This window comes from Rhodococcus sp. T7 (genome assembly GCF_009872365.1).
In the GTDB taxonomy this organism is placed as follows: Bacteria; Actinomycetota; Actinomycetes; order Mycobacteriales; family Mycobacteriaceae; genus Rhodococcus_F.
The window spans coordinates 8,038-65,708 of the sequence record NZ_WXYH01000321.1 but is presented as its reverse complement, the minus strand read 5'-3'; the positions used below and the strand labels follow the sequence as shown (position 1 = coordinate 65,708).

Genomic DNA, 57,671 nt, shown 5'->3' with positions numbered 1-57,671 from the left:
CGGGGACAGTTCACGGGCGGCGACGATGTAGTCCCGGGGTTCGCCGTCGATGTCGTATCGGTCGATGTCCAGTGTCGCCGGGAACCCGTAGAAGTTCTTGAGTTGCTGCTGCTGAGTGAAGGTGCGCGAGAGCACATCCGGGTCCAAGAGGCGGGCGTTGGCGATGGTCGTCACGTCCGCGGGAACCTCGCGGGGAGGGCGGGTTCCCACACCCGGATAGTCTCGGTATTCGACGGTGTCGCCGCCGATCCGGTACGCGTGACGGGTGGCGTCGATGTTGCGCTCGATGTAGGGGCGCTCGACATCGGCGGCGTTCGGGCGCACCGAGAACTGCTCCATCAGCAGCGGCCACACCCCGCCGACCAGGATCGAGGACAGCACCAGCAGCGCCGCGGCCATGGCCGGGATCCGCAGGTCGCGCAGCACGATCGCGGCGAAGAACGAGGCGGCGCAGATCACCGCGATCGCCGCCAGGATGAGTTTGGCGGGCAGTTCGGCGTGGATGTCGGTGTAGCCGGCGCCGGTGAAGGTGGGTTCCTTACGGCTGCTCGAGAGCAGCGCGTAGCGGTCGAGCCAGTACGCCACCGCCTTGAGGACGATGAACGTTCCGGCGAGCACCGCGAGCTGGACGCGGGCCGGCCCGGACAGCGCGCCGCCCTTACCGGACACCCGCAACCCGCCGAACAGGTAGTGCGTCACCAGGCTGGCCAGGAAGGCGAACAGCACGGCCACGAACAACCAGTTGAGCACACTGCGGTAGAAGGGCAGATCGAAGGCGTAGAACCCGATGTCGTGCCCGAACTCGGGATCGGTCCGCCCGAAGGAGCCGCCGCGCAGGAACAGTTGCACCGTCGCCCAGTTGCCCTGCGCGATCAACCCACAGAGCAGACCCACAGCGATCGGAATCCCCAGCCCGAACAACCGTTTCCGGCCGAGCACCATCGTGCGGTAGCGGGCGATCGGGTCCTCCGGCCCGGAGGCGGGGATGAACACCGGCCGCGAGCGGTAGGCCAGCAGCACACCCAGGAACACGATGCCGGCGACCAGCGCCGCGACGATCACGAACAGCGACAGCCGGGTGAGCACCACCGTCATCCAGACGCCACGGAACCCGACCTCCCCGAACCACAACCAGTTCGTGTACATCTCGATCAGCGGTGGCCCGACGAACAGCAGGACGAACGATGCGAACGCCACCATCAGCCACACCCGGGCGCGGCGGGACAACAACGGTTGACCCTCGGGGGTCCGTATTCCCATGTCCCACGCTCCCGGTCTAGGTACGAGTCCAAACTTTCGCCACTGTTGCCCGCGGCCTGGTCCTCACACTCCGCCAGGAGCTCGCCGTGGCGGCCGCTGCTGCGCACGGAACACGGAGTGCTGTGCACGCAGCACAGAGCAGGACAGCAGCAGGAGCCCGTGCACGGCCACGTTGAGCAGCGCCGGTCCCAGGTACACGGTGTACACAAGGGATTCGGCCGCGGGGTCGAAGCGGTACGGGTCGACGATCACCGGCAGGGACCAGGGCAGACCCAGCGGCAGCAACGGCAGCAGCAGGATGCCGGCCCCGATGTTCGCGCCGCCGGTGGGATCGGTGAGCTCGGCGACGAGCACGAACAACAGAAGCAATCCGAGCACCAACGCCGCGTGCACGCCGAAGAGCCAGGTCCAGATCCGGCCCTGCCGCCGATTCTTCACGAGGTGAGTATCGTCCGGCGGCACCGCCGCCGCCAAGGCCGCTGCCGGCCGAGGCCGGACCGGCGGATGTTGCGCCGGTTCGTGGCCGCCGTCTCGGCGCCGAAGCCGACCACCGACCAGTCGAGTCGGCCCGGAATGGTACGGCCCGAGGGCGTTGCGGTTCATGACCGCTCCGAGTCCACGTGCGTGCGCCGCGTGTCCGCGGTCGGCCGGGGGTGGGTGACGCGGACCCGGGAGATGCGGCGGCCGTCGACGGCGCTGACGGTGAGCCGGTGACCGTCGAAGGTGATGCCGTCACCGAGTTGCGGCACCCGTTGCAGCTCGTGCAGCACGAAACCGGCGACCGTCTCGTACGGGCCCTCGGGCAGGGTGATGCCGGTGACGGTCTCGAAGTCCTCGATGATCAGGAGCCCGTCCACCTGCTGGTGGGTCGGTGGTCGCGATGCTCCGTCGGCGGTCACCGGCGGGGTGGTTTCGTACTCGTCGCCGATCTCGCCGACGATTTCCTCCACGATGTCCTCGAGGGTGACGATGCCGGCGGTGCCGCCGTATTCGTCGACGACGATCGCGATCTGCAGATTGTCGCGGCGCATGTCCGACAGCGCGGCCAGGGCGGGTTTGGAGGCGGGCAGTTGCAGGACCGGCCGGCAGAGCTCCGCCACCGTGGCCACCCGATGCTCATCGGCGCGCAGCAGGTCACGCAGGTGGACGACTCCGACGATGTCGTCGAACGAGGCGGCGGTGACCGGATACCGGCTGTGCCCGCCATCGAGTGCCTGCCGCCGGGCCTCGCCGAGGGGGGTGGCGGCGGGCAGGAAGTCGACGTCGGTACGCGGGCGCATCACCTCGGCCAGCGAGCGCCGGCCGGCATCGAAGACCTCCGAGAGGATGCGGCGTTCGCTCTCGGCGATCGCGGTGTGCCCGATCAGCAGATCCCGCAGCTCCTCATGGGTGATCGCCTCCCCTTTCGCCTTCGGGTCTCCACCCACCAGCCGCACCAGCAGGTCGGTGGAGGCCGACAGCAACCAGATGACCGGGCGCATCGCGGTGGCGAACCGGTCCAGGGTCGGCGCCGTCAGCAGCGAGACCTCGGTGGAGCGTTGCAGGGCAATACGTTTGGGGACCAACTCACCGAGGATCAGCGACAGATACGCGATCAGCAGGGTGGTGCCGATCAGTGCAGTGGCGAGGCGGCCGCCGGCGGCAGACCCCACGCCTGCAGAGAGGGCACCAGAGCGGGGGCGATGGTGGAGGCGCCGTAGGCGGCGGAGAGAAAGCCGGCCACGGTGACACCGATCTGCACCGCGGACAGGAACCGGTTGGGATTACGCGCCAACGCCGCGGTGCGGGCGCTGCGGCCCGTGCGCCGCTCGAGGCGACGGATCTGCCCCTCCCGCAAGGACACCAACGCAATTTCGGTGGCGGCGAACACGCCACCGACCAGCACAAAAAGCAGTACCAGTCCGGCATTGACCACGATGTCGTTCATCGCAGCCGCCCAGGTCGGAGCGGCCGGGGTCTGTGACGGTGGCCCATGTCCCTTCTCCTCGCGAGGAGTCCTCGAACGGCTGGTGGGCTTCAGTGTAGGCGAAACCGGACAAATCGGACATTGTGGATGGGAGGTGTGGGCCGACGTCCGCCGGAGCGGGTCCGAGGGAGGAAGAAGGTGTTCGGTCTTTGTTGCACCGACACGGGTTCTCCGACACATTCGTGTCTGTGCCTCTCACCGTTCTGGTCCAAATCGCCTGTGTGGTCGCGTTGGTGTCGGTGGGCACGATGCTGGTGGTGGTCGGAGCGCTCGGATCGGGGTTGGTGTGCCTGCTGGGCAGCGGGGTGTGGTTCTGGCGGCTGTACCGCGACAGCGAGCCCTGACCGGGAGATCGCTCGGTCAGGACCCGCCGCGTCGGGACCCGCTGGGTCAGGCGGCGGCGGCGGTCGGCAGCAGCCGCTGCAGCACGTCGGTGAGGGTGAGCAGCCCGGTCACCTCGCCGTCGTCGTCGAGGACGAGCGCCAGGTGGCTGCGGGTCTCGCGCATGGTGCGCAGCGCCTCGTACACCGGGGCGTCGGCGGGCAGGGTGAGCACCGACCGCATCAACGCCCGCGCGGTGTAGGACGGCGGCGCGTGCAGGCTGTCGCGCACGTGCACCACACCCTCGACGCCGGCGTCGCCGCGGACCAGCAGCCGCAGGTGCCCGCAGCGCTGACCGGCGGCGCGGATCTCGCCCGGGGTCGCCTCCGGGGGGACACTGGACGGGGCCGGGTTCGGCCGCACCATCTCCCCGACGGTCACAGCCTCGAGTTCCAAGGCGCTGGTCAACTGACCGTGGTAACGCTCGTCGAGGGTGCCGGCGGTCGCCGAGTGCTCCACCAGGTGCCGCAGTGTGTCGGAGTCCTGACCGGAGCCGACCTGGTCGACCGGGGTCACCCCGACCTTGACCAGGCACCAGTTCGCCATCCGGTTCAGCGCGTTCAGGGCGGGGCGGTTGGCCCACATGAACCCGCGCATCGGGATCGCCAGCAGGGTCGCCGATTTCTCCGGGTGCGCGATCGCCCACGACTTCGGTGCCATCTCCCCGACGACCAGGTGCAGGAAGGTGACGACGAGCAGGGCGAGGACGAACCCGGCGACGTCCGCGAGCCACAGCGGGGCGCCCCATCCCTCGAAGGCCGGGGTGAGCCAGTGATGGACCGCGGGTTTGGTGATCGCACCGAGCGCGAGGGTGCAGACCGTGATGCCGAGCTGCGAGCCGGCCAGTAGCACCGACAGCTCCGACGCGCTGCGCAACGCGGCCCGGGCCGCGCGGCTGTTCGGTGCGGCGTCCTCGAGCCGGTGCCGGCGGGCCGCGATGAGCGCGAACTCGACCGCGACGAAGAACGCGCTGGCCGCGATCAGCCCGACCGTGACGACCACGACGACCCACGGACTACTCATCGGCCGACCCTCCTTGCTGTTCGGCGTGAACGGTGACGGACACCGAGGACGGCACCCGATGGGCGACCCCGCGAACCTGCGCGGTGAGGTACCGGCGCGGCGGATCACCGTCGGCGATCAGGTCGGCCGGGTCGGGCGCGAGCGGGATGTCGACGGTGTCTCCCATGCGGGGCAGACCGCCGAAATGGGCGATCACCAGCCCGGCGAGCGTCTCGTAATCCCCGTCCGGCACGGGGTGCCCGACGATGCGTTCGACCTCGTCCAGATGCAGCCCTCCGGGAATCGTCCAGCCGTCGGCGGCGGACCCGATCGCCGTGCTGGTGTTGGCGGGGTCGTGCTCGTCGGCGATCTCCCCGACCAGTTCCTCCGCGAGATCCTCGATCGTGACGATTCCGGCGAATCCGCCGTACTCGTCGATCACCAGGGCCATCTCCTCCTTCCTGTCGGTCAGCTGGGCGAGGACCTGCGGCAGCGGCAGCGAGGCGGGCACGATCACCGGCGGCCGGCACCGCGACCCCGCCGTCCCCGACGGATCGGCACCCAGCAGGTCGTGCAGGTGGATCACCCCGTGCAGGTCGTCCGAACTCGTCCCGACGACGGGGTAGCGGGTGTGCCCGGAGCCCATCCGGTCGAGCACCGCGGACAGCGGCTCGGCGGCGCGGACGGTGTCCACCTGTGCGCGCGGGATCATCGCATGCTCGGCCGTCTCGGTGGGGAAATCGAGAATGCGGTCGAGCAGGGTGGACAACTCCTTCGGCAACTCACCGGCAGCGCGGGACTGCGCGACGATGTGCTCGAGGTCCCGGGGCGTCGCCGAATGCTCGACGTCGTGCACCGGCTCGATCCGCAGCGCCCGCAGCAGCAGGTTCGACGACTGGTCGAACAGCCGGATCAACCAGCCGAACAGCCTCAGATACAGCGTGGTCGACAGGGCCAGCCAGCGGGCCACCGGTTCCGGACGGGCAATGGCCAGGTTTTTCGGGAACAGCTCACCGAAGACCATCTGGACGAAGGTGGAGAACCCGATCGCGAGGATCGCGCCGACACCGATCCCGACCGCGGTCGGGACCCCGACGCCGCCGAGGAGTTCCCCGAGGCCGCGGCCGATCAGGGGCTCGGCGACGTAACCGACCAGCAGGCCGGTGACGGTGATGCCGAGCTGGGCACCGGAGAGCATGAACGAGGTGCGGCGGGTGACGGTCAGGGCCCGGGCGGCGGCGGTGTCACCGGCCTCGGCGCGGGCCTTCAGCCGCGAGCGGTCGACCGCCATGTAGGCGAATTCCTGGGCCACGAAGTACCCGGTCACCGCGGTGATGGCGACCACGACCAGGATCCCGAACGTGATGCTCACAACGATGGTCACCATCTGCTCACCCGCGACCGGGTGATGGGGCTGCGATCAGCAGCACGGGGCGGGCGGGGTCTTCGAGGTTTGCGTTTGCGCGAAGCGCTGCTCATAACTCTCTCTGCAAGTCGGGGACAGAACGTCGCTACCAGGACGACGACCCAATGGTAAAGGGTTCTTTACAATCGGGTCTGCGGGCGGGGTCCCCGAACGCCCGCTCTCCACACAAGTGCCACCTGCTCCCGGAGGCGCTTCGTTTCGTTGCGTGCCGCGATGTGGCACTCCTTTCGGCTCGAGTTGCACACCGGTGCCCCACCGGTGACGGTGGCTGGGGACGAACTCGCACCATTGACAACAACGGCAGATGACGGGGCCGACCTGGCCGCCGACTGCCCGGAAAGGGAGGCGGTCGCGCGATGACCTACACCGTGCAGGTGACCCGGGACGGCAAGGCGTGGTTACTCGAGGTCCCCGAGTTCGGCATCGCCGGCCACACCTGGCGCCTGGCCGACGCCGAAGCCGACGCAACCGATCTCATCGCCGCACACCTCGACGTGCCCCGCAGCGGGATCCAGATCAAGGTCTGTGTGAACCGTTCATAGGCTCCGGTCGTATCCATGGGCATGACCAGGAGGGCGCCCCGGAGCAGCAGGAAAGCCGGCGGCGACGCCGATCACGGGCGGCCAGACCGCCGCCCCCATCGCACCGACACGTGTCGTCGTAACCTCCGGAGAGCTGGCCCTCGAGTTCACGACCGGTCGCCGCACCAGTGGTGCACGGCATCCACCAAGCATTGGTTGCCGGTCAGTCGGTCACCTGTCGGATGTAGAGCAGCGTGTCGCCCGCCGCTACCGTGTCGACCTCGGGTGTTCCGCTGCGCAGCAACCGTCCGTCGCGCACCACACCGAGGACGATGTCGGGCAGCTGCCGCGGTGACTCGCCGACCTCGCCGGGTTCGACGGTGCGTTCGGCGATCGCGAATCCGGTCTCCGGGGTGAGCAGGTCCTCGATGATGTCCACCACGTTCGGGGTGGTGGTGGCGGCGCCGAGGAGCCGGCCCGCGGTCTCGGAGGAGACGACCACGGTGTCGGCGCCGGACCGGCGCAGCAGGTGCGCGTTCTCGGCTTCGCGCACCGAGGCGACGATCTTCGCGTTCGGTGCGAGTTCGCGCGCGGTGAGCGTCACCAGTACCGCGGTGTCGTCGCGGGTGGTGGCGACGACAATCGACGACGCATGCTGCGCCCCTGCCAGTCGCAGCACGTCCGACTGGGTCGCCGACCCGTGCACGGTCACCAACCGCTGCTCGGTGGCGGTGTCGAGGACCGCCGGATCGGTATCGACGATCACGATGTTCGAGGGGTCGGCCCCGTCACCGAGCATCGCGTTGACGGCGGCGCGGCCCTTGGTGCCGTACCCGACGACGACGGTGTGATGGCGGGTGCGGCGCCGCCACCGCTGAATCTTGTAGCTTTGGCGGGAGGTCTCGGTCAGCGCGGCGAGGGTGGTGCCGACCAGGACGATGAGGAAGAAGATCCGCAGCGGGGTGACGACGAGGATGTTGACCAGCCGCGCCTGCGCGGTGATCGGGGTGATGTCCCCGTAGCCGGTGGTCGACAGCGACACCGTCGCGTAATACACGCAATCGAGCAGCGAGAGCGGGTTTTCTTGCACGTCGCGGTAGCCGTCGCGGTCGAGGTACACGATCAGGACCACCGCGGCCAATGCGGCGAGGGCGTACCCGATCCGCCGGGTGATGGCCTGCCCGGGACTGCTGTGCAGCTGCGGCACCCGCAGGATTCCCACCAGCGCGAAGTCGGGGCGTTCGGTGAGCACGTCGGATCGACTGAACCGGGCGCGCAACCTGCCGGGCATCACCTCGATCACCTCGTTCCCGTCACCGTCCCGGAGGAGCCTACGCGCCGACCGCTGGTCCGCATTGAGCACTGGACATCGATGCTCCCGCCCGCGAGGCCTCGGACGCGGGACGGGGGAGTCAGGTCAGTTCGCTGAATCGTTCGGTATCACGCACCCGGCCGGAGACGATGATGGTGTCGCCCGGCGCGAGGACGGTGTCGGCGGTGGCGTAGGTGAAACCTTCACCCGGGCGTTTGATCGCGACGACGGTGACGCCGTACGTGCTGCGGACGGTGGTCTCGCCCAGGCGTTTGCCCACCATTACTGCCGGTGGGGTGGTCTTGACCATCGCGAAGCCGTCGTCGAATTCGATGTAATCCATCATCCGTCCGCGCACCAGGTGCGCCACCCGCTTGCCCATGTCGTGTTCGGGCCGCACGACGTGCGCGACACCGATCTGGTGGAGGATCTTCGCGTGCGCGTTGCTGATCGCCTTGGCCCACACGTTCGGCACCGCCAGGTTGATCAGGGCGGACGCGGTGAGCAGGCTGGCCTCGAGGTCGGAGCCGATCCCCACCACGGCCCGGTCGTAGTCGTGCACCGACAGCTGGCGCAGCGATTCCTCGTCGGTGGTGTCGGCGACGGCGGCGTGCGTGAGGCGGTGCGAGATCTTCTGCACCACCGCGTCGCTGGAGTCGATGCCGAGCACCTCGGTGCCCTGTTCCATCAGCTCGAGGGCGAGGGATTTGCCGAACCGGCCCAACCCCAGCACCACGACGACGTCGGAGGACGGTTTCCTAGCCAATGAACGGCCTTTCTTCGGGGAGTTCGTAGCGTCGGTCCCGCTGCCGGGCGGCGAGCGCGCTGACCAGGGTGATCGAGCCGATCCGGCCCAAGTACATCAGCACCACCAGGATCAGCTGCCCCCAGTCCGGGAGTTGCGCGGTGATGCCGGTGGACAGGCCCACCGTCGCGAACGCGGAGGTCACCTCGAACAGCAGCACGTTGAGATCGAAGTGGGTGCCGGCGAGCAGCACGATCGTCGGGACCATCACCAGGGCGACACCGATCAGCGCGACCGACAGGGCTTGGCGTTGCACCCGCGGGGCGATCCGGCGGTCGAAGATGGTCACCGACCGATCGCCGCGCACCTCGGCGACGATCGCGAACAGCAGCAACGCGAAGGTGGTGACCTTGATGCCGCCCGCGGTGCCGCCGCTGCCGCCGCCGATGAACATCAGCACGTCCGTCACCAGCAGGGTCGCGGGATCCATCTGGGCGTAGTCGACGCTGTTGAATCCGGCGGTGCGGGGCATGATGCCCTGGAACGCGGCCACCAGCAGTTTTGACCCGAGATCGTGGTGGCGCAGGGTGTAGCCCCATTCGAGTGCCAGCACCAGCGCCGGCCCGGCCACCAGCAGCACCGCGGTGACCGTGACGGTCAGCCGGGTGTGCAGGCTCCACCGGGCGGAGTTGGTGCCGCGGACCCGCCGGCCCACCTCGAACAGCACCGGAAAGCCGATGCCGCCGAGGATCACCGCGGCCAGCAACGGCACGCAGATCCACGGGTCGTCGGCGAATCCGATGATGTTGTCGCTGTAGAGCGCGAAGCCGGCGTTGTTGAACGCCGAGATCGAGTGGAACACCCCCAGCCACAGGGCCCGCCCGGGTGGCTCGTCGTAGCCGACCGCGAACCGGGCCGCCAGACAGAGCGCGGTGACGGCCTCGATCAGGACGCTGACCCGGACGACCCCGACGACGACGCTGCGCACGTCCCCGAGCCCGGAGGCCCGGACCTCGGCGGCGGCGTTGAGCCGGGCCCGCAGCCCGATCCGGTTGGCGAGCATCAGTCCGACCAGCGACGCCATCGTCATGATCCCGAAGCCGCCGACCTGGATCAGGGCCAGGATGGTGCCCTGGCCGAACCCGGACCAGTGGGTGGGGGTGTCGACCACGATCAGCCCGGTCAGGCACATCGCCGACGTCGCGGTGAACAGGGCGTCGATCACACCGCTGTGGGTACCCGGCTGGCTCGCCGCGGGCAGGAGCAGTAATCCGGTGCCGACGGCGATCGCGGCCGCGAAACCCAGGGCCACCACCCTCACCGGGGTCAGCGTCACCCGTATCGCTGCCCACCGCAGTGGGGGGGTCGGCGACGCGCCGGTGCGTGAAGTCACGAAGAGGAGGGTAGCCCCGGACGTCACCGCCGCAGTGTTCGAACCCTGTGAACCCGTTGTCGGGCGACCAGGTGTAATTGATCACCGCTTCATAGGGTCTTCCTGTTCCGCTCAACCGACGTGGACGATGTGTTGCCGTCTCACGACGTTCCGCCCCAACGTCGCGCCCGTCACATGCACCCAGCACACGGGCGATCACCAGTTACGCAGGTAGGGAATTAGCGCAGCCCCGTGGACCGACCCCAGGTGTCTGTCGCCGCCACCGCACACATGGGACACGGGTGGGCCCCGCCCTCAGTCGATGCAGAACTCCGTGACGAGCCCCTCGGGTGTGATCGTCGAGGACTTCTCCGGCGCGGGTGACCTGCGCCCGAAGGCCTATGGGTGATGGGGCCCTGTCCCGGCGGTGGGCGCTCGCCCCTCGACGACGAAGCCCCGACACCGATCTCTGTGATCTGGTGGGGGCATGAACAGGCCCGGTCGATGGCAGCGGGGCCCGATGTCCGACAGGGCTTTTCGGTGCCGCGCCGTCTATGGTGCATCAGTCCTTGGATCTTCTCGCGGGCATTTCGTTCGACATCGTTCGTCATGAAGGAATCCTCCGCCTGGGGCGGTGGTGGGGTCATGCCGCGGGACCGGTACTCGACGTGCGCGCGCTGCCGTAATTCAGGCCGCCGCGCGGCGCGCGTGACCAGCTGGACGGCCTCCCGTGGATGTTCGCCGCGGATAGCTCATCCAGGCGGCGTGGACGTGCCCAGATGCGTTTGGCCGGGCGGACCCGTGCCGTATCGGACCGCCCGCGACTTGGTGACGCGGTCCGATCGGCGGTATGCGCGAGTGGATGCGTATGCGCGAGTTTGGCCGGCGGGGCAGGTCGCGGCCTGCGTGATCCGCTCGGGTCCGAGCTGTTCGCCGTGCCGGTCGAGCGGTGCTCGCGGCATCGCCGGTAGATACTCGGGGCCATCACACTCGGTGCTATCACGGCACCTAGCTCGCCGAAGATCAACAGGACTGGACGACAGCACCGACACCTGTCGGGGTCAACGGACATCTCGCCGAGCAGCTCGACGGAATCCGGCGAATCGGAATCCGGGTGCGGGCCGTGAGTCCTAGACTGGGCGCCACATCAATCGTGGGAGGTCCGATGAGCTCTCGTGGCGCCGCGCCGACGACGCTGTGCGCCGCTTTCCAGTCCACCGCCTCGAAGTATCCCGACCGGGTCGCGCTGCGCACCCCGGACGGCTCTATCAGCTACACGTGGCGGGACTACGCCGACCGGGTGCGGCGCATCGCGGCGGGACTGTCCGGTCTCGGGGTGCGCCGCGGCGACACCGTCGGGCTGATGCTGACCAACCGTCCCGAGTTCCACCTCGTCGACACCGGCGCGCTGCACGCGGGTGCCGTTCCGTTCTCCATCTACAACACGCTCACCGCGGAGCAGATCGCCTTCGTACTGGGCAACGCCGGCAACCGGGTGATGATCTGCGAGGCGCAGTTCGTGCCGGTCCTGCAGCAGGCGATCTCCGGTACCGCGGTCGAGCATCTGGTGTGCGTCGACGCCCGCCCCGAGGGCACCCTGACGCTCGACGAACTCGAGGCCGCCGCCGACCCGTCGTTCGACTTCGACGCCAGCTGGGCGGCGGTGCAACCGACGGATCTGCTGACGCTGATCTACACCTCCGGCACCACCGGGCCGCCCAAGGGTGTCGAGCTCACCCACGCCAACACGCTCGCCGAGCTGGCGGCGACGAGTTCGGTGCTGGCCACCGGACCGGACGACCGGATCGTGTCCTACCTGCCGGACGCGCATGTCGCGAACCGGTGGGGCGCGCACTACCAGAGCATGTACGGCGGCATGCAGATCACCACCCTCGACGATCTGAAACAGGCGATCACCGTGCTACCGATGGTGCGGCCGACCGTGTTCGGCGCGGTCCCGCAGGTCTGGTACAAGCTCAAGGTGGCGATCGACCTGACCCTCGCCGAGGAACCCAGCCCGGTGAAGAGGAAGCTGGCGCTGTGGGCGATCGACGTGGGACGGCGCCGCGCGCGGCTGCGCTCGGACGGCCAGGACGTCCCCGCGGTGCTGGCACTGCAGCATGCGGTCGCGGACCGGCTGGTACTGGCCGCGGTCCGCAAAAAACTCGGCCTGGATCAGGTTCGGGTCGCGGTCACCGGTGCGGCCGCCATCTCCACCGAGGTGCTGGAGTTCGTTCTGGCACTGGGTATTCGGTGCTCCGAGGTGTGGGGCATGTCGGAAACCTCCTGTGTGGTGACGATGAACCGGCCCGACGCAATCCGGATCGGCACGGTCGGCCAGGTCCTGCCCGGCACGCAGCTGAAAAGCGACGACGGGGAACTGCTCGTCTCCGGTCCGCTGGTGATGCGCGGCTACCGCAACGATCCGGAACGGACCGCCGAGGCGATCGACGAGGACGGCTGGCTGCACACCGGCGACATCGCCGAGATCGATGCCGACGGATACGTCCGCATCGTCGACCGCAAGAAGGAACTCATCGTCAACGCGGCGGGCAAGAACATGTCGCCGGCGAACATCGAGGGCGCCCTGCGGGCGGCCTGCCCGATGCTCGGCGGCGCTGCGGTGATCGGCACCGACCGCCCGTACAACGTGGCGTTGCTCGCGCTCGACCCCGACGGTCTCGCCGCGTTCGCCGACCGCCACGCGCTGCCCGCGGCGGGGCACGGAGAACTCACACAGCATCCGGTCGTCCTCGCCGCCGTCGAGGAGGCGGTACGGTCCGCGAACGCGAAGCTGTCCCGGGTCGAGCAGATCAAGCGGCACGCAGTGCTGCCGAACATCTGGGAGCCGTCCGGCGACGAACTGACCCCCACCATGAAAATCAAGCGCCGACCGATCGACGCCAAGTACGCGGCCACCATCGAGGAGCTGTACTCGGGCCGCTGACCTCGCCGCCGCGGCTGCGTTGACGCCGCGGGAGTCCCGGACGGCGGCCGTGTGTCGCTTCAGGTCGGCGGCGCGGGCGGCCGCATTCTCGTCGTCGAGTAGGTAGGACGCGGCGCAGTCGCAGTCGATGAGGAACTGCTCGTACGCCAGCACGCACCGGCCGCTGCTCGTCGAGATGAGTGAGCGCGAGGCTCTCGACCCACTGGAAGGGGAGGCGGGCCAGCTGGTAGTGGAAGTGGAGGAGAGCCATCGGGAAGTCACCGAGTGTCACGGGCGAGATCGTAGCCCGGCGCGGGCAGGGTGCGACCAGGATCGGCACATGCGCCCCGGGTGGTCGGTGCAGGAAAGCGCCGCCGGTGTATATCAGATATTGGATGCTTACATATGGAGGGCTACTCCGGATATGCCTTCGGTTGTCGGTGCGAGCGCTTCTCCGTGGGGGTGCTCCGTTCGCGCTCTGCTGGTACGTCGAGCGCGGAGAGCACCACATGGGCCGGAACGCCAGCTGACGACCTTGTGCGAGAACGCATCGCGCACACTCGCCAGTCCACCTACGAGATCACCGCGCAGGCCCTCCGACAACGCGGCGCCGGCAACGACTCTGCCGGGGCGATCGCAGCCCGCCAGTACCGCACCATGGACACCGAAGCAATCGCGTTCCTCGACCTGTGCGTACACCGGGCCGGGATCATCTGGGGCACGCCCGTCGAATAAAACGCACGCGTCATTCTGACTGCGCTCGACGGGCTGGTGCTGCGCTGGCTCGTCGACCGCGACGACGACGCCACCCTTGCCGCCCTCGACGACCTGGTGCAGATGATCGCCGTGAAGACTCTCGAGGCTTGCTGACCGAATCCACTGTGTGGAGCGTGTACGCCGCCAGGTTTGGTCCCGTCCCGTCCACCGTCACATTACGGGTTTTGTAGGCGATTTCCGCGTGGTAGCAAACCGAGGCCGTCGGGATGTGCGCGAGTGGTCGGACCGATGTGTCAGCCGTTCGGGTGGAACGGCGCCCCGCGGTGGCGGGGCTTGCCGGTAATTCGGCCGAGGAATGATTGGAGGGCCGCGGTGCCGGCGAGCGCTCCGAGCAGCAGTGTCACATGGGTCTTCATGGTCGAGGATCCTCTCGATCTCGGTGACTGGTGTTCAGTTCGGGGTGGAACGGGGCCGGTGTCGGTCGCCGGGGAACATTGCCTCGATGCGGGCCTTGATCTCGGCGGTACTGATCGGCCCGGTGCGCGGTGCGGTGAGGTGCGGGTTCGGTGCCGCGGGGGAGGAAGTGCTCATGTAGTTCGGTTCTCCTGGGTTCGGGTGGTGTGGCGCTACAGGCCGACGGCACGTTCGAGGGTGTCGAGTTCGGTGTCGAGGTGCCCGAGCATCGGGTTCAGGTCGGGCAGGGTGCGGCGGCAGCCGGTGAGCCCGAAGACGATCTGGTCGTCGTTGCTGGTGCAGGTGATGTTGAGGGCCTGCCCGGTGGTAGGGATCGACAGCGGGTACAGGGCGTCGAGGCGGGCCCCGTTCCAGTACAACGGCGTGGTGGGGCCGGCGACGTTGGAGATCACCACGTTGAACGGAGGACGCAACGGACCGCGCCGGCCGAGCAGCATCTCCATCCCGAGCGGGGCGGCGCCGAGGGCGCTCATCGCGAGCACCTGCGCCGGGCTCATCTCGCGCAGCGCGGCCTTGCCGTCGCGCATGCAGTCGCGCACGGTCTCGAGGCGGTGCCCGGGGTCGGGGAGGTGGGTGGCGAGGTTGCACATCAGCACCCCCACCCGGTTGCCTCCGGAGGCGCCGCCGCCGGATTCGGTGTCGGTGGGGCGCAGCGAGACGGGGACCATTGCGATCAGCGGGTCGGCCGGTAACGCGTCGCGGGCGTGCAGGTAGCCGCGCAGGGTGCCAGCGGAGACGGCCAGCACGATGTCATTGACGGTGGCGTCGGCGTGCTTGGCCAGCAACCGGATTCGTTCCAGCGGAAAGGTATGGGCGGCGACCTGTCGGGCGCCACCGATCGGTCCGTTGAGCACGGTGTGCGGGGCGGTGAGCGAGAGGGCGCCGCCGGTGCCGTGGGCGGCGCGGTCCAGTGTGCCGATCGCGGCGGGCACCAGACCGGCGACCTCGCCGGCGACGGTGCGACCGGCGCGCAACGCAAGCCCGGGAAGGTCGAGTGCCGCCGACAGGCCCCGCCCCGGCGCGGAGTCCTTCGGCTCGTGTGGTGTGGGGACGGCGGCCAGCCGCGGTACGGGCTGCCAGGGGGCGGGCATGTGCCGCCGGTGCGGGTCCGCGCTCAGGGAGCCGGCCAACAGGTTCATCGCGGAGGCACCGTCGGCGAGGGCGTGGTGGATCTTGGTGTAGACCGCATAGCGGCCGTCGGCGAGCCCCTCGATCAGATGCATCTCCCACAGGGGGCGGCTGCGGTCGAGGAGGGTGCCGTGCAGCCGCGACACCAGGGCCATCAGCTCGTCCATACCGCCCGGCCGCGGCAACGCATCTCGGCGCACGTGGTGCCCGAGGTCCACCTCATGATCGGCGAGGGTGTCCCAGCCCCACTGCCCGAGCGAGGTCACCGACCGGCGGGCCCGCTTGCGGAACAAGCTGGCCACCCGGTCGCCGGTCAGGGCAGTCTCGAACATCTCCCGCAGGTCCGCGGCGGACGCCCCGTCCGGTGGGGCGAACAACGCCAGCCCACCCACGTGCATCGGATGCTCCCGCGACTCGCCCAGCAGGAACAATGAATCGGTCGGCGCCATCGGCAACAGCACTCGGGCACTACCCTTTCTCGATTCCGGAAGCCGGACCGCGCAGATGGTGGCGCGGTCAGTCCCTCTCCGGATCCGGTGTTCACATTGGCGTAGCGGTCTCTTCAGGTAACGTTTGGGTGTGGTTCAGATCACAAACCAATCTCCCTGCGTTAGTTGTACAGCATCAACCCGCGGACGCGCCAGAGGCGCACGTCCACGCCGTTGCGGCCGGGATGCCCGCTCGCGCAGCGCAACTGGACGTCCGCTCGAGTGGTGCGTCCTGGGGCGGGGGTGTACAACGGGCGATGGCACCCCAATGTGTGATGGGCATCACGTTTCGGGTAGTGGGAGGAGCGAAGGCATGACTGCTGACGCCGCGCACCGGGCGGGTGCACCTGCCGCTGGCCTGGGCATCCACTTTCGTGTTCGGTCGCCGGCCCATGCGGATCGTCCGAGGCGGTGGTGACCCGGATCCGTCCTCGGCGCGGCGACCGTGGCCCTCTCCATGCTCGCGGTCGTCGCGGTCGCGGCGGTCATGATCTGACACCGTCGAAGATGTTGTCGCACCGCTACTCCGGAGGTCGACCTCTCCCCCCGGAAGAGAGCGTCAGTGTTGCAGTCCGTGGGTCGATCAGGGTCGGTCGCGACGGCGGTGGACTGCCAGTGGAGCGCCTGGGCAACATCAGGCGCCGGCATCGGTCACAATGGCGTCCGGAACTAGGCGGTGCCGGGAGAAGTGTGCGACAACGTCGAATCCATTCTCGCTGAAAGGAAGTCCGCCCCGGAGGAGGCTTGATGCCCGTTTCGTCACACGCATTGTTACAGCACGTGCAGGATCGCACCACCGACCTATGCCGATGGTTGGATACCGGTAACAACACCTCCGCCCTGACGGCGTATCTACGCGATGAACCCGTCGACCACCGGTGGCTCACCACCTACCAACGCCCCACACACGACCTGCTGAGGGCGGTCGACCAGCCCGCCCGCCCAGGGCGCCGCACCAAACGCCGACGCCGACGCCGAACGTCGGCCGGACCTTCGGTGAACGACGACCAACGCCGAGCGCTCGGGCACGACCGCGAAACCTGCGCCATGCTCCGCGGGCTCCTGACCATCGACCCGAGCGACCGACCTCGGAACGGGCTCCGGTCCGCCACCTTCGAGCGACTCACCGACGACCTCGGATTCGTCGTCGACGAACGTGGGACGGACGGTTCATTACGAGGTTGGCGGGTCGAGCGCTGCTTGTGTCCGCGGATCACGGGTTGGCCGGGGGTGCGCGTTGCGCCTGGCCGCCCTGGACCGTGCGCGAAGAGGCGTATCGTCCAATGTGAACTAGATCACACTACGTTGTCTGGCGCCCGGCCCCACAACCCGGCCGAGGAGACCGATCAGTGGTTTGGCCGTCCGCCAGGGCAGGGAGGTGGCCGATGATCCGCACGAGTTCACCCTTTGCCGCGGAGCGAGCACCCTGCGGGCGGCTCGTGGACGGTCGACGGCACCAGGAGAACGACGACGAAGGCCTGCGCATCGACGACCGGACCTACGCCTGCGGTTGCCGCATGATTCGCCACGAATTCCACGACGGCTCCGTCCGTATCAAGACCGTCCGCCACGACGGCAAGGTCCTGAAGGACGAGCACAGCGGCAACCACGAGGCCTGAAAATGACCGCATTCCACGACGTCGTCATCGTCGGCGGCGGTGGCGCGGGCCTGCGGGCGGCCATCGCCATCGCGGAAGCCGACCCGAAGCTGAGCGTCGCGATCGTGTCGAAGGTCTATCCGATGCGCAGCCACACAGTCTCCGCAGAGGGTGGAGCCGCTGCCGTCATCGCCGATGACGACACCCTCGACGAACACGCCATCTCGACGAACACGCCATCGACACCGTGTCCGGCAGCGACTGGCTGTCCGACCAAGATGCCGTCGAGGCATTCATCGAGGAAGCCCCGACCGAGCTGCTTCGTCTCGAACACTGGGGCTGTCCCTGGAGCAGACAGTCGAACGGGCACATCGCCGTGCGCGCCTTCGGCGGAATGCGAAAGAAGCGCACGTGGTTTGCCGCCGACAAGACCGGCTTTCACTTGCTGCACACACTGTTCCAGACGGCACTGTCATATTCGGACATCGTGCGCTACGACGAGTGGTTCGTCACAACAATTCTCGTCGACGAAGGCCGGGTGCGCGGTGTGGTGGCAATCGAATTGGCCACCGGCCGGATCGAGACGATCGTCGCCGGCGCCGTCATCATGTGCACCGGAGGCTGCGGTCGAGTCTTCCCCTTCACTACCAACGCCAACATCAAGACCGGCGATGGGATGGCTCTGGCCTATCGGGCGGGCGCCGGTCTGAAAGACATGGAGTTCGTCCAGTACCACCCGACCGGCCTGCCCTTCACCGGCATCCTGATCACCGAGGCCGCCCGTGCGGAAGGCGGATGGTTGCTGAACAAGGACGGCTACCGCTACCTGCAGGACTACGACCTCGGCACACCCACTCCCGAACCTCAGCTGCGGAGCATGGAGCTGGGGCCGCGCGACCGGCTCTCTCAGGCATTCGTGCACGAGCAGGAGAAAGGCCGGACCATCGATACCCCCAGCGGGCCGATCGTCCATCTAGACCTTCGCCATCTCGGCGCGAACGTCATCGACGCCAAACTGCCGTTCGTGCGCGAACTGTGCGCCAGCTATCAGAACATCGACCCGGTCCACGAACTCATCCCGGTGCGCCCGGTCGTGCACTACATGATGGGCGGGATCCACACCGACATTCAGGGCGCAACCGACCTGGCCGGCCTTTACGCTGCGGGCGAAGTCGCGTGCGTGAGCATCAACGGCGCCAACCGGCTGGGCTCGAACTCTCTACCTGAACTGCTGGTCTTCGGAGCCCGCGCAGGACAGGCCGCGGCGGACTACGTAAGGCAACTACGCACCGGGGCATCGAGCGCGGCCGTCGAGGCGCAGGGACGCGACGAGCAGCACCGGCTCGAAGGCGAGCTTGCCCGGCACCAGGGTGAGGGCGGCTCGGGTCGTGACCGCATCGCCGGCATCCGCACCGAGATGCAGGATGCGATGGAGGCCGGGGCCGGTATCTTCCGGGACGAGAAAACATTGAGCAGGGCGGTCGACAAACTCAGGGCGCTGCGGGAGCGTTACGCCGGCGCGGCTATCGATGATCACAGCCGTACCTTCAATACCGAGCTGGTCGCCACCCTCGAGCTGTCGTGCATGTTGGACGTCGCCGAGTGCATCGTGGGTAGCGCCCTGCGACGGGAAGAGTCACGCGGCGCCCACCAGCGCACCGACTTTCCCGCACGCGACGACGAGCGGTATCTGGCCCATTCACTGGTTCATCGGGAGCCCGACGGGGAGCCCCGCTTCTCGTATCTCCCGGTCACGATCACCCGCTGGCCGCCGGGCGAGCGGATATACGGGAGATGAGAACCGTGGCGGACACAACCACTGCCGACACCATCACGATGGAGGTCTCGCGCTACCGGCCCGAGCAGGAGTCCGAACCGGCACTGCAGAGCTATCAAGTTCCGCTGCGCAAGCAGTGGGCGATCCTCGACGGCCTCAACTACATCAAGGACCGCCTCGACGGCACGTTGTCCTACCGCTGGTCGTGCCGGATGGGCATCTGCGGCAGCTGCGGCATGACAGTCAACGGCGAGCCGAAGCTGACCTGCTCGACATTCCTGACCGACTACGCGCCGGGGCCCGTCCGGGTCGAGCCGATGCGAAACTTCCCGGTGATCCGCGACCTGGTCGTCGATATCAGTGACTTCATGGAGAAGCTGCCCAAGGTCAAGCCATGGCTGATCCGTTCGGAGGACACCGAGCCCGAGGACGGCGAGTACCTGCAGACACCGGAGCAGATGGACGAATACAAGAAGTACAGCATGTGCATCAATTGCATGCTCTGCTACGCCGCCTGCCCGGTATACGCCCTCGATCCCCTGTTCATCGGCCCGGCGGCGATCGCGTTGGGGCAACGGTACAACCTGGACTCGCGGGACGAGGGCGCCGAGGACCGGCGTGATGTACTCGCCTCCGCGGAGGGTGCGTGGGCCTGCACCTACGTCGGCGAGTGCAGCGTCGCATGCCCCAAGGGCGTCGACCCCGCCGGCGCGATCCAACGCTACAAGCTGACCGCGGCGACGAAGTCGCTCAAGGAGTTCCTCCTGCCCCGAGGTGCCCGATGACCGCCGGGCCCGTCGGCGCTGGAGGCATGGACACCGCTCCATCGGGCGGCGCCGGCCCCGGCCCCGTGTACACGGCTCGCGCGTACCGCCAACCGGTGTCGCGGTTCTGGTGGCTTCGGCGACGCTCGTACTTCCTGTTCATGATGCGCGAGCTGTCCAGCGTGTTCGTCGCGTGGTTTGTGGTGTTCCTGCTGATGCTGGTCGACGCGGTCAGCTCCGGCCCCGTGGCCTACCAGGAGTTCCTCGACTGGAGCGCCCGCCCATGGGTGATCGCGCTCGACGTGATCGCCTCGGCTTTCGTGCTGCTGCACGCCGTGACCTGGTTCAACCTGGCGCCCAAGGCGATGGTGGTCCGGCTACGCGGGCGGCGAGTCCCGCCTCGTGTGCTGCTCGCAGCACATTACGGGCTGTGGGCGGCGTGTTCGGCGGTTGTGGCGTGGGTGATCTTGCGATGACGGCAAAGAGGGCACCGGCCGGGAATCAGAGCACCCCGAGATCGCTGGAGCCTGCAGCGTGGCTGCTGTTCAGCGCGGGTGGCATGACCGCGGCCCTGCTGATTCCGATCCTGCTGGTTTTGTTCGGCGTCGCGATCCCGCTCGGCTGGTTGGCCGCGCCCGACCACTCCCACCTGCTCTCGGTGCTGCACTACCCGGTCACACTGCTGGTGCTCTTCGGGCTCTGTGTTCTGGCATTGTTCCACTGGGCGCATAGATTCCGCTTCGTCCTGTGTCACGGATTGGGCGTCGAGCGGGCCGGTGGGGTGATCGCGGTGCTGTGCTACGGCGGCGCGGTGGTGGGGTCCGTCGTGGCCGCATATGTGCTCCTCAGTGCATGGTGACGGGCCGGGGCAGCACACGATCGAGCTACTGCGGGACCCGCACACGCCTTGCGGATACCGTTCGGACAGTGGATGCGTGTGCGTCGTCCTGAAGGAGAGTTTGATCGGTCCTTCCGCATCGACATTGCTTCCGGCGATGACCTGCGCGCAACCCTCGCCTTTGCGAGCGCCGGTGCAAGGCCGCGCCCGCCGAATGCTCCGGAAGACCGGTTCGTAGCCGCGACCGCCAGCATTCGGTATCTACTGTCCGATCGACAGTGGCGGCGGCGCCGCTCTTGTCCGATGTGTCTGAGCGGCGCATCCGGAATGATCGTGTGTGGTCGGTGAACGTATCGTCGAGGTACACGGATTCCTCCGGTCTCAAGATGAGTACACCCGATGTTTCGACGCCACCGTGACTTCGTCACAGTCCCCAACGTTATTGGGCGCCCTCGCGGGCGAAGCGTGAGGCCGCCCACGCCGGACTCTGGCTGCGCGGTCCCGAAGCGGACGCCGGTCCAATAGCCGAGTCCGACATGCCCACCGGGGTGATCACGGCTCAAACACCCGAAGCGGGTTCGCTGATCCATCCCGGGTCCGCGCTCGCGGTATGGATCGATCGCGATGACGGTGGAGGTGGCGGAATGCGGGAGCCTCGCAGACCGTTACCCGACCCGAAGGGCAACAAGGAAGCGTTCGACGCCCTGTAGCAGTGCGGTGCCTCGCGTGACCCGATGCCCCCATCGCTTGGGGCCATCGCAGAGCGGCCTACACAGAAGCAGCACAGCGTGTGGGTTCAGGAAGTCGATGGCGATGGAGTCATGCCCACCGCCGGGTGTCTGTGTCCTCGATTACGCGGTTTTGGGGCCCGTCAAATCGCGGCCTGAACTGATGAGCTGCCCGCGATGGTGGAGACCGATCCCCGTTTCGGGCGGCGGTACCGGTTCCGCACCGAGGAGGACACCATGGCGTTGGCCGAGGAGTTTCGGGCCCCGTCGTCTATCTGCTCTCCCGGGTCGTTACCCACAGGTTGCTTGCCTATCGTGGAGATCAGGTCAGGATCTGATTGACGTCGATGCCGGCCTTCTCACACAGTGCCCGGAGCAGTTTGTTGTTCTGCTCGGCCAGCGCGTGGCTGGACAGGATGTGGCCGAACTGATCGTCCCGACGGTCCGCGGGCACCGGTCGGCCCTCCAGACCGAGATTGGTGACCTCCTTCCACAAGATCTCGGCGATGGCCTCTCGCAGATCAAGTTTGCGGCCGGCCCCGTCATAGAGGGCGACCGGGTGGTCGTCCCGGAACGCGGCGGCGACTTCGCGTGCACTCATGTGTTCGTCCTCCTCGATCGGTACTGCGGGTTGAACCTGTACCCGAAATTGCATGGCCCGGTATGGCCATCCGGATTCGGCCCATTCGGACACGATGATGTGAAAGTTGTCGAATGTGCTGTCCGGGTGCACGTATCCGCCGTACAGGCGGGTCACGACGTCGGGGCCACCGTTTCCTGACGGTCCCCGTACTGGCCGGAATGTTGGAGCGGTGTGCCAGTTGTCGGTGATCTGTCCGACGACGCGGATGGTGATGTTGTATTCGGCTTCGTTGAAGTAGCTGAGCACCCAGTTGTTCTGCATTCGGCGCAGGCACAGTTCCCCGACCTTGGACCCGACCGGCAGGATCGGGGTTGGTGGATTGCCCCATGCCCAGGCGCCGTGGCGAAATCCCCAGGGCTCGTAGATGTCCCGGTTCAGCAGCTGGTCCTCGGGGCAGCGGAACAGCAGCACGTTCTTGTCACGTTCGAGGCCGCCGGTGGTCATCACGTAGACGAAGCCGTCACCGCCGCGTTCCCAGGTAAGCATCCGGCGATGGCCGCCGAATTCCCACCCTTCCCACCGGGCCTTGGGTCCACCGTGGGTCCAGGTCTCGCCGTTGTCGTCGGAGTATTGGATCTCGGTCCACCGCGTGTCCGGCAGGCCGCGAACCACGAGGACGTGCAGGTAGATCCGGCTGCCGATCACGATCGCGTCGGTCGGGAGCACCGTGCTGAACTCCGGGTTGTTGTGCGGGTAGTCCCACAACTGTTTCGCGGGATTGCCCCCGGCCGCGCGGTGAAATCGCACCCCGTCATCGAGGTCGTGGGTGTGGCTGTAGAGCAGGACCGGGCTGCGCCAACCGGGGCCGCCGACCCGGTTCTCGGCGAAGGTGTCACCGAAGAAGAATCCGATCTCCCCCGTGGGCATCCGCACCGGGATGCCCAGGTCGGTCCCGCCCACACCGAACTGCGGCACCGGAGTGAGATCTCTGATCTTCATGACCGCACCAGTGTCATCGGCCGAGAACCTCCCCGGCGATGTAGTCCCACAGCGCCGCGTCGTCGACCGGGAACGGTTCCGCACCCGGGGCCGGGGGGCTGTGCCCCAGGCCGAGCATCGCTTCGAGTTCGTCGGTACTCAGGTGGGTGTAGTTGAGGTCGCAGCGACCGAAGGGCGGGCACGGGCCGATGTCGGTGTATTGGTGGGCGAAATAGCCGTCTGGCTTCATCTTCGGCGATCCGGGCTCCCGGCCGTAGCTGGGGGTGACCAATCGCAGACCGGGTGGGCGGGTGCGCCACAGGTCCGCGTTCGACACCGGGTTCCAGTAGCCGATCACCCGCCGCTCGCCGAGCCATTCGCGTGCCCGCCGGATCTCGTCGTTGACCTCCGCCGACTGGTCCCCGGTGATCGCCCCGGCTGCGTCCTCGACGTCGGCCATGACGACCATCCGCGGATGCGGCCCGCCCTGCTCGGTGACCATCTGCATCAGTAAGTCGATGTTCGCCTGACCGGGCCGGAAGAACCAGTACACGATGAAGAACCGCAGCCTGCCGTCGTCACAGGCACGCACCGCCCAGTCGTGGTTCGCCGCGAACTTCGTATCCCGCATGTTCCCGCTGTTGGATCGGAAACAGAAGATGTCGTACGGGTATGCGTCGGTGGCCGGGGTGATCTGGTACTGCGACACATCCGCCCAGGTCTTGCCGCGTACCTCGGGCGGTGTCGGCGGGGTGACCGGACCCCCCGAGATCGGGGCGTTGCCCGTGGCGGATCACGACATTCCATTCGCCCTCGAACACATAGCCGGTCACCGGCCATCCGTTCGAGATCTGCAGCGCGGTCGCTGCGCGGGCGGTGCCGGTGTCCCAGATTCCGGTTTCCGGTATCCCGCAGGTCTTCTGCCAGCGCCCCAGGCCGTCCTTCCAGGATTGCGGGTCCGTGGGGAACAAGCCGCTGATCGACTCGGCGGGTCCGTCGAGCGGACCGTAATAATACCCCGCCGGGAGGGGGAACGCGTCGGGGTCGGGCGGCCCGTACACCCAGAGGTAGCCGTTGTCGAGCCGGGTGGCGAAGGCGTCCAGGCGGGGGTCACCCTCGGGGAGGTTGATCTGGGTGTGCATCGGGTCCTTGGTGGCCCAGTCCTCACCCCAAAACACCGTGCCCTCGAACTCGGTGAGCATCTGGCGGACCGCCGCGATCTTGTCGGCTGGCATGTTCACCGACGCCCGCACCTTCCAGGGCAACCGGGTGGCATTGAGATCCACGGCCGTTCCGCTCAGGTGGTTACTGTTGGCAATATCGTTGTCCCAGCTGAATCCCCAGTAGTCGCGGGGCCGGTAACTGTCGATCCGCCAGATCCGCCGATGCCACAGCGCCGCCCAGGCAACCAGGATCGTCGCCGCCGCGCCCCGGCGCACCTCCGGCCGCACGTTGTCCGTGCCGGGCACGAGCGGCTTGACGATCTCGCCGGTATCGCAAATGCGCCAGCCGTTCTCGGAGATTGTGTTGCCCTGGTAGGTGCGAAATCCCATCGCGCTCACCCTCGTTTCCGTCTCACCACCACGATCGGGCGGTCGCCGATCCTGCCCGCGGCGGATGGTCGTCGCGGCGTGCACCCCGGACGATAGGACCCCGTACCGACACCAACGCGCGCCCGCACGTTTCGCCCGAACATCAGTGTGACGGCCGACGCGCAAAAATATCGCGAGTAGCGCCCTACTCGTTCTCCGGCGCACACCGTGGTCGACCAACCAGTTGTCAACGGTCGCGAGGAAATCCGTGTGGCGGGCATGAGTGGCCCGATCTGCGGACATGAAAGTTCGGGCGACGACACGTTCTCAAGTAAGGGCCCGGTCGTGGCGGATGCGGACACCCGTTCCCCTCCGGTGCCTGGTGCCGGCCGCGTCGATCGAGTTGGCGGCCACCACCATGGGATGCTGTCAGCGCCGTGTGAGCGTGGATAGTTGCACCAGGCGAGTGACGCGTCGCCAGTCCGACCTGTACGACCGCACGGTGTGTCCGCCGATGTCGCATCAACTGCCTGCCCTGAGCAGCGATATCGGCCGACGGAAGAGGCCCCGTTTCTGTTCCGGCGTGTCCGAGCGTCGACGTAGCTTTCCAGGAGGCTGATCGGCGTCGCTCTGCCTGTTACGACGGGGGATTGCGCGAGGAGAAGTAGTAGCCGATGGCGCTGCCGGTCAGGCCCACCATCGCGGTGAAGACGACCTGGAACGGGCTGCTGGCGCGGTCCCACTTGTCGGTCCCGGCCCACAGGGGCACCAGCAGGTAAATCAGGCCGACGAGGAAGGTCGCGACGGAGAGGCCGATCGCCAGGGCCTTGCGGGTGTCCTCCTGGCGTTCGTCGAGGCGGCGGATGGTGACCTCGGGCTGTTCGGTCACCCGGGGGTCGGTGGTGCCGACGTTGACCTCGTCGACGTGCGCGTCGTCCAGGGCGGTGACAGTGTCCTCGCCCCGCACGATGCGCCGTTCCGGTTCGGGTTCGGTCACTTGAAGACGACCTCCCGCTTGGTGCCGTCGGGCTCCTCGATGAAGACCTTGGCGCCGTTGGAGGCGGCCTCGTCGATGTAGGCGGTGGTGCGGATGGCCCGGACGAGGGCGCTGGTCTTGGTCGAGGCGTGGCGCTTGGCGATCTCTTCGAGCGTCTTGATGTCGTCGTTGGGCAGGTTCGCGGTGACCTTGGAGACGTCGTCCTTGCTCATGGTGTCCTCCTGGCGATGTGAGCTGACCTGGCAAGTCTATCCCTGAACCGTACCTGGTACGGTTTAGATACGCATCGCTGCGGGTTGGATGAGAAGTGCCCGAGGCCCTGTCCCCTCGTATTCGTCGGCGTGGCCGCAGGTGGCCGGGAGGTCCCGCCACGCCTACCTACATCGAGAAAATGCGGCGCAGCGTCGGGCCCGGGCATGGGGGCATCGAGCGATCCTGGAGACGTCCTTGCCGATGGGCGTACGTTGCAGCGGCCCTCTCAGACAAGCATGGCCCCGATTTCGCCCGCACGCTCAAGCGGAAGCTGCTCCGACCGGGCTTCCTCGCGGCGACTACTGCAGTTACGCGTACGCCTGATCGGATCGCGAGGCTCGCAAGGCCGGTGTCGACGTCAGGCTCGGCGTGATCGACGTCCGGTGCTGAGGCTCTTTGACACCGTTTCTACGATGAAACGCCGGACAGCCAGTGAAGGGTCCCACACACTGTCTAACGGCATGAGTTGAGGCAGCGGGAAGGGAAGGACGACGCCCGATGACGAACTCGACCGTTCGAGAGCAGTTGCTGCAAGACGTGCAGGACCCGAGTCCGTGTTGGAGGACGAGATCACGCTGGGTCACGCGCTACAACACACGGCATTCCACTCTCGGTCAGATCTGTCCGATCGACTTCGAGCAGCGATCGGCTACTGGCCACCGCCGCATCGGAATTGGTGGCCACATTTCGGGGGGCGGGGGAGGCCCTCCACGGAATCTGGGGCGATATGACCGAAACCGACCGGCGACGGCACGCCCGCCGACCCCGACCCGGCAGCCGACCACCCGCGCCGTCTCCGTCACCCGCGGCCGGCACCCGCACCTGACCGGCCACCCCGAAAACCTCCGGGGTTCACCGCCACCGGCCTCGCTCACCGGCCCTGCCCGCCGGGAGGCACTTCCGGCGATTCCGGTCCCGTCCTCCCCGACCGCGGGGGGAGGGATGGAACGATGTGCACCGTCGCCACCGCCGGTCTATTGGGTGGCCGAGAGGGTCTATCCACGAACGATGTGAGAAGGAGGTGGAACAGCGATGGGTGATGCCTTTGACATCGGCGAGCGGTCGGACGTTCGAACACTGCTCGGTGACGATGGTGATCTGCTGGCGTTTCTGACCAGAAGGACTGCAACCTCAAACGCGGTGTGTGGCGGGCACAGCTGCAGCGGCTGCCGGATCGCTACGTGAGACGGTCGCCGAGGTCCGGCATACGGGTCTGTCGGTCGAACTCACCGGGGGCGACTCGAGCCGCGACGGGCTGCGACTGTTCATCAGCGGCGCGGCAGGCGAGCCACCTGGGCTCCTGACCGAGATCTACCCTCAACGACACCCCTGGAGACCAGTTGGTGGCGGTAACGTGAGATCTCGCCGGTGGGCGGTGTCGAACGCCCGGACACTGGGCGTGGGCGCTACGCCGCCCGGACCGCCCCGCAAGCGATGGCATCCGGGCAGCCCGCGCACCCTGTTCCAAGCGACTGGCCGGCCGTTTCGTCGAACGGGCATGCACCGCGCCTACAACGGCTCGAACGGCCACCGCCCGGATCGCCGAGCCAAGTGCAGAGCCAGCATTGTCGGTGTGACATGGTCAACCAGGGGTGTTAGGTGCTCGGGAAGTTCGCTGGCATTGTCGCCGGCTGTGATCAGGACGACTGGCCGTCCCAGAGCTGCTGCGCGGTCCCAGATAGGCAATGCGCCATCAAACGAACGACGCCCGGACCCGATCAGTATCAACGGCGAGTGCGTAGGCGTCGCGAATCGATGCACGTGCCACCAGTCCTCGGGATCCACACCGATAGCGAAGATCCCCGATGCTTCGACCACCTTGGCGGCCGCATGCTTCGCAGTGCCCAGTGCGGGCCCATTGCCAGCGAAGACCAGGGGGGAAATGCCATACAGTGACTCAGCAAGCTCGCGGGCGGAGTGATCCTTCGTCTGACGGACCTCAGCGATCACTGCGGCAAGGTCGCCGGAACTCAGGAGGTTCACCCGCCGCCCCGCGAGTGGGTCCCTAGCTGCCGCGATGGCAGCCGCGACCGCCAGAAGGGCGATGAGACTGAACTGGTAGGTTCTGATTCCAGGTGAGAGCCCGAGGTTGGCCAACGATGCTGTGAGCACGTCATCGGCGGCCGTTGCTGTGGAAGATCTGCTGTCCAGCGTCACCGCCAGCGTGCGGTCACCAGCCGCGCGAGCTAACCGTAGTCCCTCAGCCGCTGAAGGATTACCTCCCGATGCAGACACACCGATCACCAACCGTGCGCGCGTTTGGCCCGCTTGGTGTGCTCCGTAGCCGATGAAGTCTCTGGCACTGAGCGCACGATAAGAAAGCCCGGGCGTCTCACCAAACGCCAGTCCGCATGCGAGCGCGGCATGGTGCGAGTCGCCAGCGCCGAGCACCAGGACCTCGTCGAGGTCAGGCCAGCCACGCACCACGCCGGTCGCCGCGTCGACGAGCTGATCGCGGAGGATGATGAAGTCGGGGGCGAGGCAGTCCAGTTCATGCGCCATCGTGTTGATGGAGTACTTCATGCGTAGTCTCCATTGAGATCGTGCACGATCTCCATGAAAGTGGCGACTTTGCCGGAGTAGATCCTGACCTCCCACTTAGGTGGTTCACGCAGCGGCCCAACAAGCGTTCCGTCAGAGCAGATGTGCCAACGACGTATGTTGAGGTCAGTATGCCCCGCCATCATGATCCGTGCCTCATGCGCATCTTTCCGCACCGAATGTACAATTCAAGGATGCGGTCCGGATCGGGATGTCCGATGCAGGCTGCGTCAAGCCGACCCTCCCGAGGGCTCGCTCCGGCGGGCGTCTGTTCTCCGCAGAGCCAGCTGAAGTGCGTCGAGTCGACGTCGGCGATACCAGCACCCCAGTCCGAGTGCGCTTTCGCGCTGACGATTTACGATGTGGGTAACCGGCGAGTCTCGCGACACCGGGCCGGGGCCACTGAACAAGGATCTCGCCGCGATCGGCCGACTGTTCCGTCTGACCATTGACTGGCGGGCTCAACGGGACCGGCAGCGCTAAACCTGGCACGGATCATTCGTGCCGTGGCGAAGCGCCCTCGCGCCACGCGCGGTCCCCGAGTCGGTGAGAGCCCAGATGAAAGCGCAACGCTGCTACGCCCGCCTCGCCGACGCCACCTCCCGCGTGCAATGGGAACGATCCCGCAAAATCAACATCCGCGGCGAACCCGTCGACAACCGGCATCGATGACCGGGCACGCCGATGGCGCGTGCATGAAACGAGCGTGATCCTACAACCGCTGGTGCTGCTTGTACGGAAGTCCTGCCCACCGCATTGCCAGACAATTCGTCTCCACCGGCGAATTCCTTCCCCATACCGTCAACAGCTCGACGCCGCCCGCACCCTCATCACCAATCGAACCGGCAACCAGGATGGTCGACATGAACCGCGCCGTCAGGACCAACTTGCTCGCCGCTGTCATTACCACCGCGAGTGATCGCGGTTGCAACCGCAGCTGTTGCGAAGGCGCTCGAACTATCTGCAACGCACGGATATTCGATCCGTGCCGACACCTCACATCACCACTCCGCAGCCGCCCTCAACGCAGCCTTGTCCGCGAAATGCTCGAAGAGCTATACCAGACCTACCAGCAGCGCCGCCGGGGTCGTGTAGACACCGACGATCGCGAACGACGTAATTGAGGCAGCACACCTCGACTGGGGGTCGAGGACGGGTGAGGCGTTGCGGTTAAGGGTGCGCTTCCCCGAGTCGATGCGATGTCGCCAGGCCGTCGACCCGGCCGCTCGTCCTTCGCCCAGCTGCGGGGAGGGTGCAAATGGGCGGCAGCCAATCAGGCGCGGTCGGGTACCGGCGACCACACGCATGCCGCATCCGGGCGGTTCATGCCGCGCCCTTCGCCAGCGGCCTGCCTTCTCTCCCTAACGCAAAGTCGGAGTCGACCAGGATGAGCAGTTCTCAGATCGGTGAGTGCAATCTGAATATGATGTTAGACTTTTGATTTCGCACTCCCTAGTCAATCCGCCATGCATACCGACCAGGCGCTGGACCACCCCTTATCGGCCGACCTGATCAGTCCAGATCTACCGAAACCCCCGCGCGGGAGTCTCATCAAACGGTGTCGCCCGTCGCAGGCGTTGTGACGATGCTAAGTTCAGTTCCCGCCAGTATGATCACGGCAATGGTGAGTGTCCCAGGCGGCCAAGGGGTAGGCGGCGCACAACTGCGTGCAGGTGCTCCTGTGGCATCGGCTGGCCATGCGAAGACCCTGCTGAGTTTCTTTGCCTGGCATCCAAGTTGCACTACTGCGCTCCAATCGCGGATCGGCAGCTCGCCGGCGAGAGTAAGGGTGCGGTCGCTTTCTACCAGTCTGAGTCGACTGCCGATTTTAGCGTCACGCCAGGTTTCGCATCGTCGGCATGTCAAGAGTTCCCGTGAGGGAATTCCCGAGGATCTGAAGTCGAACCGAAACACGTCTAGCAAATCCCCACAGGTTTCGCACCGGTCGTTCCCATGATGCCGCCGCCCAGTCGCGAGGGGAGTCCAATGCTGCTGCACTGCAAGAATGCTGTCGCAAGCGATGGACTTGAGAACGGCATGCCTCATTGCCTCACCAACGCCGTGGCTTTCGGAGGTCGACATACCCAACCCTGCGATGTGCTCGAATGCCCGTACTTGCCTTGCGGCGATGGCGGCAAGTCGCTGCACCTCGCCAGTCGTGGCGACTTCGGTAGCGTACGTCAGTGCATGGAGAAATCGGCCTCCATCGCCTGGTAAAGGCGCAGGGGGCTCACGGTAGCGAAGTTGGGCAAGCTCTTCCGGAGGTAGGGGATCGATATGCGAATCGGGATCACCGAGCACGGCCAGTCGAAAGTTGCCATTCCGTCGGTTCATCTCCGCGACGGCACGGCCTACGGTCGCGCCGCGGTAGAGCTGGCCGAGTAGATGTTCGAGTTCGAGAGGTTGGAGGACAACTTCGCCCCAGGCGGTGACGATGGCCGCGACATGGCGACTGTCCATGGTCGCGTCGACGTATCCCCATCTCCGGTTTTCATCCGCGCTGAGGATCCCTTTGCACGCGCAAATGACGAGTATGCGTGAGCGTATTTCGTCAGCGGACACGATTCTCCCCACAGCGGCGGCTTCGGGAATTGGGGCGAGGATCCGAAAGCACTCTCCGGTCAACCGGCAGCAGGGGGCTCCGACTGTAGAACGCCCCTTCTCAAGAATCGAATCGCAGAGAGAAAGCCCGTTGCCTAGGTTCAGATCAAATCCGGCGCCGCCTGTCACTATGCACAGCAGTGACGATGGACTCGTCACGGTGTCCCGAATAACCTGCCGAGCTGCGTGGCCCCCTATGAGCCGCCGCCTGCCGATAGGAACATCATCGAGCGCCGTATCCGCGAGTAACTCGATGATGGGACCTGATGAACTGTCGCTGTCAAGGAATTTTGCTGCGACGGCTCGAACCCGCGACCGCAACTGTGCGGGTGACCGTGCGAATATTATTCCGGGGGCGGACCCATATTGGGTTCCTCGAGGGAACAGCGCCTCGAGTAGGTCCGTGCCCACGTGTTCCGTGGTGGTCACGACCAGAGCTGTCGCAGTGGCATCGATCTCCAGTGGGGAAGAACAAACTGGCCCCGCTACGCGTCCCGTTAGCTCCGCGTAGATAGCGGCAGATTGCGAGGCTTCGACGCCAAGAGCTACCACGATTCGGGAGTGGGCTCTGTCTTCCTGGCGGACGTCAAGGCCCATGTTGTGAGTCTTCAGTCATTCTTGCCGCTCTCACGTTTACTGCGGCGATGTATACCGCGTCGGTATGCACGCTAATCGGTTCGGGTGGCTCGCCGCAAGATCGGGCGGTGCACCGTTTCCCGTGGTCGACGGTGCAACGTCGGCGGTGAGGCAGTTCTCGATATGCGTCGTCGTGGGACGGTTTGATGTTGAGGCCAGCGTGTCGAGGAACTCGCCGCTGCAGCTGGCGGGAGTCACCGAGAGCCTGCATCCGTCAGCCGCGCATCAGGGACGGCGATTCCGGTCCACCGCGTTGAACTGGGTGACGCGGGCCCCGGCGACCACCGCGTCGTCGAGGATCGTCGAGTCCAGCGCCCGACGCGTCTTGCCCACCAGGAGGGAATAGTCACCCTCGGGTCTGTCGATTTCACCCCTAGGGGGGCTGGTCTCCTCCTCGGCTGCGGGCGAGAGTGAAGGGATCCGAAGCGTTCATCGACGATCGAACGAGCCATCGGACATGTAGTGCATAACTCACCCAATTCTGCGCTATGAAGTGGGGCGATGCATTCGACAATGGAGCGCTCCCATCCAGGTGAGAGGTGGTCAGCATGGACGGCTCGCCCGCGTCGCCGGTTCAAGTTCCCCGGACGGTGCCGGGTTTGATTCGGGTTTCGTCCGCACAGGAGGATCTCTGGCTGGCGCAGAAGTTGGTGCCAGGTCTGCCGAACAATATTTCAGCGTATCTGGATGTTTCCGGCGAGATCGATCGGTGGGTGATGGATACGGCATTGCGGCGGGTGCTTGGTGAAGCGCAATCCGTACTTGTGAACTTCGTGGAGGACGTGGATGGTCCTCGGCAGGTGGCGCGCGACCCTAATCAATGGAACCCCTTCTTCGTCGATGTCAGTGGTGACGTCGATCCGGAATCGGTTGCGCGGGCATCGATGGCTGATTTAGTCGGCCAGCCCTTCGACCTGGAACGGGACGCACTTTATCGAGCAGGTTTGATCAAGCTCGGCGATTTCCGATATTTCCTGTTCGCTGTGTCTCACCATCTCGTGATGGACGGGTTTGGTGTAGCCATTCTTGCTCGTCGCATTGCAGAGGTATATACGTCGTTGGCGACGGGGGCGTCAATTCCTGAGTCTGGATTTGGCGGACCGGAGTTGATCAATGCCGAGGACGCTCGTTATCGGCGCTCGGGCCGTTTCACGCGGGACAGGGAGTTCTGGCGGGACTACACGGCTGGGTTGCCGGAGCCCCTTCGCCTGCTGGGTGATCGGAGTTCGCCTGATCTTGTGACGCTGCATTGCAGCGTGTCGGTCTCGGGCGATGAGTTCACCCGGTGGGCGGAGGCGTCGGAATCCATGGGAGTGCCGGTGCCAGCTTTCCTGGCGGCAGCGGCGGCTGGCTTCCTTCACCGCATATCGGGCATGCCGGAGTTTGTCGTGCGGTTGGCGGTGGCGAATCGGGTGGGGCGCGCGAGGTCGACGCCGGGCATGATGGCGAACGCGGTGCCGCTGGGGGTGAAGTGCCCGCCGGGGTCGCGGTTCGTCGATGTCGCACGCGGGGTCGGTGCCGAGATTCTCTCGATTCTGCGGCATTGTCGTTATCAGGGTTCCGATATCCGGCGCGACATGGGGTTGTCGGGTTCTGTCGAGAATCGGTTCGGTCCGGTCCTGAACATCATCCCGTTCTTTGGGTCGCTAGATTTTGCCGGTAGTTCCGCGGTCATGCGCGGCGTGTCATTCGGGCCGGTCGATGACCTGTCGATCTCCGTTTACTACGACCGTCGGGGCAGCGACGGCATGCGTATCGAGATCGACGGGAATGGCGCAATCTACAGCGGAGAGGATCTGAGGCTCTATTCCGATCTGTTGGTGGCCTTTACGCGTGCTGTCACCGCCAACCCGAGCGGCGCGGTCCGTGCTATCGACATTCTGGAGCCGACCGAGCGTGCCCTGATGTTGCGGACGTGGAACGAGACCGCGGTGGCGATACCGGAGGTGACGGTCCCGGGGTTGTTCGAGCGGCAGGTCGCGGCCACACCGGATGCGGTGGCCTTGACGTGCGGCGATGAACAGTGGACGTATCGGGAGGTCAATGCTCGCGCGAACAGGTGGGCGCGGCTGTTGATCGGGCGGGGCGTCGGCCCAGAATCCGTTGTGGGGGTGGCGTTACCACGGTCGGCGGAGTTGGTGATCGCGTTGCTGGCGATCCTCAAGGCGGGCGGCGCGTATCTGCCGATCGACCCGAATTATCCGAGTGAGCGAATCGGGTTCGTTCTCGATGACGCCGACCCACTGGTGGTGCTGACGGACACCGCCACCGCCGCGGTGTTGCCGCACACCGACATTCCCCGTCCGCGTCTGGACCTGCATGCCGTCGACCTCGACAGCGGTGGACAGCGGTGGGAGGTCGACCCCTGTGATGCGGATCGGCTCGGCGCGTTGTGTCCGGACCATCTTGCGTATGTGATGTACACCTCCGGGTCGACGGGCATCCCGAAGGGGGTCGCGATCAGCCACCGTAGTGTGGTCAATTCGGCGTTGCACGGGTGGCCGGACGGTCCGGGGCGGCGGATGCTGATGCATACGTCGATTGCGTTCGATGCATCGGGTTATGAGTTGTGGCCGGCGTTGCTCGGTGGCGCCGAGTTGGTGATCGCCCCGCCGGGGCCGGTGGATATTGCGGTACTCGAACGGGTCATCACCACGCATCGAGTGACATCGGTGTTCGTGACGACCCCGTTGCTCGAGCTGCTGGCTGAGGGGGATTTGAGTTGTTTCGGTTCGGTGCGTCAGGTGGGCGCCGGTGGTGATGCGTTGTCGGCTGCGGCTGTTCGGCGGCTGGTGGAGGTCCAGCGTCAGATCACGGTGGTCAATGCCTACGGCCCGGCGGAAACCACTATCAACTCAACGGCCTATTCGATACGGGGTTCGGATGGGTTGGCGGATGTGACGCGTGTGCCGATCGGGTCTCCGATCGGGAACACGCGGGTGTTCGTGTTGGGTGCGGGTTTGGTGCCGGTGCCGGTGGGGGTGGTGGGGGAGTTGTATATCGCGGGTGCGGGTGTGGGCCGGGGGTATCGGGGTCGGGCGGCGTCGACGGCGGAGCGGTTTGTGGCGTGCCCGTTCGGGGGGGGCGGGGAGCGGATGTATCGCACGGGCGACTTGGTGCGGTGGGATGCGGCGGGGCGGTTGGTGTTTATTGGCCGCGGTGATTTTCAGGTGAAGATTCGGGGGTTCCGGGTCGAGCCGGGGGAGGTCGAGGCGGTGCTGTTGGCGCATCCGGCGGTGGCCCAGGTGGTGGTGACCGCCCGCGAGGCTCCGGATGGTTCTGCGGGCGGGGGCAGGCAGTTGGTGGGGTACGTGGTGCCGGCGATCGATGCCGGTGGCGGACGTCTTGCGGGTGAGGTGCGGGAGTTCGCGGCGGCTCGGCTGCCGGGGTTCATGGTGCCGGCGGCGGTGGTGGTTCTGGATCGGTTGCCGTTGACGGTGAGCGGGAAGGTCGACCGGCGGGCGCTCCCGGCGCCGGAGTTCGGTAGTCGTGAGTTCCGTGCCCCGCGAGGCCCGGTCGAGGAGGCTCTGGCGGGGGTGTTCGCCGGGGTGCTCGGTGTGGAGCGCGTGGGGATCGATGACGACTTCTTCGAACTCGGCGGGCAGTCGCTGTCGGCGACGCGGGTGGTGGCCCGGATCCGGTCGGTGTTGGGGGTGGAGGTGCCGATCCGGCTGATCTTCGAGTCCCCCACCGTCGCTGAACTGGCGCCGTGCCTGTTGGAGGGTTCGGTGGTGCGGGCACCGGTGGTGGCCCGTGAACGTCCGGTGCCGGTGCCGTTGTCGTCTGCGCAGGCCCGGTTGTGGTTCCTGCACCGATTCGAGGGCCCGTCGGCGACCTACAACATTCCGTTGGCGGTGCGGTTGCGAGGGGAATTGGATACCGGGGCGGTGGCGGCGGCGTTCGGGGATGTGGTGGCGCGGCACGAGAGTCTGCGCACGATCTTCGGCGAGGACTGGGGGGTGCCGTTCCAGCGGATCCTGCCCGCGGATCGGGTGCCGGTGGAGGTGCCGGTGGAGATGGTGGAGCCGGACCGGCTGGCCGTCGCGGTGGCGGTGGCGGCGGGGTACCGGTTCGATCTGTCCGCAGAGATTCCGGTGCAGGCCCGGGTTTTCCGCTGCGGGCTCGAGGATCATGCGTTGGTGATGTTGATGCACCATATCGCCGGCGATGGGGCGTCGGTGGCGCCGTTGGCGCGCGATATGGCGACCGCATACGCGGCGCGGCGGGCGGGCCACGAGCCGGGGTGGGCGCCGCTGCCGGTGCAGTATGCCGATTACACATTGTGGCAGCAGCAGATGCTGGGTGAAGAAACCGATCCGGGTAGTGTGCTGGCCGCCCAGTTCGGGTACTGGCGGCAGGAGCTGGCGGGGATACCGGAATGCATCGACCTGCCGACGGACCGGCCACGGCCGCCGGTGGCCAGTTACCGCGGCGACACGGTGCCGTTGGTGATCGCACCACAGCTGCGGGCGGCGGTGGAGGAATTGGCGCGTAGCCGGGGGGCGACGGTGTCGATGGTGTTGCAGTCGGTGTTGGCGGTGTTGTTGCGCGGGCTCGGCGGCGGTGACGATATTGCGATCGGCAGTCCGATCGCGGGCCGCACCGATGACGCGTTGACCGATCTGGTGGGGTTCTTCGTCAACACGTGGGTGTTGCGGGTCGATACGTCGGGGAATCCGCGGTTCGGTGAGGTGCTCGACCAGGTCCGGGGCAAGGCGTTGGGGGCGTACGAGAATCAGGATGCGCCGTTCGAACGGTTGGTGGAGTTGCTCAACCCGGCCCGTTCCACGGCCCATCATCCGCTGTTCCAGGTGATGTTCGCATTGCAGAACAACCCTATCCCCGATGTCAATTTCCCCGGGCTCGAGCTGACCCCGCTGCCCACCCCGACCGGGACCGCGAAGTTCGACCTGTCCTTCAACCTGACCGAACCACCCCCCGCACGCGGCCGGCAGGAGGGCATGGTGGGGTCGATCGAGTTCGCTACCGACCTGTTCGATCGGGATACGGTCGAGCGGATCGCTGCCCGGTATGTGCGGTTGTTGGAGAGGGTCGTCGCCGATCGGCTCGGCCGGATCGATCTGTTCGACATTCTGGAGCCGACCGAGCGTGCCCTGATGTTGCGGACGTGGAACGAGACCGCGGTGGCGATACCGGAGGTGACGGTCCCGGGGTTGTTCGAGCGGCAGGTCGCGGCCACACCGGATGCGGTGGCCTTGACGTGCGGCGATGAACAGTGGACGTATCGGGAGGTCAATGCTCGCGCGAACAGGTGGGCGCGGCTGTTGATCGGGCGGGGCGTCGGCCCAGAATCCGTTGTGGGGGTGGCGTTACCACGGTCGGCGGAGTTGGTGATCGCGTTGCTGGCGATCCTCAAGGCGGGCGGCGCGTATCTGCCGATCGACCCGAATTATCCGAGTGAGCGAATCGGGTTCGTTCTCGATGACGCCGACCCACTGGTGGTGCTGACGGACACCGCCACCGCCGCGGTGTTGCCGCACACCGACATTCCCCGTCCGCGTCTGGACCTGCATGCCGTCGACCTCGACAGCGGTGGACAGCGGTGGGAGGTCGACCCCTGTGATGCGGATCGGCTCGGCGCGTTGTGTCCGGACCATCTTGCGTATGTGATGTACACCTCCGGGTCGACGGGCATCCCGAAGGGGGTCGCGATCAGCCACCGTAGTGTGGTCAATTCGGCGTTGCACGGGTGGCCGGACGGTCCGGGGCGGCGGATGCTGATGCATACGTCGATTGCGTTCGATGCATCGGGTTATGAGTTGTGGCCGGCGTTGCTCGGTGGCGCCGAGTTGGTGATCGCCCCGCCGGGGCCGGTGGATATTGCGGTACTCGAACGGGTCATCACCACGCATCGAGTGACATCGGTGTTCGTGACGACCCCGTTGCTCGAGCTGCTGGCTGAGGGGGATTTGAGTTGTTTCGGTTCGGTGCGTCAGGTGGGCGCCGGTGGTGATGCGTTGTCGGCTGCGGCTGTTCGGCGGCTGGTGGAGGTCCAGCGTCAGATCACGGTGGTCAATGCCTACGGCCCGGCGGAAACCACTATCAACTCAACGGCCTATTCGATACGGGGTTCGGATGGGTTGGCGGATGTGACGCGTGTGCCGATCGGGTCTCCGATCGGGAACACGCGGGTGTTCGTGTTGGGTGCGGGTTTGGTGCCGGTGCCGGTGGGGGTGGTGGGGGAGTTGTATATCGCGGGTGCGGGTGTGGGCCGGGGGTATCGGGGTCGGGCGGCGTCGACGGCGGAGCGGTTTGTGGCGTGCCCGTTCGGGGGGGGCGGGGAGCGGATGTATCGCACGGGCGACTTGGTGCGGTGGGATGCGGCGGGGCGGTTGGTGTTTATTGGCCGCGGTGATTTTCAGGTGAAGATTCGGGGGTTCCGGGTCGAGCCGGGGGAGGTCGAGGCGGTGCTGTTGGCGCATCCGGCGGTGGCCCAGGTGGTGGTGACCGCCCGCGAGGCTCCGGATGGTTCTGCGGGCGGGGGCAGGCAGTTGGTGGGGTACGTGGTGCCGGCGATCGATGCCGGTGGCGGACGTCTTGCGGGTGAGGTGCGGGAGTTCGCGGCGGCTCGGCTGCCGGGGTTCATGGTGCCGGCGGCGGTGGTGGTTCTGGATCGGTTGCCGTTGACGGTGAGCGGGAAGGTCGACCGGCGGGCGCTCCCGGCGCCGGAGTTCGGTAGTCGTGAGTTCCGTGCCCCGCGAGGCCCGGTCGAGGAGGCTCTGGCGGGGGTGTTCGCCGGGGTGCTCGGTGTGGAGCGCGTGGGGATCGATGACGACTTCTTCGAACTCGGCGGGCAGTCGCTGTCGGCGATGGAGGCCGCCGTGCATCTTGGTGCTGCGTTGGGCACTCCGGTGGATGTTCGTGACTTGTTTGAGGCGCCGACGGTGCACGAACTGGCCATCCGGAATGACCAAGACACGGCGCGGCCGCCAGAGAGTGGTGCCGACGACACATAGGGCTGGGCGATGAACAACACCGCTGTTCAAAGCAGGTCAAAGTGGACCGCGACGTCCATACCGAGGCCGGAAAGGCGCGGTACTCGCTTCCGCGGCAGTGGGCTCGGTTCCACACTCGATGTCCAGGTAGATAGTGCAACTGGTGAAGTCTACGGGCGGAGCTCGGGTGAAGGTCATCCTTGTCAGCCCCTGTGTGGGCACTGCACCGACCGCCACCCGATGCACAACCTGGCTAATGCGAGTGAGCGGCGCCAATGTGCGTAATTGCTCATGCGGGTCGACGAAGCAAGGAAGAATAGCCTGATGATGGCGGAACGGAACGTGTTTGCGTCGCCATTCAGCACGATGCCGACGCGGCTGGAACTCCCGGAGATGGACGTACGAATCATCGATTGGTGGCGCAAGCGCGACGTGTTCCAGCGCAGCCTCGCCCGGACGAAGGACGGCGAGAGCTGGGTCTTCTACGAGGGTCCACCGACCGCGAACGGCTCCCCCGGCACTCACCACGTGGAGGCGCGCGTCTTCAAGGACGTTTTCCCGCGCTACCGCACGATGAAGGGCTACTCAGTGCCTCGCCAGGCCGGCTGGGACTGCCACGGTCTGCCGGTGGAGCTGGCCGTGGAGAAGGAGTTGCAGCTGTCGGGCAAGCCGGACATCGAGAAGGTCGGCATCGACATCTTCAACGCGCGGTGCCGCGAGTCCGTGTTGCGTCACGTTGGAGAGTTCGAGCAACTTACCCAGCGGATGGGCTATTGGGTCGACCTCGATCACCCGTACAAAACGATGTCGCCGGAGTACATCGACAGCGTCTGGTGGTCGCTGAAGAAGATCTTCATCGATGGGCTGCTGAGTGAGGACTTCCGAGTCGCTCCGTATTGCCCGCGTTGCGGCACTGCGCTCTCCGACCACGAAGTTGCGCAGGGCTACGAGACCGTCACGGACCCCTCGGCTTACGTGCGGCTTCCGCTCACGGAGCCTCTCGCCGGACACCCTGACGCCCAACTATTGATCTGGACGACGACGCCGTGGACACTGGTCGCGAATACCGCTGTCGCGGTCCATCCCGAGGTCATGTACGCGTTGGTGCACACGGACGCAGGCACGTTTGTGGTCGCCGAGTCACTGCTGGATGCGGTACTGGGTACGGACGCTGAGCCGCTGGCTCGCTTCCGCGGCGCCGAGTTGGCGGGGCTACGCTACAGGCGCCCGTTCGACTTGGTCGACGTCCCGGATGCGCATCTGGTCGTGCTCGCCGACTACGTCACTACGGCGGATGGCACCGGGCTGGTGCACCAGGCACCGGCTTTTGGCGCGGACGACCTTGCGGTGTGCCGGGCGAACGGGCTGCCGGTTGTGAACCCGATCGGGCCGAACGGTCGTTTCCTGGACGAGATACCGCTGGTCGGCGGGGTCTTCTTCAAATCAGCGGAACAAATCCTGGTGGACGACCTGACTGCCCGCGGCTTGCTCTTCGAGTATCAGCGCTACGAGCACTCCTACCCGCACTGCTGGCGTTGCCACACGCCGCTGATGTTCTACGCGCAGCCGTCTTGGTATATCCGCACCGCGAGTGTGCGCGAGGCTCTGCGACGCGAGAACGCGCGAACCAACTGGTTCCCGGGTCATATTAAGCACGGCCGGTTCGGCGATTGGCTTGAAAACAATGTGGACTGGGCCTTGTCTCGCTCGCGCTATTGGGGCACGCCTCTACCGTTGTGGCGCTGCGAGAACGGGCATGTTACGCCGGTCGGCTCGCGCGCTGAGCTGGGGCAGCTTGCTACCGCCGACCTATCCGACCTCGACCCGCATCGGCCGTACATCGACGCGATCACGTTCCCCTGCCCACAATGCGAACAGACCGCGACCCGCGTACCGGAAGTGATTGATGCCTGGTATGACTCCGGCTCAATGCCGTTCGCCGCGCTGGGGTACCCGTACGTGGCCGGCAGCGAGAAAGAGTTCGACCGGCGTTATCCGGCACAGTACATCTGCGAAGCGATCGACCAGACTCGCGGCTGGTTCTATACGCTGATGGCGGTAGGCACGCTGGTCTTTGACCGCTCGTCGTACGAGAACGTCGTCTGCCTGGGCCACATCGTGGCAGAGGACGGCCGCAAGATGAGCAAGCACCTGGGCAATGTCCTGGCGCCGATCCCGCTGATGGACGCCCACGGTGCGGATGCGCTGCGCTGGTTCATGGCTTGCTCCGGTTCTCCTTGGGCACCGCGCAGGGTGGGCGCCGGACCGCTCGAGGACATCACCCGCAAACTGTTGATGACCTATTGGAATACAGCGTCGTTCTTCAGTTTGTATGCCAGCCACGTCGATTGGAAACCGGAAACGGCCGCGCCTGCTGGGGAGCGGCCGATCCTCGATCGCTGGGTGCTCGGCGAGTTGCACATGTTGGCGCGTTTGGTGGACGAGCGGCTGGAGAACTACGACACCGCGGGTGCCGGCCGGCTGCTCGGCGACTTCGTCGACGACCTGTCCAACTGGTATGTCCGTCGGTCTCGGCAGCGGTTTTGGGAAGGCGACCAGGACGCGCTGTCCACACTGTACGAGTGCTTGGATGTGCTGACCCGCTTACTTGCACCGATCGTGCCGTTCATCACCGAAGAGGTGTGGCAGCGAGTGATCCGTCCCGGCGCGACTGGCGCGGCCGAGTCGGTCCACCTTGCCGACTGGCCGCTGGTGGACGTCGCGCTGATGGGCACGATGCTCTCGGAGCAGGTTCGGACTGCGCGGGCCGCGGTGGAGGCCGGGCGCGCGGCGCGGAAGGCCAGCAAGGTGCGGATCCGTCAGCCGCTGGCGCGCGCGTTCGTCGGACTTCCGCCGGGCAGCGCCCTTCCGCGGGCGCTGCTGGACGACATTGCCGAGGAGTTGAACGTGAAGATGTTGGACCCGCTGGAGTCCGCGGGCGCGATGGTCGACGTCGACGTGAAGCCGAACTTCCGGGTGCTCGGCAAGCGGTATGGCAAGCGGACGCAAGCGATCGCGAACGCCATCCACGGGGTGGAGCCGCAGCGGATCGTGGCGGAATTGCGCGAGCGCGGCACCACAACCGTCGAGTTCGAAGGCACGTCGGTCGAAGTCACGGTGGAGGAGGTGATCGTGACCGAGGTGCCCCGCAGCGGCTGGGTGGTGGAGACTCAGCGCGGGGTCACGATCGCGCTTGACACCGATGTAACGCCTGAGCTGGCAGTGGAAGGTACGGCGCGAGACGTGATCCGGGTCGTGCAGCGGGCGCGGCGAGCGGCCGAGCTGGACATCTCCGACAGAGTGCGGCTCGCCATCGCCGGGCCGGAGTCTATCTTGGCTGCGGTCAAGGCGCACCAAGCGTTCGTCGCGCATGAGACGCTGGCCGAGTCGGTGAGTCTGGTCGGCTCGCTCGACGGCGGCTTCATCGGAGCCGTCGGCCCGGCCGAGATCGCGGTGGGCGTGTCCCGGGCTGCGTGTGAGTGATGATTGCTCCCCGGAGACTCTCGCCCGATGACTGGCGTGTCTGGCGCGTCCTGCGGCTGGCTGCGTTGCGGGAGTCCCCGCACGCTTTCGAGTCGCGACTCGCCGACTGGCAAGGCGACTGCGACACAGAGGGACGGTGGCGTGGCAGGCTGAGGGACGTCGAGGCCAACTTCGCGGTGGATGTGGACGGGGAGCCGGCTGGCATGGTCAGTGGTGCGCTCATCGACGGCGGCACGGCGGTCGAGCTGATCTCGCTCTGGGTGACGCCGCATGCCAGAGGGCGTGGGGTCGGCGACCTGCTGGTCCGCACCGTACTTGACTGGGCTGTCGCGGGCACCACAGCCGAGCGGGTCGTGCTGCGCGTGCACGAAGGCAACGCACACGCAAGGGACCTGTACGAGCGCAACGGGTTCCGGACACTTGGCGCACCGACGCCGAACGCGGAACGTGAGATGGTCCACCAACTGCCGCAACGGGTCCGGGTCGGAATTCACTCCGGCCAGCAGTATCCAGACTTCGCCTCAGTGCAAGCGCTCTGGCACTCTGCGGAGCGACTCGGGTACGACTGGGTCTCGCTGTTCGATCACTACCGTCCGCCGATCTTTGGCCCGGACGGCCCCTGCTTCGACGGACCCACGCTCCTCGCCGCGTTGGCTGCGACCACCTCACGGGTCCGCTGCGGGTTGCTCGTCGCGCCTCCAGTCTGGCGGCATCCCGCGCTAACCGCGACGATCGCGGCGACGGTCGACCAGGTCAGCGGTGGCAGGTTGGAGTTCGGCATGGGTGTCGGGGGCGCCGACCTGGCGTTCGAGCAATACGGGATTCCGCAGCCGACACTCGGGGCCAGGTACGAACAGCTGGACGAGACCTGCCGGATACTGCGCCTGCTCTGGGAAGGCGGGCCAGCGGATTTCACCGGCACGCATTACAAGCTGCGCGGCGCGTACCTGAACCCACGCCCAGTGCAGCAGCGGCTGCCGCTCGTCATCGGTGGCGCCGGTGAGTGTCGGACGCTGCAGCTGGTAGCCCGGCACGCCGATATTTGGAACTGTGCGGCTCTAGCGCCGGAGACGTACATGCGGAAGGTGGACGTGCTCGACCATCTGTGTGCGCAGGAGGGCCGCAAGCCGGCGGAGGTTCGCCGCTCTGTGACGTTTCGTTGCGTGATCACCTCTAACCAAGCGGAGGCGGTGAGGGCGCACGCTGCGATCGAGCGCAATGCGAACGGACACGGCCCGGATCTTCCCGAGTACGTCAGCTTCGGCAGTGCGGAGGAGTGCCTGGACCGGCTCGCTCCGTACACCGAGTCAGGAGTGCGCGACTTTCTGCTTGGGGTTCGGCCACCGGTGGACCGGGGGACGGTGGAGCGGTTCGCCACCGAGGTTGCACCAGCGCTGCGCGGGATGGCTTGACCATGGCCCTGGTCTGGCGGACGGCCGACGACGTAGTCATGGTGCACCGGCTGATCGAAGCCTCCGACCGGCGGGCCGCGGCGCTGACCGGCACCACAGCCCCACCGCGCCGCCAGGAGTCCACCCAGCGATTGGTCGCCGCCGGTCAGGTTCAGCTTGGTCTTGTGGCCGGCCAGCCGGTAGTGACGGTGACGGTCGGCCCGGTGCCGTCGTTCGATCCAGCTGAGGCCGGGATGCCAGAGGCCGATGAGCCCTGGTACATGCAGCGGCTCGCGGTCGCCCCGGACTACCCGGACGGGTTGGTGGGCTTCCACGCGGTCCGGCATGCTGTGCAGCTAGCCGCCGCCGCCGGTGCCGACGCACTGCGCGCCGAGGCGAACCCGGACCTGTCTGCGGTGCTGACGATGCTGACCGCGGTTGGCTTCCGCCGGTACCGCACCCACAATTCGGGGCGTGCGCCCCGAACATATCTCCAGCTGGTGCTGTGACCAGGGTCCTCGCCGCGGAGCGCACAATCGGCCGTACCGTCCGTGATCCAGTCCGGGAGGTGACAGAGTTCACCTTGGATAACAATCGGGTGCGTGTGGCTGTGTGGAATTACGGCGCGACTCTTGTCTCGGTCGTGGTGCCCGACCTGGCCGGTGCGCGGCGCAACGTCGTGATCCGGTTGCCGGATCTCGCCGCCTACGAGGCCGCAGAGAACCGGGCCTACGTCGGCTCGACCATGGGCCGGTTCGCACGCATCGTCGCTGGCGGTCGCTTGGTCATCGACGGACGTGAGTACGAGCTTGCCCGCAATGCCGGCCCGCATCACATCCACGGCGGACCGGAGGGCTTCGACGCCAGAGTATGGGACGGACACGCGGACAGCGGAGAGAAGTCAGGCCGGGTGGTGCTGACCCTGGTCAGTCCGGATGGCGATCAGGGCTACCCGGGCGAGCTCATCGCCACGACCACCTACGAGCTCGACATCCACAACCGCCTCACCATCGAATTCACCGCGACGACGGACGCACCAACGCTCTGCGGATTGAGCAACCACGCATTCTGGAACCTTGGCAGCGAACCAAGAATTGACGGGCATGAACTGCAATTGCACGCGCGGCGCGTGCTTGCGGGTTACACCGACTTCGTTCCGAGCGGTCGCACGGTGCCAGTGGACGACACCGAGCTCGATTTCTCCTACCCCCATGTTCTTCAGCGGGTGAGGATTGACGCTTTTCTGGCGCTCGATAGCGGGCACCCGGTGGCGAAGCTGCACGATCCGGAGAGCGGGCGGCTACTCGTCGTCGACACCGACCAGCCCGGAATGGCCGTCTACACCGGCGATTTCTTGCCGGTCCGCCCGCGCGCCGGCATCTGCCTGCAGCCGTGCGCTTGGCCGGATGCGCCCAACCACGCCGGCTTCCCGTCCGCCGTGCTACGGCCGGGCGAGACATACCGCAGCCGAACGACGTTCGAGCTGCTGGCCGACCAACGGAGGTAGTACCGGATGGCCCCAACGCCGAAGCCTCTGTACGGAGTAGTCCACGTACCGCCGCTGCCCGGCACGCCGTTCCACCGCAGCGGCTCATTCCCGGGCATCGTCAAGGACGTGCGAGCACAGGCGCGGCGGATGGTCGAGGGCGGGATGGATGGGCTGCTGCTACAGACCGTGGACCGGGTGTACAGCGTGCGGGACGACTCCGATCCCGCCCGGGTCGCGGCGATGAGTGTCCTTGCGCATGAGGTGCTCGGCCAGAGCCCGGCGGGCTTCGCCGTCGGCGTCCAGATCATGCGCCATGCGGTGAGCGCCTCGCTTGCTGTCGCCAAGGTCACCGGAGCGACATTCGTCCGAGCCGACGCACTGGTCGGGGCGACGCTCACCACACACGGCTGGGTCGAGCCCGACTCGCTGCAGATCATGACGTACCGCAAGGCGATCGAGGCCATGGGCGTCGACCTGATCGTGGATGTTGACTCGATGCACTACCGCTGGGCCGGTCCGGACGAGACCACCGGCGGGGTGGCGAGGCGGGCGGTGATGGTCGGCGCCGATGCGGTCTGCGTCGCACACCCAGACAGGGACGAAGCCCTGCGGAAGGTCGCAGACGTGCGCCGTCGAGCGCCCGGTGCGCGCGTCATTCTCGGCGGTTTCGTAAACCACGGGAACGCCGCCGCCCTGCTGGCCGAGACGGACGGCGCTTTCGTCAGCGGCTGCCTGATGGACCCGGAAAACCCGCCCCGAGTCGACCCCGACCGCATCCGCCGACTGGTCGAGATCGTGCACGGCACCGCATGAGCAGGTATTCGATTGAGGAATTGGAGCCGTGACGGACCCGAGCACTATCCGCGTGGGGGGCAATCCCTTCCCTTGCCGGTGATGCGGTGAATGCTGCGGAGGCAAGCGCTACCGGACGGGGGCGGTTACGGCGCACGCGAACTTGATCGGCGCTGGTTGCCGCAGAGGCCTGGCTCAGGCACGCAATGTGCGGCTATTCGCCAATCCTTGATCTCGGCGGCTCCGCAAGAACGACTGTATCCGGTCCAGCGCGACGTCCAGCTCGCCCCACCGTCGCGAGGTGGTCACCCGGACTAGGCCTTCGGACAGGCAGAACGTCAGCAGGCCGGGGAAGACCGAAACACCCTCATGTTCGAGCAGGTCACGGAACGCGAGGTAGGAGTCGTCGTAATCGTGCAGCGAAACAGCGGTGTTGATCGAGTAGTGTGCGGCAGCCACGGTGGTGTTGGGCAGGTCCAGCCGCCGGGTGGCGATGTCGCGCATCCGGATTAGCTCCTCTTCCCGTCGGTCCCGCTCGTGCGCGTAACTGGTGTACGCAGACTGCAGCGTCTCTAGGGTGAGCCCGTAGCTGTGCTCGAACTCGGCTAGGTGCTCAAGGTCTATGCCGTGTATGCCTTCGTGCCGCCAGCGCTCCATCCGCGCGAGCACCTCGATCGCGGTGTAGAAGAACGACGGCGGGCCGCCAAAGCTGCTCGAGGCGTACTCATAGTAGTCACCGATGAAGGCCGTCCCGGCCAGGATCCAGCCGAGCTTTATGCCAGGGGCGGACCAGTTCTTGGACAGGCTGCTGATCCGTACCACGTTGTCGGCGGCGCGGGCGGCGGACAACTGCTGTGGCGGGCCGAGCCACTCATGACACTCGTCCAAGAGAATAGTGGTACTCGAGTTGGCCGAGCGGATCAGCTTATCGAGCTCGTCCTCGGCAATCAGGGCGCCTGTTGGGTTGGTGACCGTTTGCAGCAGCACCAACGGGGTGTCCGGGCGGAGCTGTTCGAGCACTGGGCGAATCGAGGTCGCGCCGTTCACAAGCGGAGTGGGCACCAGGCGGACCGGGCCGCGGCGGGCCACGGACTCCAGCAACGGTGGGTAGTTCGGGATCCCGCACAGCGAGGGAGTGGACGTCGGGCGCCCGGTGAGAATGAAGTCGGCGAGGTTACTGACGGCGAACGTGCCACCGAGGGTCAGCGCGACGTTGTCGAGTGTATATCCGTCGCCGGAGAGTCGGGCCGACTCGTACGCGGCGACCGCCTCGCGGGCGGGCGCACGACCGCGCGAGTCCGAGTAGCCGTACCAGTCCCGGGCAAGTGCGAACATGATGCACTCCTTCACCGTGGCGGGCAGCCCCCACTGCACCTCGTCAACCGAGCCGGTCGACAGGATCAGGTGGTCATCGCTGCGGAGGGTGCCATACAGATCGTCGCGGAAGTAGTGGTTGAACGTCTCCTTGACGAATCGGATGGTCGCCCTGGACTGCAGGATCTGCTCGGCGTCGACGGTGCGCCGGGGTCGCGATGCGCGCCAGGCCGCGCCCAGCCCCGGCCGGGTACTGCGGGGGCCCAGAGCGTGCTCGACACGGCCGAGGTATAAGTCGCGCAGCTCGAATGGGTCGTCAGGGTCGATCGCGCGCTCATACACGTCCATGAGTGGTCTGGTCGGCCCAAAACTCATCGAAACTTCGGGTACCTCCAACCGTGACCGCTGCTGCGCGCACAGCTCCCCTCCGGATCGGACCGGCAGGAACTGCGCCGGGTTGGCGAAGAGCCCGGGCCGGTTCATGATGCCGCCGCGCTGAGCCGCAACCGCTTCAGATGCCGGAGCGGGCCGTTTTTGGGCGGCGCGCACGCGATGGTCCTGCCGTGGAAGTGCACCGTGTTGTCGATCACGACGAGTAGCCCGCACTGCCAGCTGATGTGGTAGCACCGGCCGCCGTACATCGCCGCGTACAGCCGGATCAATGCCTCGTCCACCTCAGCTGGCTCGGCCGCGCCGCAGAGACACTCCCACTCCAAATTCTCGTCCTGGAAGTCCCGAATGGAGAAAACCGGGCGGCCGCGGTCGTACCGCAGCAGCGGGGGCGCCTCGTCGCGGCCGTCATAGCGGGTATTGGCAAGCAACTTGCGGTCCTCATCCGTGAGTGCGTCGAACACCTGCCGCATCGGTACCAGCACCGTCTCGGCGGCCGAATCACCGTCGGCTGCCAGGCACATCAGCGATACGAACCGCGGCTGCGCGGCGATCGGTAAGCTACTGCTCTCCGAATGAAGTGCCAGCCAGTTCGCGGCGAATGGCTGTAGGTCCGGGTTAGATGTCGCCGGCTCGCAGGTCACCAGATTTAGAATGACACCCTCCTCGACAAAGGGTTGGACAGCTGGTGAGTGTTCTAGTTGCGCCGTGCCGAGCAAGGCGCCGAACGCGAGATACTCCCTATTGGTCATCGGCCGGTCCAGCGAGATAGCGACCACACCATGCTCGGTGAGCTGTTCCTGCGCTAAAGCGCCGACCCCCTCGACGTCCGCGGCCGACGCTTTCCTCGGTGGGGCCGGATTGGACAAGGAGCTGCTGCCATCCAGCAGCTGCCGGCGCAGCGTAATGTGTGGTTGTTCCGGGCGCTGGCGGAAGGTGCCCTTCACTGCGACGTGTCCAGACTTAGTTGGTCCCGGAGCAGTGCCCGTTGCAGTTTTCCGGTGGGGGTGCGTGGGACCGAGTCCACCTGCTGCCAGCGGCGCGGCAGAGCAGTTGGCGGCAACAGCGCGGCCAACTGCGTACGAATCTCGGCGATGTCTGCGTCCCGCAGCACAACCATGGCCACGATTTCCTCACCCCACAGCGGGTGCGACTGAGCGAGGCATCCGGCGTCCACCACAGAGTCCAGCGAGAGAAGGGCATGCTCCACCTCCTCCAACGAGACCGCCTCGCCTCGCACCTGGGCGATGTTCTTGAGTCGTCCTGTGAGGATGAAGTAGCGGCGGTCGTCCCTGCCTCTGATCCAACGCCCGAGATCACCACTGTGGAACCAATCGCCGGCGAAGGCTTCTGAAGTCTGGTCGGGCGCGTCAACGTAACATTCCATTACATTATGTCCGCGCATGCAGACCTCGCCGATCTCGCCCTCGGCCAGTACGTCACCGGTGACGGACAGCACCTCTAGCTCATTACCGGGGAAGGCGACCCCGACAGTCGGTATTTCCGTGTTCAGGACCAGCGCGGCGTAGTCGTCGTCGGCCAGGTCGATTGGCAGCATCGTGGAGAAGTTCGTCGTCTCCGTCAGCCCGTAGCCCTGTATCACCCGCAGGCCGAACGCGTTCATTATCCGTTTGGCCAGCGAGGCGGTCAGCGGCGCCGCCGCACTGACGAAATACCGCAGAGTATCCGGGGGACGCCAACCACGGCCGGTGACTAGCAGCGCCTCCAGCATGCTGGGTACAACGCTGGCGATCTGCGGTCGGTACGTTTCCAACTGAGAACGGTAGGTGAGAGGCGAGAACTGCTGCGGCAGAACGACATGGGCGCCAGCGTTTAACACCGCTACCACGGTGAAGTGCACGCCGTTCACGTGGTGCAGCGGGAGCCCGCCCGCGATGGTGACCCCCGGACCGAGATCATGGTGCTGCTTGAGCCCCTGCGCGTTGCTGAGCAACGCCCGGTGGCTCTGCAGCACCAACTTGCTGGCCGCGGTCGAGCCGGAAGTGCTGAACATGAAGGCGGGCCCGCCCGGGGTGATGTACTGATCCACGGCGGTGTCCTCCAACGCGGAGCCAGGAGTGGAGACCGGGATCGGCCGGGCGAGATCTTCCGGGATGCCCGTGACGTACGGTGAGCACAGCACGGTGCGGATCGGGTACGCAGCAATGATCTGGCGCAGCCGCTGCGGCGGATCAGTCGGGTTCAGAACCAGGCACGTGCCGCCTGCGCGAATCACCGCGAAAAGCGCGAGCACGGTGTCGATGTCATTCGCGGCGAGCAGGCCGACCCGCTCACCGCACAGATACTTTCCTTCAGCGAGGTTGGAGGCTATCGCACGGCTGCGTGCGTTCAGTGCGCCATAAGTAAGTACCTCGGCGTCACCGTGGGTCGGCAGCCAGGTGAGGAACGGCGCGTCCGGCGTGTCCGTAGCTCGGCGCCGCAACACGTCGACCACGGTGCCGTCCGTGGGCGGCACCGTCTTTCCACCTGGCCGGTAGTCATGCACTCCCGCCGCACGGGCGCCGCTCGCGCGGACCACCTCGGCGATGCCCGAGACGGATCCAAAGCTCTCTGTGGTGATCAGTTCGGCCGCGATTGTGATTGCGAACTCCTTTTCCAGCTGCACCACAAGTTCGACCAAAGTGAGTGAATCCAACCCGGTCAGCGGCACTCGCGGATCAGCGGGGACCGCGAGGTGCGCTGAGTCGGTGTTCACGCCGGTGATCAGTCGGCGAACTCTTGTCTGAATGTCGTCGGTCATGACTGGAAGTGTCCGGAAGCCGAGGTGGGTAGGTTGCTGCAGGTGTCGGACGCCGGCAGTGTGTCGGCCAGAAAGATGGTCTGGGCCATCATCTTGTAGCCGGACATGTTTTCCCGGAACGTCTCGATGGACTCTTCCGGGTGCACGGAGTCGATCACCGCATTCGGACCGATCGCATTGAACTGGTGCGAGACTCCACGCGGGATCTGCAGGTCCATCCACGAGTTCTCGTCGACCATGAGGTTGTAGCGGGTAGCCGTGGCGCCGTTCGGGAGGTCAGGCAGATTATCGGTGAAGGTCGGAGGTCGAAATGGGGTCACACCATCGATGTCCGTGACTATGAAGGGGGAAAGGCTGGAGACGCGGATCCGGGTGCCGGGGCCGGTCATCATCCGCACGAAACGTAGGCCGGTGTGCAGGTGCATACGCGAACAAATATCCCGCGCGCTGACGTCGTAGAAGTCCATCAGGTACCGGTCTGCGAAGTACCCCTCGAACGGAGATTCGAGCATGTAGACGTCACCTTCCTCGAACGTCTGAGCTCGAACTATCCCATCGCCCGCTGAGCCCATTGCGGCGGGGCTGGCATGCGCTTGTCGTACGACCTTGCACAAAGCGTCAACCACGCCCAGCGCCACATCGGGTGCGAAGGTCGCCACCGGGGTGACGTGACACTGGCCGGCGTCGCGAAAGTTCAGGACGTCCTGGACCTCATTTTCGTCGTCCGGGCCGCGCTTAAGCATTCCAGTCATCGGCGCGATACTCCTCCCTGCTCGAACCACGGCAGCGTTCTCGCGAATTGTGGAAATCCTCGTTTTGTGGACTCCACAATTCTGTCCGCGGCGCCGCCGGACCGTAACTACCACCAGGGTGGGACTCACCCACACCTTGGGTGAGTCTTTCCGTATGTGCAACCCCTGTCACGGCCGTGGGGCGTGGGATGGACCTTTGGCTGCTCGTAGGCGCCCCGATCCGGAATCGAGTCACGACTATCGAGATCGACGACCTCGAACGCCTTGGGCATGGCCTGCTCCTCGTACCGGGCCCCTCCATCCACTACACCACTGCCATCGCGGCGGGACCAGGACGGTTAGCTCGGGTAACGTGCCCTGCAGGGGCTGCCGAGGTTGTCCCCGGGTCACGTAGAAGTCACGTAGAAGTTGAGGTGGCGGTCCCCCGCTCGAGGCCTGCCGTGTGGTAGGTGTCGGGCGTTCCTCCAAGAACTCCGACAGCAAGGGACCGCTGTGAAGAAGAGTAGCCAGAACCCGCCCACACGCGACACCGCCCGCGATTCCGGAGCGGGTCCCTGTGGGGATGGCAGAGATCGCCGAGAACGCGGTGCTGAGGCACGTGGACACCGATGGTGGTCGGCGGTCAGATGCTCAACCCGTTGGAACACGCGCACCCGCACATGATGGTGAGGCGGTCGATCAGTCGATGTTCGTGTGGGCCGCGGCAGCGTTGTCCGGGTATGACCACGATTTCGCCGCGCACCCGTTCACGGACGCCCCGTACTCCCGCGATCTGCATCGGGTGGTCGATGTCGCTTCAACGGGTAACGGGGGTGGATGTGCATGATTCCCCGGGTCTGCGCCGAGCAGGTCGGGCAGCCACTGCCGTTGTTCATCAAGTGGGGTACGTCGGCTACGGACTACGCGCCCGAGCCGCCGGCTCCCCGACGGTCAGCATGCGCGGCGTCGCGGTCTGGCACATGGCCTGGAGCGATAAGGACGACGCGATCGACTGGCAGGCGTACTTCCACCTCCGCAATCGCCTGGTCGGAGTTCACCCCAGGGTGGCGACTTCGCACCCCCGGGGATGAGGGAATCCGCCCAGCTGTGGACGACGATTGACATATTCCCCCATATAGCCCATTCCGATCGCCGTCGGAGGCCCTTCACCGCTGATTGGATCACCGGAGGTGCGATGTTCCCCCACGAAAATAACACCGGGCCCGATTCGGTCCCCGGCGACCCGTCGCCGCGGACAGCAGTCGTCCCTGCCGACGCGCCGTGTCTGCTGTACGCCGATCGCGGCGTCAGGCGACGGCTGGTGCTGTCGGCCGAGATGCCGCGGGTGGTCATCGGGCGCAGCCCGCAGGCCGATGTCGCGTTGACCTCGGATCCGACGGGGTCGCGGCTGCACGCCGTCGTCGAGTGGGCGGACGGCCATTGGACGATCGTCGATGGCGGATTGTTCCTCAACGGCACCCGCGTCAATGGTAGGCGTCTGTCCGGCCGACGCCGCCTACGACCGGGCGATCACATCCGGATCGGGACCTCGTTTGTGAACTACCACGCCCCGAACCCGCCGGGGAAGTCGATACCGGCGGCCCGGCCGACCCACCATTGCACGAGGTCACCGACGCGGAACGGGGATCCTCGACACCCTGTGCCGCCCGTACACACCCCACCCGCCCTTCGCGTGTCCGGCGTCGAACTCGCAGATCGCCGACGAGTTGCACCTGTCCGAAGCCACCGTCAAAACGCACCTGCGCGCCTTGTTCACCAAGTTCGGTGTCGAGGACCTACCGCAGAATCAGAAACGAGCCCGGCTCGCCGAGCACGTCCTCCGTAGCCGCCTCGTCACGAAACGAGATCGGTGACGCGCCCACGGGCTGTCTCGACATCGACGGCGGCCGCTGAGAGTTCCTGGCAGGAACCGCTGGGTGTGAAATGCACTATGTCGGGCTCCGGCGGGTTCTGTTCGCCCCCGGAATCTCGGTTCGTGATCGGACATCGAGAGACACGGCCGGGGCCGGACTGTCACGTCGCTCCAACCATCTGGCAGGGCCGTGCATGACATCACCGGCTCGGTGCCGTCGGCCCGGAAGGCACGCAATGCGCTGTCCGTCTCGCCGGGCGCCCCCGCAGCCAACTATCCCGAACACCGATCGTGGGGTTTCTGTCCGCCTGACACTGAGGCACTGCTCGTCGAGGTCCTTCGCTGTGGCAGGTGGATCGGGCGGCACCGCCGTGGTCGTCGTCCGGGAGTGCGAGCGGACCACCACCAGCATTATGGCGCGAATAGGCTCACATCAGCTGGCATCCGCGATGGCGTCGGCGCCCAGGGTGATGTTTCTGCCAAACCAGCAAGACCCGAGACTTGCCCCGGGCAAAACGTTGCATGAGGGTGTTCGGTGTCTACGCCGCCTTCCTGGGGGATTGGTCGAAGCCGGGTGGCTGCGGTCGATCATCCGAATGATCCGCGCGGTGGAATGTACTGCACCACAACGGGCAGCGGTAGAGGTCAGCGCCGCGACATGGTTTGCCTCGCTGAAGTCGGCAACGGCATCGAACACCAGCAGCGGCTGGATGCCGGGCATGAACGCATCCATTGCTGTTGCACGGCAGCAGATGTGGGCATAGATATCGGTGATGATCAACTGGCTGCGTCCCACCGCTGCATCCGCTCGCGTAGATCGGTCTTGACGAACGCACCGTATCGCTCACTTCGTGAGCACGGCGTCCATCGGCCCCGGAGCAAGAGCCGGCACGACAGCGGTGTCCGTTGGCGCACTGGTGAGCCCGGGGCCCCTGAGTCAACAGGGCGCGGCTGTCGGAGGCCAAATGGCGGGGTTCGCCTGGCAGTAATGGAGTCTTCTGGTCGGTGGAAGCACTGGCGATCGGTCCAACAACAGAGCGGAGTGTTGTATGCGCTGCTCGCAGCGGCAAGGCCCAAATGTCGTCTATATTCCGCCACGCGTGGCGGTTTGGGGCCATTCAGAGTGCGAGATCGATGCTCGAGTGACACCCTCGGGTGGTCCCATGCGCATGTCGAACGAGGTGATCCCGTCACCGCTGGTTACGCGGACTGAGTCCGCCGCGTGCGGGAGTTGAGGTATGGGATATGCACGGCAAGCGAGAATCCAGATAGGTGGCTGGACCACCGGTTCGAGTGACAAACTGGGCTGTTGTTCTCGCCCCGCAACCAGGCCGGTGAGCAGGGGTGTTTACCCGTCGATCCGATGCCCTCGGTAGTCCGCGCGGCTCGTATCGCCGCGGCATCCGTCGCCGCGTCGACGGCATCCGATAGCCGAGCAAGCAGTGGCGCTCCTGCGCACGAACCGTCCACCAGAGACAAACATGGCGGCAGACCGTGTCCCTGCAGTGATTCACAAGTGGGTAATCCGGACGGTACGACGCGTGAATGCACCGTCGAGTCGGTGTCTCTTCGACCGAATCGAGAGCCGGCCTGGGTTCTGGTGCGGCAGGGCCCGCTTCATGGGACGTTGCTCGAGCATGGGCAGGAAACCGGGGCTGAACGCGAGCGATTGCTGCGCGCGTACGACGTGGTGTCACAGCCTGGCCGAGCAACTTCGGATTGCTGAGGTGCTGGCCGGACTATCCGGTGCACCCGCCGCCGAACGCCTACTGGAAAGGCGATAGTTCGGTGGGGAGTTCAACGGTGGGGCCGTCGATCGCGACCCCGCCGGGGCCGGCACTGATGCCGTCTACGGATACTCCTGGCAAGGAGACGCCGGGCACATGGACGGTGGGGGACGATGCAACGGTGTGCCCGCCTTCGGTGCCGTTGTGTGCGTTGCCGCTGCTGGTTTCGGCAGTAGCAAGTCCTGCTCCGGAAGTCAGTGCGAAGGCGGCCATGGCGATCGCGGTGATGGTGCGTTTCGTGGTGTTCGACATGAATTCTCCAATCGGGTGGGGGTTTACGAGACTCGGTACGATCTGTGAGGGCCGGATCCCTGTCGACTGAAGCAGGGATCCGGCCCTCTGACCGGTTTCGCCGAGGGGCTGCAGTGCTGCCTTGATGCGGTTAGCAGGTAACCAAGGGGATGCAGAGGCCCACGTCGACGCTGTTGGAGTCACTCTCGTTGGTGGTGTTGTGGCTGTCCGTGGTCGATCCGCCTTGTCCGCCGTTGGCGGGGCCGGCATTGCCGCCGTTCGCTGGACCGCCGGTACCGTTGCCGCCGGTGACAGTGTTTGTGGCGTCGCCGCTGATGCCACCGTTGGCATTGCCGCTGTCGCCGCCGTTTCCGGCGCTGCTGTTGCCGTTGTTGCTGCCATTGTTGGTCAGGCCGATGGTGGGGCCGCCGATCGCCACAGACGGGGCGCCATTACCGCCTGCCCCGGTGGTGCCGCCGTTTGCGCTGCCGCTGGTGACTGCTCCACTGTTGTTCGCGGTGCCGCCGGTGCCGTTGGCTTCGGCCGAGCCGGCCTGGGACGTTCCGCCCGCGCCTCCGGGGTTTGTCTCGGCGGAAGCAATTCCCGCGCCGGCGGACAGGGCGAACGTTGCGATCGCGATAGCCGTGATGGCGCGCTTCATGGTGTTCGACAATGTGAATCTCCTTGTGTGGGTGCGTCGGTTCAGCTGTGCACACCGGACTCGACCAGAATGCGGATCCGACTGTGGGCCGGAATATCGTTCGATTTCGAATTCCCGTGCTGTGAACAACTACAACTGTGAGCCACTCGGGGAAGAAGGTCCATCATCATCAGGGGGGAAACACCTCACCCCGAACATGAGCGTCTCGTCCGAGATGCCCCCCGCGGTATCAGCGAGCGCGAAAGCGAGTCACCGCGCCCAGCATAGGAGTGGCAGATCGGCGGCGTCGCGGTTCGCTTTCATTCACACCGATTCGCGGGGCTGTCTGTCTCGGAGGTCGTGACTTTCGGTCCGCGTTGTTCGTCAGAGGTCTCGTTCTGTGACGATTCCACTCTGCATGGCCCGTTCGACCAGGCGGGCACGCTTTTGGTTCTGTGGGACGTCTTCGATCCCGAACTTGGCGAACAGGGCCCGCATGTGCGTTTTGACCGTCTCGACACTGAGATACATCCGATCAGCGATCTGCTGATTGGTGGCGGGAGCCGCGAATCCGGCGTTGTGCTTGCGCGGAGCACAGAGCGCGATGAGGATCTCTCGCTGCGTCTTCGTCAGCGACTCCCGCGTCGGCATGGCATCGGCGACCGCGGTCAGCTCACCGCTGGCCCTACCGTCACTGCGGAACAGTATTGTCGAGGAACCGATTCGGATGTGGTCACCGGATCGTAGGCGCTTCCGTCCCGTCATGCGCTCACCGTTAATGAAAGTCCCGTTGCGCGACAAACCATCATCGACGATAGTCCAGTGTGTCCCACCCCATTCGACGGTGGCATGCAGGCGTGAAACATCTCGATCCCACGCGAGGGCGATGTCGGCTTCGCGGGATCGGCCGACTGTCACCTTCGGTGAATCGACGGATAGAACGAATTCTCGCGCGCCGCCGTCCTCGCCGGGATACGACAGACGAGGTTCAATTGGTAGCTCCATGACCACTCCCGAGGGCCCACCCTTCGACGGTCCAATTGTACTTCTGACCGCAATCGAAGCTGAAGTGTCGAAGTCGGTGTGAGGATTTCCCACCCTAGTGAGGAAGAGCGGACCCCCTGCCGGCTCCTACCATAAGGGTTACTTCGAACACCACCTGCGCAGGCTCCGCATGCCGTGATCGAGAGGAGGTCTGCGATGTTCACAACCCTGACCGTCGAACCAAGGACAGCGCAGACCGCGACGCTGATGGACTCCGGCCCCAGTACGGTGAATGGTGAGAGCAGGGCATCTTCGCAAGAAGCGACCTTGGGTGCCTCGCAAAGGTGGTCTCGATGCGGATCGTCCGAGTCCTCGTGGACTTCGGTGCGAACGCGCCCCTTCTCGCGGCTCCGGAAACGGGGCTCGTCGCAATCGCTCGGCGACTCGTATCGGATCGATTCGCTTCAGGCTTCTCGCACCTCCGCGGCAGTCCAACCTGTTCGCTTCGCGAAAGTTACACCCATTACTTGTAATGACGGTCTGCGCCTCCTCAGCGGCATCTCGCACCGCGACGCGGCCGGTTCGGCAACCCCGCTCGCCATCCCGACCTTCGGTGTGACAGGCATCGGAGTCACGAAATGACCGGTACCGCAACCATGGTCGATGCACACCGGAACAAAGGGTCATCGCTGCGACGCATTCCGACCTCGAGGCGGCGGTCGACGTGATCGAGGGACGACGACCGTGCGCGCTCTTGCTCCTCCACCTTGGGGGGAGGAAGCTGGACGGACACGGCGTCGAGCTGAGGTGGCGCAGGATGCCCCGACCGACCCGGTTACGCCGGGCGATTTCTGCAGCGTTCAGCCTGATGATTCTGATCATCGGGGTTGGTACCCTCGGCCTCGCATCAACGGTTGCGCCACCACAGGCAGAAGGTCGAATAGTCGCTTCCTCTTCGATGCCCGCGCTCGCCGAACAACCCGTCTGGCCGGTACCCGACCCGTCGATCGGGCCCGCACCTGGACCTGGCGAACCCTACTCTGCGCCCAACCCCGAGTCACTCATCCCGGACTGCAATCCCGACCTCATGCCCTGCCAGCCCGACTACCAGCCGGAACCGCTGCCGTCGTGTCCGGAGGTGCCGGAGCTGTGCCCGCCGCCGATCATTGAGCCGGAGCCGTCGTGTCCGGAGGTGCCGGAGCTGTGCCCGCCGCCGATCATTGAGCCGGAGCCGTCGTGTCCGGAGGTGCCGGAGCTGTGCCCGCCGCCGATCATTGAGCCGGAGCCGTCGTGTCCGGAGGTGCCG

General features: G+C 66.2%; 40 protein-coding genes and 6 pseudogenes (1 of these 46 running past the window's edge). 20 read left to right on the top strand and 26 right to left on the bottom strand.

Features of this window, described 5'->3' with window-relative positions; translation table 11 throughout:
- From MLGJGCBP_RS25155 to MLGJGCBP_RS25145, 3 genes and pseudogenes are all read right to left on the bottom strand, one after another.
- On the bottom strand, nt 1-1,260 hold the 5' portion of the coding sequence (locus MLGJGCBP_RS25155; RefSeq protein WP_007298584.1) for a UPF0182 family protein. The gene continues 1,716 nt to the left of window position 1, outside the view; 1,260 of the gene's 2,976 nt are visible here — the first part of the coding sequence; it begins with the start codon at nt 1,258-1,260; its stop codon lies beyond the left edge, outside the window.
- A 63-nt stretch (nt 1,261-1,323) separates the two neighbouring features.
- Entirely contained in the window at nt 1,324-1,863 is a 540-nt protein-coding gene (locus MLGJGCBP_RS25150; RefSeq protein ID WP_236581357.1) for a hypothetical protein, read from the bottom strand.
- Nucleotides 1,860-3,187: pseudogene (locus tag MLGJGCBP_RS25145) on the bottom strand (hemolysin family protein). The gene MLGJGCBP_RS25150 and the pseudogene MLGJGCBP_RS25145 overlap by 4 nt, the downstream one beginning before the upstream one ends.
- 221 nt (nt 3,188-3,408) lie before the next feature.
- Here MLGJGCBP_RS25145 and MLGJGCBP_RS25140 point away from each other — a divergent pair.
- Complete coding sequence (locus tag MLGJGCBP_RS25140) at nt 3,409-3,570, top strand: hypothetical protein (protein WP_160098819.1); 162 nt, start codon at nt 3,409-3,411, stop codon at nt 3,568-3,570.
- A 46-nt stretch (nt 3,571-3,616) separates the two neighbouring features.
- On the opposite strand, the gene MLGJGCBP_RS25135 is transcribed toward MLGJGCBP_RS25140, so the two are convergent.
- Together MLGJGCBP_RS25135 and MLGJGCBP_RS25130 are read right to left on the bottom strand one after the other, a co-directional pair.
- Complete coding sequence (locus tag MLGJGCBP_RS25135) at nt 3,617-4,630, bottom strand: hemolysin family protein (RefSeq protein ID WP_007298587.1); 1,014 nt, start codon at nt 4,628-4,630, stop codon at nt 3,617-3,619.
- A complete protein-coding gene (locus MLGJGCBP_RS25130; protein ID WP_007298588.1) occupies nt 4,623-5,996 on the bottom strand; it encodes a hemolysin family protein in 1,374 nt (457 codons plus the stop codon). Before MLGJGCBP_RS25130 ends, MLGJGCBP_RS25135 begins: the two co-directional genes overlap by 8 nt.
- Before the next feature lie 395 nt (nt 5,997-6,391).
- Between MLGJGCBP_RS25130 and MLGJGCBP_RS25125 the strand changes: the two genes are divergently transcribed.
- On the top strand, nt 6,392-6,577 hold the full coding sequence (locus tag MLGJGCBP_RS25125; RefSeq protein ID WP_007298589.1) for a hypothetical protein: 186 nt from the start codon (nt 6,392-6,394) through the stop codon (nt 6,575-6,577).
- 202 nt (nt 6,578-6,779) lie between these two features.
- Here MLGJGCBP_RS25125 and MLGJGCBP_RS25120 read toward each other — a convergent pair whose 3' ends face one another.
- The 3 genes from MLGJGCBP_RS25120 to MLGJGCBP_RS25110 all read right to left on the bottom strand — a co-directional run bounded on the left by MLGJGCBP_RS25120 (nt 6,780) and on the right by MLGJGCBP_RS25110 (nt 9,949).
- Nucleotides 6,780-7,847: a potassium channel family protein gene (locus MLGJGCBP_RS25120; RefSeq protein WP_007298590.1), complete on the bottom strand. Its 1,068-nt coding sequence runs from the start codon at nt 7,845-7,847 to the stop codon at nt 6,780-6,782.
- Nucleotides 7,848-7,968: 121 nt separating this feature from the next.
- Nucleotides 7,969-8,634: a potassium channel family protein gene (locus MLGJGCBP_RS25115; protein WP_039951859.1), complete on the bottom strand. Its 666-nt coding sequence runs from the start codon at nt 8,632-8,634 to the stop codon at nt 7,969-7,971.
- Nucleotides 8,627-9,949 carry a TrkH family potassium uptake protein gene (locus tag MLGJGCBP_RS25110; RefSeq protein WP_007298592.1) on the bottom strand — a complete coding sequence of 441 codons (1,323 nt, stop codon included), beginning with the start codon at nt 9,947-9,949 and terminating at the stop codon, nt 8,627-8,629. The genes MLGJGCBP_RS25115 and MLGJGCBP_RS25110 overlap by 8 nt, the downstream gene beginning before the upstream one ends.
- A 1,201-nt stretch (nt 9,950-11,150) precedes the next feature.
- On the opposite strand from MLGJGCBP_RS25110, the gene MLGJGCBP_RS25105 reads away from it, so the two are divergent.
- Both MLGJGCBP_RS25105 and MLGJGCBP_RS25100 read left to right on the top strand, forming a co-directional pair.
- Nucleotides 11,151-12,932: an AMP-dependent synthetase/ligase gene (locus MLGJGCBP_RS25105; RefSeq protein WP_007298593.1), complete on the top strand. Its 1,782-nt coding sequence runs from the start codon at nt 11,151-11,153 to the stop codon at nt 12,930-12,932.
- A gap of 549 nt (nt 12,933-13,481) precedes the next feature.
- Nucleotides 13,482-13,781, top strand: a pseudogene (locus MLGJGCBP_RS25100) (TetR/AcrR family transcriptional regulator); the annotation flags it as partial.
- A gap of 140 nt (nt 13,782-13,921) precedes the next feature.
- On the opposite strand, the gene MLGJGCBP_RS53270 reads toward MLGJGCBP_RS25100, so the two are convergent.
- The 3 genes from MLGJGCBP_RS53270 to MLGJGCBP_RS25090 are packed head-to-tail and all read right to left on the bottom strand — an operon-like array spanning nt 13,922 to nt 15,691.
- Complete coding sequence (locus MLGJGCBP_RS53270) at nt 13,922-14,044, bottom strand: hypothetical protein (protein ID WP_258085253.1); 123 nt, start codon at nt 14,042-14,044, stop codon at nt 13,922-13,924.
- A 34-nt stretch (nt 14,045-14,078) separates the two neighbouring features.
- Nucleotides 14,079-14,219, bottom strand: coding sequence for a hypothetical protein (locus MLGJGCBP_RS25095; protein WP_157234271.1), 141 nt, complete (start codon nt 14,217-14,219; stop codon nt 14,079-14,081).
- A 35-nt stretch (nt 14,220-14,254) separates the two neighbouring features.
- Nucleotides 14,255-15,691: a WS/DGAT/MGAT family O-acyltransferase gene (locus MLGJGCBP_RS25090; RefSeq protein ID WP_007298595.1), complete on the bottom strand. Its 1,437-nt coding sequence runs from the start codon at nt 15,689-15,691 to the stop codon at nt 14,255-14,257.
- A gap of 1,412 nt (nt 15,692-17,103) precedes the next feature.
- Here MLGJGCBP_RS25090 and MLGJGCBP_RS25085 point away from each other — a divergent pair.
- The 6 genes and pseudogenes from MLGJGCBP_RS25085 to MLGJGCBP_RS25060 all read left to right on the top strand — a co-directional run bounded on the left by MLGJGCBP_RS25085 (nt 17,104) and on the right by MLGJGCBP_RS25060 (nt 21,405).
- Nucleotides 17,104-17,337 carry a hypothetical protein gene (locus MLGJGCBP_RS25085; protein WP_037235279.1) on the top strand — a complete coding sequence of 78 codons (234 nt, stop codon included), beginning with the start codon at nt 17,104-17,106 and terminating at the stop codon, nt 17,335-17,337.
- A 2-nt stretch (nt 17,338-17,339) separates the two neighbouring features.
- Nucleotides 17,340-19,114: pseudogene (gene frdA, locus MLGJGCBP_RS25080) on the top strand (fumarate reductase (quinol) flavoprotein subunit).
- Entirely contained in the window at nt 19,111-19,878 is a 768-nt protein-coding gene (locus MLGJGCBP_RS25075; protein WP_007298597.1) for a succinate dehydrogenase/fumarate reductase iron-sulfur subunit, read from the top strand. Before frdA ends, MLGJGCBP_RS25075 begins: the two are co-directional and overlap by 4 nt.
- A 26-nt stretch (nt 19,879-19,904) precedes the next feature.
- Nucleotides 19,905-20,333: a fumarate reductase gene (locus MLGJGCBP_RS25070; RefSeq protein ID WP_050998648.1), complete on the top strand. Its 429-nt coding sequence runs from the start codon at nt 19,905-19,907 to the stop codon at nt 20,331-20,333.
- Nucleotides 20,330-20,716: a fumarate reductase subunit FrdD gene (gene frdD, locus MLGJGCBP_RS25065; protein ID WP_007298599.1), complete on the top strand. Its 387-nt coding sequence runs from the start codon at nt 20,330-20,332 to the stop codon at nt 20,714-20,716. The genes MLGJGCBP_RS25070 and frdD overlap by 4 nt, the downstream gene beginning before the upstream one ends.
- A 515-nt stretch (nt 20,717-21,231) precedes the next feature.
- Nucleotides 21,232-21,405, top strand: coding sequence for a hypothetical protein (locus MLGJGCBP_RS25060; protein WP_157234272.1), 174 nt, complete (start codon nt 21,232-21,234; stop codon nt 21,403-21,405).
- A gap of 340 nt (nt 21,406-21,745) precedes the next feature.
- On the opposite strand, the gene MLGJGCBP_RS25055 is transcribed toward MLGJGCBP_RS25060, so the two are convergent.
- The 6 genes from MLGJGCBP_RS25055 to MLGJGCBP_RS25030 form a co-directional block, all read right to left on the bottom strand.
- The gene (locus MLGJGCBP_RS25055; RefSeq protein WP_007298600.1) at nt 21,746-23,005 is read right to left on the bottom strand and encodes a DUF4185 domain-containing protein; all 1,260 of its coding nucleotides are present in this window, start codon (nt 23,003-23,005) and stop codon (nt 21,746-21,748) included.
- Between the two features lie 13 nt (nt 23,006-23,018).
- The gene (locus MLGJGCBP_RS52050) at nt 23,019-23,576 is read right to left on the bottom strand and encodes a hypothetical protein (RefSeq protein WP_236581356.1); all 558 of its coding nucleotides are present in this window, start codon (nt 23,574-23,576) and stop codon (nt 23,019-23,021) included.
- Entirely contained in the window at nt 23,563-24,537 is a 975-nt protein-coding gene (locus tag MLGJGCBP_RS52045; RefSeq protein ID WP_236581355.1) for a M15 family metallopeptidase, read from the bottom strand. Before MLGJGCBP_RS52045 ends, MLGJGCBP_RS52050 begins: the two co-directional genes overlap by 14 nt.
- 616 nt (nt 24,538-25,153) lie before the next feature.
- Nucleotides 25,154-25,513 (bottom strand): hypothetical protein, encoded by a 360-nt coding sequence (locus tag MLGJGCBP_RS25045; protein WP_007298601.1) that lies wholly within the window; start codon nt 25,511-25,513, stop codon nt 25,154-25,156.
- Complete coding sequence (locus MLGJGCBP_RS25040; protein ID WP_007298602.1) at nt 25,510-25,725, bottom strand: hypothetical protein; 216 nt, start codon at nt 25,723-25,725, stop codon at nt 25,510-25,512. Before MLGJGCBP_RS25040 ends, MLGJGCBP_RS25045 begins: the two co-directional genes overlap by 4 nt.
- 1,549 nt (nt 25,726-27,274) lie before the next feature.
- On the bottom strand, nt 27,275-28,288 hold the full coding sequence (locus MLGJGCBP_RS25030; RefSeq protein ID WP_007298603.1) for an SIS domain-containing protein: 1,014 nt from the start codon (nt 28,286-28,288) through the stop codon (nt 27,275-27,277).
- A gap of 519 nt (nt 28,289-28,807) precedes the next feature.
- Here MLGJGCBP_RS25030 and MLGJGCBP_RS25025 point away from each other — a divergent pair.
- From MLGJGCBP_RS25025 to MLGJGCBP_RS24990, 7 genes are all read left to right on the top strand, one after another.
- Nucleotides 28,808-28,978: a hypothetical protein gene (locus MLGJGCBP_RS25025; RefSeq protein WP_157234274.1), complete on the top strand. Its 171-nt coding sequence runs from the start codon at nt 28,808-28,810 to the stop codon at nt 28,976-28,978.
- Between the two features lie 3,113 nt (nt 28,979-32,091).
- Complete coding sequence (locus MLGJGCBP_RS25020) at nt 32,092-38,520, top strand: non-ribosomal peptide synthetase (RefSeq protein ID WP_160098817.1); 6,429 nt, start codon at nt 32,092-32,094, stop codon at nt 38,518-38,520.
- A gap of 270 nt (nt 38,521-38,790) precedes the next feature.
- Nucleotides 38,791-41,982: an isoleucine--tRNA ligase gene (gene ileS / locus MLGJGCBP_RS25015; RefSeq protein WP_236581354.1), complete on the top strand. Its 3,192-nt coding sequence runs from the start codon at nt 38,791-38,793 to the stop codon at nt 41,980-41,982.
- The gene (locus MLGJGCBP_RS25005) at nt 41,982-43,394 is read left to right on the top strand and encodes an LLM class flavin-dependent oxidoreductase (RefSeq protein WP_007297348.1); all 1,413 of its coding nucleotides are present in this window, start codon (nt 41,982-41,984) and stop codon (nt 43,392-43,394) included. The genes ileS and MLGJGCBP_RS25005 overlap by 1 nt, the downstream gene beginning before the upstream one ends.
- A 2-nt stretch (nt 43,395-43,396) precedes the next feature.
- Complete coding sequence (locus MLGJGCBP_RS25000; RefSeq protein ID WP_007297347.1) at nt 43,397-43,882, top strand: hypothetical protein; 486 nt, start codon at nt 43,397-43,399, stop codon at nt 43,880-43,882.
- The gene (locus tag MLGJGCBP_RS24995) at nt 43,879-44,880 is read left to right on the top strand and encodes an aldose epimerase family protein (protein WP_007297346.1); all 1,002 of its coding nucleotides are present in this window, start codon (nt 43,879-43,881) and stop codon (nt 44,878-44,880) included. Before MLGJGCBP_RS25000 ends, MLGJGCBP_RS24995 begins: the two co-directional genes overlap by 4 nt.
- A gap of 6 nt (nt 44,881-44,886) precedes the next feature.
- Nucleotides 44,887-45,675, top strand: coding sequence for a BtpA/SgcQ family protein (locus MLGJGCBP_RS24990; RefSeq protein ID WP_039951238.1), 789 nt, complete (start codon nt 44,887-44,889; stop codon nt 45,673-45,675).
- 174 nt (nt 45,676-45,849) lie between these two features.
- Here MLGJGCBP_RS24990 and MLGJGCBP_RS24985 read toward each other — a convergent pair whose 3' ends face one another.
- The 4 genes from MLGJGCBP_RS24985 to MLGJGCBP_RS24970 are packed head-to-tail and all read right to left on the bottom strand — an operon-like array spanning nt 45,850 to nt 50,862.
- Nucleotides 45,850-47,517 (bottom strand): pyridoxal phosphate-dependent aminotransferase, encoded by a 1,668-nt coding sequence (locus MLGJGCBP_RS24985; protein WP_201453191.1) that lies wholly within the window; start codon nt 47,515-47,517, stop codon nt 45,850-45,852.
- Entirely contained in the window at nt 47,448-48,305 is an 858-nt protein-coding gene (locus MLGJGCBP_RS24980) for a TauD/TfdA family dioxygenase (protein WP_007297343.1), read from the bottom strand. The genes MLGJGCBP_RS24985 and MLGJGCBP_RS24980 overlap by 70 nt, the downstream gene beginning before the upstream one ends.
- Nucleotides 48,302-50,119, bottom strand: a complete 1,818-nt coding sequence (locus tag MLGJGCBP_RS24975) for an AMP-binding protein (RefSeq protein WP_007297342.1) — start codon at nt 50,117-50,119, stop codon at nt 48,302-48,304. The genes MLGJGCBP_RS24980 and MLGJGCBP_RS24975 overlap by 4 nt, the downstream gene beginning before the upstream one ends.
- Nucleotides 50,116-50,862 carry a hypothetical protein gene (locus MLGJGCBP_RS24970; RefSeq protein ID WP_007297341.1) on the bottom strand — a complete coding sequence of 249 codons (747 nt, stop codon included), beginning with the start codon at nt 50,860-50,862 and terminating at the stop codon, nt 50,116-50,118. The genes MLGJGCBP_RS24975 and MLGJGCBP_RS24970 overlap by 4 nt, the downstream gene beginning before the upstream one ends.
- Before the next feature lie 611 nt (nt 50,863-51,473).
- Between MLGJGCBP_RS24970 and MLGJGCBP_RS24965 the strand changes: the two are divergent.
- The 3 genes and pseudogenes from MLGJGCBP_RS24965 to MLGJGCBP_RS52035 all read left to right on the top strand — a co-directional run.
- Nucleotides 51,474-51,899 (top strand): annotated as a pseudogene (locus MLGJGCBP_RS24965) (glycosyltransferase family 2 protein); the annotation flags it as partial.
- A 38-nt stretch (nt 51,900-51,937) separates the two neighbouring features.
- A pseudogene (locus tag MLGJGCBP_RS53790) lies at nt 51,938-52,336 on the top strand (FHA domain-containing protein); the annotation flags it as partial.
- A 241-nt stretch (nt 52,337-52,577) separates the two neighbouring features.
- Complete coding sequence (locus MLGJGCBP_RS52035) at nt 52,578-52,724, top strand: LuxR C-terminal-related transcriptional regulator (protein WP_236581352.1); 147 nt, start codon at nt 52,578-52,580, stop codon at nt 52,722-52,724.
- Nucleotides 52,725-53,156: 432 nt separating this feature from the next.
- Here MLGJGCBP_RS52035 and MLGJGCBP_RS53265 read toward each other — a convergent pair whose 3' ends face one another.
- The 5 genes and pseudogenes from MLGJGCBP_RS53265 to MLGJGCBP_RS52025 all read right to left on the bottom strand — a co-directional run.
- Complete coding sequence (locus tag MLGJGCBP_RS53265) at nt 53,157-53,519, bottom strand: isochorismatase family protein (protein WP_272943273.1); 363 nt, start codon at nt 53,517-53,519, stop codon at nt 53,157-53,159.
- A 970-nt stretch (nt 53,520-54,489) separates the two neighbouring features.
- A complete protein-coding gene (locus tag MLGJGCBP_RS24950) occupies nt 54,490-54,762 on the bottom strand; it encodes a hypothetical protein (RefSeq protein WP_007297340.1) in 273 nt (90 codons plus the stop codon).
- A 130-nt stretch (nt 54,763-54,892) separates the two neighbouring features.
- Entirely contained in the window at nt 54,893-55,414 is a 522-nt protein-coding gene (locus MLGJGCBP_RS24945) for a hypothetical protein (protein ID WP_007297339.1), read from the bottom strand.
- Nucleotides 55,415-55,765: 351 nt separating this feature from the next.
- Nucleotides 55,766-56,386 carry an FHA domain-containing protein gene (locus tag MLGJGCBP_RS24940; RefSeq protein WP_039951235.1) on the bottom strand — a complete coding sequence of 207 codons (621 nt, stop codon included), beginning with the start codon at nt 56,384-56,386 and terminating at the stop codon, nt 55,766-55,768.
- Between the two features lie 1,083 nt (nt 56,387-57,469).
- A pseudogene (locus MLGJGCBP_RS52025) lies at nt 57,470-57,671 on the bottom strand (hypothetical protein); the annotation flags it as partial.

Excerpts from the sequence above, each read along its gene's own strand:
- MLGJGCBP_RS25150 (WP_236581357.1), bottom strand. The coding sequence starts at position 1,863 with ATGAACCGCAACGCCCTCGGGCCGTACCATTCCGGGCCGACTCGACTG.
- MLGJGCBP_RS25135 (WP_007298587.1), bottom strand. The coding sequence starts at position 4,630 with ATGAGTAGTCCGTGGGTCGTCGTGGTCGTCACGGTCGGGCTGATCGCG.
- MLGJGCBP_RS25130 (WP_007298588.1), bottom strand. The coding sequence starts at position 5,996 with ATGGTGACCATCGTTGTGAGCATCACGTTCGGGATCCTGGTCGTGGTC.
- MLGJGCBP_RS25125 (WP_007298589.1), top strand. The coding sequence starts at position 6,392 with ATGACCTACACCGTGCAGGTGACCCGGGACGGCAAGGCGTGGTTACTC.
- MLGJGCBP_RS25120 (WP_007298590.1), bottom strand. The coding sequence starts at position 7,847 with ATGCCCGGCAGGTTGCGCGCCCGGTTCAGTCGATCCGACGTGCTCACC.
- MLGJGCBP_RS25105 (WP_007298593.1), top strand. The coding sequence starts at position 11,151 with ATGAGCTCTCGTGGCGCCGCGCCGACGACGCTGTGCGCCGCTTTCCAG.
- MLGJGCBP_RS53270 (WP_258085253.1), bottom strand. The coding sequence starts at position 14,044 with ATGAAGACCCATGTGACACTGCTGCTCGGAGCGCTCGCCGGCACCGCG.
- MLGJGCBP_RS25095 (WP_157234271.1), bottom strand. The coding sequence starts at position 14,219 with ATGAGCACTTCCTCCCCCGCGGCACCGAACCCGCACCTCACCGCACCG.
- MLGJGCBP_RS25085 (WP_037235279.1), top strand. The coding sequence starts at position 17,104 with ATGATCCGCACGAGTTCACCCTTTGCCGCGGAGCGAGCACCCTGCGGG.
- MLGJGCBP_RS25075 (WP_007298597.1), top strand. The coding sequence starts at position 19,111 with ATGAGAACCGTGGCGGACACAACCACTGCCGACACCATCACGATGGAG.
- MLGJGCBP_RS25070 (WP_050998648.1), top strand. The coding sequence starts at position 19,905 with ATGGACACCGCTCCATCGGGCGGCGCCGGCCCCGGCCCCGTGTACACG.
- frdD (WP_007298599.1), top strand. The coding sequence starts at position 20,330 with ATGACGGCAAAGAGGGCACCGGCCGGGAATCAGAGCACCCCGAGATCG.
- MLGJGCBP_RS25060 (WP_157234272.1), top strand. The coding sequence starts at position 21,232 with ATGCCCACCGGGGTGATCACGGCTCAAACACCCGAAGCGGGTTCGCTG.
- MLGJGCBP_RS25055 (WP_007298600.1), bottom strand. The coding sequence starts at position 23,005 with ATGAAGATCAGAGATCTCACTCCGGTGCCGCAGTTCGGTGTGGGCGGG.
- MLGJGCBP_RS52045 (WP_236581355.1), bottom strand. The coding sequence starts at position 24,537 with ATGGGATTTCGCACCTACCAGGGCAACACAATCTCCGAGAACGGCTGG.
- MLGJGCBP_RS25040 (WP_007298602.1), bottom strand. The coding sequence starts at position 25,725 with ATGAGCAAGGACGACGTCTCCAAGGTCACCGCGAACCTGCCCAACGAC.
- MLGJGCBP_RS25030 (WP_007298603.1), bottom strand. The coding sequence starts at position 28,288 with ATGAAGTACTCCATCAACACGATGGCGCATGAACTGGACTGCCTCGCC.
- MLGJGCBP_RS25020 (WP_160098817.1), top strand. The coding sequence starts at position 32,092 with ATGGACGGCTCGCCCGCGTCGCCGGTTCAAGTTCCCCGGACGGTGCCG.
- ileS (WP_236581354.1), top strand. The coding sequence starts at position 38,791 with ATGCGGGTCGACGAAGCAAGGAAGAATAGCCTGATGATGGCGGAACGG.
- MLGJGCBP_RS25005 (WP_007297348.1), top strand. The coding sequence starts at position 41,982 with ATGATTGCTCCCCGGAGACTCTCGCCCGATGACTGGCGTGTCTGGCGC.
- MLGJGCBP_RS25000 (WP_007297347.1), top strand. The coding sequence starts at position 43,397 with ATGGCCCTGGTCTGGCGGACGGCCGACGACGTAGTCATGGTGCACCGG.
- MLGJGCBP_RS24990 (WP_039951238.1), top strand. The coding sequence starts at position 44,887 with ATGGCCCCAACGCCGAAGCCTCTGTACGGAGTAGTCCACGTACCGCCG.
- MLGJGCBP_RS24975 (WP_007297342.1), bottom strand. The coding sequence starts at position 50,119 with ATGACCGACGACATTCAGACAAGAGTTCGCCGACTGATCACCGGCGTG.
- MLGJGCBP_RS24970 (WP_007297341.1), bottom strand. The coding sequence starts at position 50,862 with ATGCTTAAGCGCGGCCCGGACGACGAAAATGAGGTCCAGGACGTCCTG.
- MLGJGCBP_RS24950 (WP_007297340.1), bottom strand. The coding sequence starts at position 54,762 with ATGTCGAACACCACGAAACGCACCATCACCGCGATCGCCATGGCCGCC.
- MLGJGCBP_RS24940 (WP_039951235.1), bottom strand. The coding sequence starts at position 56,386 with ATGGAGCTACCAATTGAACCTCGTCTGTCGTATCCCGGCGAGGACGGC.